The following is a 57,671-nucleotide window of genomic DNA, read 5'->3' on the forward strand; positions in this document are numbered from 1 at the left end:
CGGGCCGCCGAGGAGGCGTGACCCATGGGACTCGGAGGGTGCATCATCCTCATCGCCGTCGGAGCGGTACTCACCTTCGCCACCGACTGGAAGATGGACACCGTCAATGTCGACCTGGTCAGCTGGATCATGATGATCGTCGGCGTCTTCGTCCACGCGAGTATCGCGCGGCGCCGCCGGCTGGTCGTACCGCCCAGCACCACGGTCCTGTCCGACGACGAGCGCCGCGGCCTCTGAACCGACTCCGGCCTCTTTTCTGTTGCGGCGCCGCTCACAGCGGTTCCGCGTGGCCCCGGGCGGTAATCTGGGTTCTTTGCCCGCGGAGGAGTATCAGTGGAGTTCCGCCTGCTCGGCGCGGTGTCCGTAGCCACCGAAACCGGTGATCTGCCGCTCGGCCCCGCCAAGCGCCGCAGTCTGCTCGCCGCACTGCTCCTGCACCCCAACGCTCCCGTCCCCATGAGCCACTTGATGGACGCCCTGTGGGAGGACGAACCACCGGCACATGCCCGTACGGTCGTACAGGGGCACGTCTCACGGCTGCGCGCCCTGCTCACCGGCAACCGTGCGGACGAGTACGGGGTCGTCCTGGACACCCACGGATCCTCGTACGTTCTGCGGATGCCGGAAAGTCTGCTGGACGCCCACCGGTTCGAGGAACTGCTCATGCTGGCGCGGGAGCAGCGCAGCCCCGCCGATGCCATAGTGATGCTGAAGGAGGCCCTGTCGCTGTGGCAGGGTCCCGCGCTCACCGGCGCGTTCCCGAGTCCGCCGCTGCAGGCGGCCGCGCAGGCGATGGAGGAGTCGCGGCTGGCGGCGGTCGAACACATGGCGCGCGCGTACGCCACGCTGGGCGAACATCACCGGGCCGCCGCCGTGCTGAAGGCCCAGGCCGTCATGCATCCGATGCGGGAATCGCTGGCTGCGGCCCTGATGACGGCGCTGTACCGGGCGGGACGGCAGTCGGAGGCGCTGGACTGGTTCCACCGCACACGGCGGCTGCTCGCCGACGAGCTGGGGGTCGATCCGGGGCGCGAGCTGGCGGATGCGTACACGCTGATCCTGCAGGGCGAGATGCCTGCGGAGGATGCCGGGACGGGTCGGCCGGCCGGTCGTGGCAGGCCGCCGGCTGCCGGCACGGCCGGGCGGTCGGCCCGGAACGGTGATCAGGACCCCGCCCCGGCCCGGGACCTGGACCGTGCCGCCCCCACCGGCGGGTCCGGCCCCGTCCTTGCGGCGGCCGAGACCCTGCAGGGACCCGGCCGGACCGGCAGGCGCCCCCTCCCCATGACGCACCACGCGGACCTGCTGCCCCGTGCGCCACGCGGCTTCCACGGGCGCGTCGCCGAACTGGCCGCGCTCTCCCGAGCCACGGCGGGCGAGGCACCGGTCTGCCTGATCACCGGACCCGTCGGCGTGGGAAAGACCGCGCTGGCCCTGCAGTGGGCGCACCGCAACCCCGGGGCCTTCCCGGACGGACGGCTCTTCGCCGATCTGCGCGGGTTCAGCGACACCGGCGAGCCCGTCCCCCTCGACGTCCTCCGTGAGTTCCTGCTCGCGCTCGGCGTCGCACCGCGCCGCATCCCCGAGTCCGTTTCGGCCGCCGCCGCGCTCTTCCGTTCCCTGACCGACCGGCGCCGTCTGCTCGTCATCCTCGACAACGTCCGTGAATCCGCCCAGATCCGGCCGCTGCTGCCGGGTGGCACCGACTGCGTCACGGTCGTCACCAGCCGGAACCGACTGGAGGGCCTCATCGTCTCGGACGCGGCCCGTCCCGTCCCGCTGAACGTTCTCGGGCACCCGGACGGCACGGCCCTGCTGGCGGGTGTTCTCGGGGAGGAGCGGGTTCTCGCGGAACCCGTGGCGGCCAAGCGGCTCGCCGAACTCTGCGGCGGGCTGCCGCTCGCCCTGCGGGTCACGGCGGCCCGGCTGGCGGGGCGTCCGCAGTGGACGCTCGCCCGGATGGCCACCGAACTCGCCGACGAGCGCAGCAGGCTGAGCTACCTCGATGTGGAGGACACCGGGGTCTCGGCCGCGCTGCGGCTGACCGTGCAGCAACTGCCGCCCGACGCGGTCCACCAGTTCGCCCGGCTCGGCCACCATCCCGGCAGCCACTTCGACCGGTACTCCGCGGCCGCACTCGCCGGCACGGACCCGGTCACCGCCGCCGCCACGCTGGAACGGCTCGCCGCCGCCCATCTCGTCACCGAGACGGCGCCCGGGCGCTGGGTGCTGCACGACCTGGTACGTCTCTACGCCCACGGTCTCGATCCCGCCTCCGGGACCGAGGCCCTCGTCGGTGTTCTCGACCACTACATCGCCACCGCCCTCGCCGCCGCCGACACGGCCGAACCCGGTGGTGAGCCTTGCTTCGTCCTCCCGGACGACTACCACCGCCCAGCCGCCGTAAGGGATTTCACCGACCGGGCGGCGGCGATGCACTGGCTGGCCACCGAACGCGACGATCTGGCCCGGGCGGCCGTCGCGGCCCGGACCGCCGGGTTCGACGACCGGGCCTGGCGGATCATCCTGCTCCAGTGGCCCCAGGTGGTCTGGCGGGTACGGGACAGCTGGACGCCGCTCCTGGAACTCGCGCTGGAGGCGGCTCGTGCCCGCTGCGATCCGTACGCCGAGTCGCGGGTGATCAACCTGTTGGGCTGGGTGCTGACCGAGGAGGGCAGGACCGCCGAGGCCGTCGCCCTGCTGGAACGCTCTCCCGGCCTCGCCCGGCAGGCAGGTGACCGGCTCGGTGAGGCGACCGCGCTGATCAACCTGGCCGTCGTCCAGGCCGCACAAGGCGGACTCGAAGCGGCGTTGGAGGACTGCGAGCGGGCCGTCGGCCTGGCCCGCGAGGAGCGCGACGCGCACACCGAGATGCTCGCCCTGCAGCACCTCGCCCGGATACAGCTCGACGAGAACCGCCCGAAGGACGCCCTCGACTCCGCCCGGACTGCGCTCGACCTGGGGCCCGAGCACGAGGAGGCCGCTCGCCGGGTCCTGCTGCTGACCGTCAGCGGCCGGGCGCGCCTTGCCCTCGGCGAGGAGAGCGACGGCATCCGGCTGCTCGACCGGGCGGCCGGCGAGGCTGAACGCGCCGGTTACGACGAGGGCGCGGTACGGGCCCTCGAAGCGCTGCTGCGGGTGACGGCGGAGACGGGGTACCGCGAACGGTACGAGCGGGCGGTACGACGGCTCACGGACGACGGGTGAGCCGCGGGCCACAGGGGCGCGCGGCAGCGCGTTCCGGGGCGGGCCGCGCCCCTCCCTGCGCCGGGGGTTCCGCGCGGACGTCAGCGGGACGTTAGCGGCGCGGCAGCAGAACGTGAGCGCCAGCCGGAAGACTGAGGGATGTCAGCAGGTCAGGGGCGGTTCGCCGCAGGAACCCGGACCTTCGCATCACTGTCATATTCGGGGGAATCTCCATGCGTACGTTCCACAGCCGCACCACGGTCCTCAGCGCCGCCGCCACCGCTGTGCTCGCCCTGGCACTCACCGCCTGCGGCGGGGAGGACGCCGGCACGAAGTCCGCCGGACCGGCGAACGGCTCCGCACCGGCCGCGGAGTCGTCGAAGTCCGCGCAGACCGGCGACACCGCGCAGGCCGGCGGTGCCGTGACGGACACCGCCGCCGCGAAGGGAAGCGGCAGCGCCAAGGGAGCTGCTGCGAAGGGATCCACCGGAACGTCCTCCTCGTCCGCCGCCACCTGCACCACCAAGGACGTCACCATCAGCGCCGCCTACCAGGGCGGCCCGCCCTACACGCACATCGTCCTGACCGCGAAGAACACCTCGGGTCACAGCTGCCGGCTGAACGGCTTCCCGGAGATCCAGTTCCTGGAGAGCCACAAGGAGAACGTGCCGGCGGTCGCCAAGAGCAAGCCGCCCACGCCCATCGTGCTCACCGCGGGCGCCCCCGCCTACGCGCTGGTGAAGCTGTCGGACGGCGGGGTCGACGAGGACAACGAGCCTGTCACGGCGTTCTCCGTCACGCTCACGGGAGGCGGCGGCATGGCCACCGTGAAGGCGCCCGGCAGCGAGGGCATCGCCGTCGACCCGGCGAAGTGGGCGACCGGCTACTGGACGTACGAGCTGCGCAACGGCGCGGACGACTTCTGAGCCCGTCGGTCCGTCAGGCCTGCTCGTCCATTCCGGCGAGCACCAGCGGCAGCCGCGGCGTTCCCTGCGCACTCACGCGGACGGGGACGCCCCAGTCCTGCTGGTGGACGTGGCAGGCCGGGTACTCGTTCTCCGGGTCGTCGTCGCAGGACGCCGCCATCGCGGACACATGCAGGACTCCTTCGGTGACGCCGTCGGCCAGGACCAGGTCGCGGAAGAGATCGGTGCCGGGCCCCGCACCCTCCGCCAGCAGCTCGGACGGGGTCGACGAGACCAGCAGCCGGGTCGAGGGACCGTAGCGGGTGTCCAGCTTCTGCCCGGCGGGCGCCTGGAAGACCACGTCGAGCCGGAGCGTGCCGGGGGAGATCTCGGTGGCCGCGCGCTGGGTGCGGTGCGCCTGGTCGGCGACGCGTACGGCTTCCTCGGGCAACCGCAGCCGGGTCAGCCGGTGCCGGGCGGACTCGACGACGACGAGATCGCCGTCGACCAGCACCGCGTCGCTCGGCTCGCGCAGATCCGTGGCCAGCGTGGTGACCTCGCCACTGGCGGGGTCGTAACGGCGCAGGGCGTGGTTGTACGTGTCGCTGACGGCGACGGACCCGTCCGGCAGCGCGGTGACGCCCAGCGGGTGCTGGAAGAGCGCCTGGCCGGCGGCGCCGTCGCGGTGGCCGAAGTCGAAGAGGCCGGTGCCGACGACGGTGTGCACGGTCCCGTCCCGGTCCACGTACCGCAGCGCGGACGTCTCCGAGTCGGCGACCCAGAGCCGGTCGCCGTCGGCCGAGGCGGCAAGCCCGGACGGCTGGGCGAACCACGCCTCGTCGGCCGGACCGTCGACCAGTCCTTCGTTGGTCGTACCCGCGGCGACCTGCACGGTTCCGGAGTCGGGGTCGTACGACCACAGCTGGTGCACGCCCGCCATGGCGATCCACAGCCGGTCCGCGAACCAGGCGACGTCCCACGGGGAGGAGAGGTCGACCTCGCTCGCCGGGCCGGTCGTCGAAGAGCCCTGCCACCACTGGCGGCCGGTGCCGGCGAGGGTCGTCGTCACCCCGGTCGTGAGATCGAGGGCGCGGATGGCGTGGTTGACGGTGTCGGCGACGGCGATCCGGCCGTCGGGCAGCACGGCGAGCCCCTGCGGCTCGCTGAACCGCACCTCGTCGGGTCCTCCGTCCGCGAACCCGCGGTCCCCGGTGCCGAAGTGGCGGCGCACCGTTTCGCCGTCGGGGTCGAGCTCGACGAGGCGGTGCCGGGTGGTGTCGGAGACCAGGAAGCCGCCGTCGGCCAGCAGCAGGGCCTTGCCGGGGAAGCGCAGATGCGTGGCGACGGGCTCGGGCGCCACATACGGGCCGTCACCGCGGCGTAGCGTGCCCTTCTCGGCGTGCTCGGCCTCCAGCTCCTCGACGAGCCTCTCGATGGCGTGCGCATGGCCCTCGCCGGCGTGCTGGGCGACGACATAGCCCTCGGGGTCGATGACGACGAGCGTCGGCCAGGCCCGTACGGCGTACTGCTTCCAGGTGGCGAGCTCGGGGTCGTCGAGGACGGGGTGGTGGACCTCGTACCGCTCGACGGCATCGACGACGGCCTGGTGCTCGGCCTCGTGGACGAACTTCGGCGAGTGCACACCGATGATCACCACGGTGTCGCGGTGCTTCTCCTCCAGCTCGCGCAGCTCATCGAGGACATGCAGACAGTTCACACAGCAAAATGTCCAAAAATCCAGAATGACAACGCGCCCTCGCAGGTCAGCGAGGGTGTACTGGTGGTCACCGGTATTGAGCCAGCCGCCCTTGCCGACCAGCTCGGGGGCCCTGACGCGCGCACGTGTTGCCATGTGAAAAGTCAACATCACCGTGGTGCGTCCGCATTCCGGAGGGTCTCCGGCATTTTTGAGGTCCCACGCGTCCCGGGGAGTCTCACGCATCCCGGGGGGTCACCGGGGGAACCTGTCAGCCATGAGATTCCTGGTGCGTGAGCGACTGTTCGCTGTCGGCGACGACTACTGGATCGAGGACGCGGACGGGCGCAAGGTCTTCCTCGTCGACGGCAAGGCGATGCGGGTGCGCGACACCTTCGAGCTCAAGGACGCGCAGGGCCGGATCCTGGTCGAGATCCGGCAGAAGCTGCTCAGCCTGCGCGACACGATGCTCATCGAGCGCGACGGCGAGCAGCTCGCCAGGGTCAAGCGGAAGCGGCTCTCGCTGCTGCGCAACCATTACCGGGTGACGCTGGTCGACGGCACCGAGCTCGATGTCAGCGGCAAGATCCTGGACCGCGAGTTCGCCATCGACTACGACGGCGAACTCCTGGCCCAGATCTCACGCCGTTGGCTGACCGTACGGGACACGTACGGCATCGATGTCGTACGGGAGGACGCCGACGCGGCACTGCTCATCGCCGTGTCGGTGTGCGTCATCGTGCTCGCGGACAAGGAGCACGACGGCCGACCGGGACGTTTCACGTGAAACCGGGCCCCGCCCGACGGTGGGGCGAGGCCCGGTCCGACGGATACGCCGGCGGATGCCCGACGGTGATGCGAAGTCCGGTCCGACCGACGCGTCAGCAGCCGCTCGACGGCGGGGCGAGACCCAGCCGTCGGTCCTTGAGCGCCGGGAACTGCTCCCGCGTGGTGGCGACCTTCGCCGGGTCGAACTCCACGGTGAGCACCTCCTCGTCCGCGCCCGCCTCGGCGAGCACCTCGCCCCACGGGTCGACGGCGATGCTGTGCCCGGCCTGCTGGACCCCGGCGTGGGTGCCGGCGGTGCCGACGGCCAGGACATACGCCTGGTTCTCCACGGCACGCGCCTGGGCGAGCAGCGTCCAGTGGGCGCGGCGCCGCTCCGGCCAGCCCGCCGGGACGACGAGCGTCTGCGCACCGGCGTCGACAAGGCCGCGGAACAGTTCGGGGAAGCGCAGGTCGTAGCAGGTGGCGAGGCCGAGCGTGGTCTGCGGCAGGGCGACCGTGACCAGGTCCTCGCCGGCTCCCATCATCACCGCCTCGCCCTTGTCGAAGCCGAAGCGGTGGATCTTGCGGTACGCGGCGGCGCGCTCGCCCTCGGGCGTGAAGACCAGCGAGGTGTTGTAGAGCGTGCCGTCGTCGGCGCGCTCCACGAAGGAGCCCGCGTGCAGCCAGACCCCGGCGTCGGCCGCGGCCTTCGCCATCAGGTCGTGGGTGGGTCCCCGGAGCGGTTCCGCCTCGTCGGCGAAGGCGGTGTACGCGAACGCGCCGACCGGCCACAGCTCGGGAAGGACCACCAGATCGGCACCGCGCTGGCCCGCGACCAGGGAAGCGACTCGGTCCCTGCGGGAATTGACGGATTCGTCCGGGTCTACTGCGATCTGGATGAGGGAGGCGCGCACACTACCACCGTCCTGGCATTCGAGCCGTCAACACGGGCCTACGATCGTCACACGAAAGCACTGCCGGGGTGCCTGCTCGCAGCGTAACTTAGCGACCGAACCTCCCACGCAGCCCGCAGCCGCCGCCCGCCGACCGCGCCAGCAGTCCAGCCCATGCACCGCAGAACCGCACGAGGGGTCCCGTGACCGTCCATCCCAGCCTCCAGACCTACGCCGATGCCTGGACCCACTCCATCGAGTCGATAGCCGAGCTGGTGACGCCGCTCGCCGAGGGGGAGTGGAATCGCCGCACACCGTGCCCCGGTTGGTCGGTGCGCGACATCGTCTCGCACATCATCGGTATGGAGTGCGAGCAGCTCGGCGATCCACGGCCGATCCACACACTGCCGCGCGATCTCTACCACGTACAGAACGACTTCACCCGTTACATGGAGATGCAGGTCGATGTGCGGCGCCACCACACCGCACCCGAGATGACCTCCGAGCTGGAGTACACGATCATCCGCCGCTCGCGTCAGCTGCGGAACGAGTCGCGCGCCCCGGAGACCATGATCCGCGCGCCGCTCGGCGCCGAGCAGACCCTCGAACTGGCACTGCGGATGCGGGCCTTCGACGTCTGGGTGCACGAGCAGGATCTGCGTACGACGCTGGGCAGGCCCGGCAATCTCGACTCCCCCGGCGCCACCATCACCCGGGACACGCTCCTCGCCGCGCTGCCGAAGGTGGTCGCCAAGGATGCGGGCGCACCGCCGAATTCGGCGGTCGTGCTCGATGTGCACGGGCCGATGGAGTTCCTGCGCACGGTCAGGGTCGACGCGGACGGCCGTGGTTCGGTGGACGGTTCGCCGTCGCTGGGGCCGGCGGTGACGCTGGCGATGGACTGGGAGACGTACGTCCGGCTGGCCTGCGGGCGGGTGCGGGCGACGGCGGTCGCGGACCGGATCAAGGTCGAGGGCGACCAGGAGCTGGCGACGGCGATCCTGCAGAACTTCGCCGTGACACCGTAACGGCACGGTCGGCGGCGCCCGTCTTGAGGTGAAGAGACGGGCGCGCCGCCCGACCGGCCGCGGCAGGCGTCACGCGGGTACGTGCACGGCCTCCACGCGGCTGATCACATGGTGGTTCCGCTCGCGGAGCGTGGCGCGGGCGTGCAGCCGCAGGATCTGCACGACCCCGAGCGCCTCCAGGACGAAGACCGAAGAGAACGCGATGCGGTAGTTGTCCCCCGTCGCGTCGAGGAGCACACCGACGGCGAACAGTGTCGTCATCGAGGCAACGAAACCGCCCATGTTGACGATCCCCGATGCGGTGCCCTGGCGCTGCGGCGGGTTGGCCGGGCGTGCGAAGTCGAAGCCGATCATCGAGGCGGGTCCGCAGGCGCCGAGCACCGCGCAGAGCGTGATCAGCAGCCACATCGGCGCATGGTCGCCCGGGTACAGGATCGTCGACGCCCACACGACGGCCGTCACCGCGACCGTGCCGAGGGCGAGCGGGGCGCGCGCGGCGTGGTGGCGGGCGATGGCCTGTCCGTAGACGAGGCCGACGGCCATGTTGGAGAGCACCACCAGGGTGAGCAGCTCCCCGGCGGTGGACCGACTCAGCCCCTGTGCCTCCACCAGGAACGGCATCCCCCACAGCAGCAGGAACACCATCGCCGGGAACTGCGTGGTGAAGTGCACCCACATCCCGAGCCGGGTGCCGGGCTCCCGCCACGAGGCGGCGATCTGCTTGCGTACGTAGGCGGCGTCCGCGTGTTCGACGGGCGGCGGCTCGTGCCCCTCGGGGTGGTCCTTCAGGAAGAGGAGGAGCAGGACGAGGACGACGACTCCGGCGGCCGCGCTGCCCGCGAACGTGGCGGTCCAGCCGAAGCCGTGCAGGGCGCGGGCGATGAACAGCGTGGAGACGAGGTTGCCCGCCATGCCGAAGAGCGCGGCGATCTGGCCGATCAGGGGGCCGCGCCGGGCCGGGAACCAGCGGGCGCCGAGCCGCAGCACGCTGATGAACGTCATCGCGTCACCGCAGCCGAGCAGCGCCCGGGAGGCCAGCGCCATGCCGTACGACGGGGAGAGCGCGAAGCCGAGCTGCCCGACGGTGAACAGGACGGCCCCGAGGGTGAGGACCTTCTTGGTGCCGAGCCGGTCGACCATCAGGCCGACAGGTATCTGCATGCCCGCGTAGACGAGCAGCTGAAGGATGGAGAACGTCGACAGCGCGGAGGCGTTGACGTCGAACCGGTCGGCGGCGTCGAGACCGGCGACCCCGAGGCTCGTACGGAAGGTGATGGCGACGAAGTAGACGGCGACGCCGATGCCCCAGACCCCGGCGGCCCGCCGGCCGCCGGGCGGATCACCGGGCAGGGACAGGGTGGGAGCGGCAGCAGAACTCACCGGTCCTCACCCCGGACCAGCACCTTGACCCGGCCGACATGGCGTCGTACGACCTGCGCGGCACCGTCCGCGTCCCCGGCTCTGATGGCCTCCAGCAGCTCGGTGTGCTCGGTGATGTTGGCGGCGATCCTGCCGGGATGCGCCTCCATCACGGCGACGCCCATCCGCAACTGCCGGTCGCGCAGCTGGTCGTAGAGACGCGACAGGATCTCGTTGCCCGCGTTGCGCACGATCTCGGCGTGGAAGCAGCGGTCCGCGACCGACACGGCGGCCAGGTCCCCGGCCGCCACCTGCCGCCGCTGCTCGTCGAGCAGTTCCTCCAGGCGGGCGATCAGTTTCGCCGAGGCGGGCACGGCCTTGCGGGCGGCGAACTCCTCTACGAGCAGCCGGGTCTCCACCACGTCCGCGATCTCCTGCGCGGAGACGGCAAGCACCAGGGCCCCCTTCTTCGGATAGAGCTTGATCAGCCCTTCGACCTCCAGCCGCAGCAGGGCCTCGCGCACGGGTGTACGGGAGACGCCGACGGCCTCCGCGAGGTCGCCCTCGGTGAGGAGCGTGCCTCCCTCGTAACGGCGGTCGAGGACCGCCTGCTTGATGTGGGTGTAGACGCGTTCGGCGGCGGGCTGCTGCTTGGCGGGCGGGTGCGTCACGACAGAGGGTGCGGCAGGCATGCACACAGCATAGATACAACATGCACGCATGCGGCGGAGCCGTCCGGAATCTGGACGGTAAAACCCCGGAAATTACCTGGGGATTCGGCACATCCATTCGGGCACCTCGTGAGTCTCACCACCGAGCGGCACCGACATGCGGCCGCATTCCAGGGGCATTTGGAGCGTTCAAGTTGAAAATCGGTATTAAGGGCATAAACCGCGTTTCCGCCACTGCCACCGTGGCCCTTACCGCGGGTGCCGTCATCGCGGGCAGCGTCTTCGCCTCCGCGGCGCAGGCTGCCACGCTGCCCACCCCCACGATTGCCGCCCAGGGCGGCTACGTGATGAACAACGGAACCTCGTCGACCCTCTACTCGAAGGCCGCGGACACCCGTCGCTCCACCGGCTCGACCACCAAGATCATGACGGCCAAGGTGGTGCTGGCTCAGACGAACCTCAACCTGGATTCCAAGGTCACGATCCAGAAGGCGTACAGCGACTACATCGTCGCCAAGGGCGCCTCGTCGGCTCGCCTGATCGTCGGCGACAAGGTCACCGTCCGCCAGCTCCTCTACGGTCTGATGCTGCCGTCCGGCTGCGACGCCGCGTACGCGCTCGCCGACAAGTTCGGCACCGGCACCACCCGCGCGGCCCGCGTGACGTCGTTCATCGGCAAGATGAACGCCTCCGCCAAGTCCCTCGGTCTGAAGAACACCCACTTCGACTCGTTCGACGGCATAGGGAACGGCTCGAACTACTCGACGCCGCGCGACCTGACGAAGATCGCCAGCAGTGCGATGAAGAACTCCACCTTCCGCACGGTCGTGAAGACCACGTCGACCAAGCAGAAAGTCACCACGAAGAGCGGTGGCTACCGCTACATGTCGTGGTCCAACACCAACACGATGCTCAGCAGCTACAGCGGTGCGATCGGTGTGAAGACCGGCTCCGGCCCGACGGCCAAGTACTGCCTGGTCTTCGCCGCGACCCGGAACGGCAAGACGGTCATCGGCACCGTGCTCGCCTCCACGAGCGCGACCACCCGGACCGCGGACATGAAGAAGATCATGGACTACTCCTTCAAGAAGTAGTCCTCCACCCCCGCTCCCGGGGTCACGAGGAGGGGTCCGCCGTGCGGTACGGCGGGCCCTTCCTGCATCTGGCCGCGGGTTCCCCCGTCATTCGGCCTGAAAGGGCAATGCACACGTTGACCACCATTCCTCGTGGGCGGCTTCGCAGCGTCGCCGCGCTGTCGGTCGCCGCGACCTCCTGCAGTCTGATCACCGCCGTGAGTGCCACGCCCGCTGCTGCGGCGACCAGCTGCACCTCGCCGGTCTTCAAGCGGCAGTTCTTCGCGAACACGTCGTTCTCCGGTACGCCGAAGAAGACCGACTGCGACTCGGTCATCGACCAGAACTGGGGCACCGGCGCCCCCGCCTCCGGCCTGCCGAAGGACAACTTCGGCGTCCGCTGGTCCCTGACCCGGGACTTCGGCTCCGGCGGCCCTTTCGCCTTCACCGCGGCGACCCGTGACGGCATTCGCGTGTACGTCGACGGGGTGCGCAAGGTCGACATCTGGAAGAACGTCTCCACCACCCAGAAGAAGACGGTCAACGTCACCGTCCCCAAGGGCACGCACTCGCTGCGTATCGACTTCGTCAACTGGACGGGCTCCGCCGACGTCAAGTTCGCCTACACGCCGAGGACCACGGCCACCGTCGACAAGGTCAAGCCGCTCACCCCCACCGGTGTGAAGGCAGTCCTCGACAACGCCACGGCCAACGCCAAGGTGACCTGGTCCGCGAACAAGGAGATGGACCTCGCGGGCTACCGGGTCTACCGCCGGCTCAAGGACTCCAGCACCTTCACCCTCGTCAAGACGACCACCGCCACCTCGTACACGGGTCTCCCGCCCGAGGCCGGAAAGACGTACTACTACGAGGTCCGCGCCTACGACAAGGCCGGGAACGTCTCCACCGGCAGTACCGACCAGCCGGTGACCACCATCGCCGTCACCGCTCCGGCCGGCCTCACCGCGCAGGGCACGGACGCCGCAATCGTGCTGACCTGGAAGCCCGTCCCGGGCGCGGTCCGCTACAACCTGACCCGCGACGACCAGCACGGTCACGTATCGGTCCGCTCCGTCACCGCCACGGCCTTCACCGACACCACGGTGAAGCGCTCCGAGAAGTGGACCTACCAGGTGGCTGCCGTGGACGGCGCCGGGCGCGCCTCCGCGTACGGCCCCGCCGTCGCGGCCTACCGTCCGGTCGCGGCGCCGCGGGACATCGTCGCGACGCCGGGGATCAGCAGTGCGACCTTCACCTGGACGACCGATCACTCCGTCGACGGCGATGTGTACGACTTCCACGTCTACCGTTCCGAGACGCTCCCCGTGGACACCTCGGCCGCACCGATCCGCTGCAGCACCACCTGGAAGACGCTCGGCGACGGGCGGCTCCAGTACACCTGCACCGACACCTCCCCGGCCGACGGTCTCACCTACCACTACGTGATCAAGGCCTACGACAACTCGGGCAGGGAGTCGGTTCCTTCGGCCACGGTCGAGGTCACCACGCTCGCCTGGGACGTGACCCCGCCCGCGCCGGTCACCGGGCTCACCGCCAAAGCCACCGAGTACGGCATCGAGCTGCACTGGAACGCCAACACCGAGCCCGATCTCCAGCGGTACGTGGTGTACCGCGGGGAGCTGATCGACGGCGAGGACGAGCGGGTCTGCTACGGCACCTCGTCCCGGTACCTCGACGCGGCCACCACGTCCTACACCGACGAGCGGCTGCCCGACGGTGCGGAGCGGTGCTACTTCATCGACGTCGAGGACACCTCCGGCAACTCCAGCTTCCGGATGACGCACAGCGCCGAGGTCGCCGTCGTCACCGAGCTGGACCTGACGCCGTCCGTCGAGACCCCGGCGGGCTCCCCGCTCACGCTCACCGCGACCCGGGGCACCACCGGAACCTCGGTGGACCTGTCCTGGAACACGGTCGTCAATGCGACGGGCTACCTGGTCGAACGGTGGAACCCGACCGCGGGCGCGTACGAGAAGCTGACCGCCGACCCCGTCACGGACGTGTCGTACACGGACGCCACCGCCCCGACCGGCACCACCCACTTCTACCGGGTGACCGCCGTGTACGCCGACGACACCCGGTCGGCGCCCGCCGCGGACTGGGTGATCCTGGCCCCCGCCGAGTGACCTGACCCGACAGAAAAAAGCGGGCCTGCGCGGAGGGAATCCCCGCGCAGGCCCGCTTCTTCCGTCTCACACGGCCATCAGGCCCAGGTGATCAGTCTCTTGGGCTGTTCCAGGATCGCGGCGACATCCGCCAGGACCTTGGAACCGAGCTCGCCGTCGACCAGACGATGATCGAACGACAGCGCCAGCGTGGTGACCTGGCGTGGCTTCACCTTGCCCTTGTGGACCCACGGCTGCAGCTTGATCGCACCGACCGCGAGGATCGCGGACTCGCCCGGGTTCAGGATCGGCGTACCCGTGTCGACGCCGAAGACGCCGACGTTGGTGATCGTCACCGTGCCGCCCGCCATGGCGGCGGGAGACGTCCTGCCGTCCCGGGCCGTGGCGACCAGCTCGCCCAGTGCGGCGGCGAGCTGCGGCAGGGTCTTGTCCTGCGCGTCCTTGATGTTCGGCACGATCAGACCGCGCGGGGTTGCGGCCGCGATGCCCAGGTTCACATAGTGCTTCTGCACGATCTCCTGGTTGGCCTCGTCCCAGGCTGCGTTGATCTCCGGGTTCCGCTTGATCGCGACCAGGAGCGCCTTGGCAATGATCAGGAGCGGGTTGACCCGGACCCCCGCCATGTCCTTGTCGTCCTTGAGCTCCGCCACGAGCTTCATCGTGCGCGTGACGTCGACCGTCACGAACTCGGTGACATGCGGTGCGGTGAACGCACTGCCGACCATGGCCTGCGCGATGGCCTTCCGCACGCCCTTGACCGGGATACGGGTCTCCCGGGCACCCGGCACCGGGGCGGGAGCGGTGACCACCGGTTCCGGGACCGTGGCCGGAACCGGGGCGGGTGCGGTCGCCTGCGCCTGTACGGGCGTGGCCGCCGCGTGCACGTCCTCGCGCGTGATGATCCCGCCCTCGCCGGTCGGGACGACCGTGGCCAGGTCGATGCCCAGGTCCTTGGCCAGCTTGCGCACCGGCGGCTTGGCAAGCGGGTGGCTCTCCGGGACGGCCGGTCCGTGACCGTTCAGCTCGCCCTGGATCGCGGCAGCCGCGGCAGCCGGCTGCTCGGCGCCCTTGCGGGCGCGGCGCTTGGTGGAGGCCTCGGCCACGCCGTAGCCCACCAGCACCGGCTGGCGGCCCTTCGGTGCCTCCGGTTCCGCAGCCGGTTCCGGTTCGGCCGCGGCCGGGGCCGGAGCCGCCTCCGCAGCCGCGTCACCGCTGCCCGGCGCCACGTCCACCGCGATGATCACCTGGCCGACGTCGACGGTCGTGCCCTCGGCGAAGCGCAGCTCGTGCACCACGCCGTCGAACGGGATCGGCAGCTCCACGGCCGCCTTCGCGGTCTCGACCTCGCAGACGACCTGGCCGTCGGTGACGGTGTCGCCCGGCTGTACGTACCACTTGAGGATCTCGGCCTCGGTCAGTCCCTCGCCCACGTCGGGCATCTTGAACTCACGGAAGCGAGCAGACGTTTCGGTCATCGTCGTCACGACCCCTCTCCTCAGTACGCCAGCGAGCGGTCGACGGCGTCGAGCACCCGGTCCAGGCCCGGCAGATACTCGTCCTCGAGACGCGCCGGCGGATACGGGACGTGGTAGCCGCCGACCCTGAGCACCGGTGCCTCCAGATGGTAGAAGCAGCGCTCGGTGATGCGGGCGGCGATCTCGGCACCGGAGCCGTAGAACACCGGCGCCTCGTGGACGACGACCAGCCGACCGGTCTTCTCGACCGAGGCCTGGACGGCGTCGAAGTCGATCGGGGACATCGACCGCAGGTCCAGGACCTCGATCGACTTGCCCTCCTCCTGGGCGGCCGCGGCGGCCTCCAGGCAGACCTTCACCATCGGGCCGTACGCGGCGAGGGTGAGGTCCGAGCCCTCCCGTGCCGTCGCGGCCTTGTGCAGCGGACCGGGAATCAGGTCGGTCTCGACCTCACCCTTGTCCCAGTAACGCCGCTTCGGCTCGAAGAAGATGATCGGGTCGTCGCTCTGGACGGCCTGCTGCATCATCCAGTAGGCATCCGAGGCATTGGACGGCGAGACCACCTTCAACCCCGCGACGTGCGCGAACAGCGCCTCGGGCGACTCGCTGTGGTGCTCGACGGCGCCGATGCCACCGCCGTACGGGATCCGGACGACGACCGGCAGCTTGATCTTGCCGAGCGCGCGGGCGTGCATCTTCGCGAGCTGCGTGACGATCTGGTCGTACGCGGGGAAGACGAAGCCGTCGAACTGGATCTCCACGATCGGCCGGTAGCCGCGCAGGGCCAGACCGATCGCGGTGCCGACGATGCCGGACTCGGCGAGCGGCGTGTCGATGACCCGGTCCTCGCCGAAGTCCTTCTGGAGCCCGTCGGTGATCCGGAAGACCCCGCCCAGCTTGCCGACGTCCTCACCCATGATGAGGACCTTGGGGTCGGTGTCGAGGGCCTTGCGCAGCGACTCGTTGAGCGCCTTCGCGATGGACATCTTTTCCAGGGCCATGACTAGTTGCCCTCCTCGGCGAACGAAGCCTGGTAGGCGGCGAACTGGGCGCGCTCCTCGTCGACGAGGGGGCTGCCGTCGGCGTACGCGTGGTCGAAGATCGCCATCCGGTCCGGATCGGGCATGGCCCGTACCGCTTCACGGACCCGCTTGCCGAGAGCCTCGCTCTCCTCGTCGAGCGCGGAGAAGTACGCCTCGTCGGCGAGGTCCTGCTTCTCCAGGTACGTACGGAGCCGCAGGATCGGGTCCTTGGCCTCCCAGGAGGCGCGTTCCTCGTCCGCCCGGTACTTCGTCGGGTCGTCGGAGGTGGTGTGCGCGCCCATCCGGTAGGTGAACGCCTCGACGAGGGTGGGGCCCTCGCCCCGGCGGGCCCGCTCCAGCGCCGACTTGGTGACGGCGAGGCAGGCGAGTACGTCGTTGCCGTCGACCCGGACGCCGGGGAAGCCGAAGCCCTGCGCGCGCTGGTAGAGCGGGACGCGGGTCTGCCTCTCGGTGGGCTCGGAGATCGCCCACTGGTTGTTCTGGCAGAAGAAGACGACCGGGGCGTTGTAGACCGCGGAGAAGGTGAACGACTCGGCGACGTCGCCCTGGCTGGAGGCGCCGTCCCCAAAGTACGCGATCACGGCGGAGTCCGCGCCGTCCTTGGCGACGCCCATGGCGTAGCCGGTGGCGTGCAGGGTCTGCGAGCCGATGACGATCGTGTACAGGTGGAAGTTGTTGCTGTTCGGGTCCCAGCCGCCGTGATTCACACCGCGGAACATCCCCAGCAGATTGGTCGGGTCGACCCCGCGGCACCAGGCGACACCGTGCTCACGGTAGGTCGGGAAGACGTAGTCGTCGTCGCGCAGTGCTCGGCCGGAGCCGATCTGCGCGGCCTCCTGGCCGAGCAGCGAGGCCCACAGACCCAGTTCGCCCTGACGCTGCAGGGCGGTCGCCTCGGCGTCGAAGCGGCGGGTCAGGACCATGTCCCGGTACAGACCGCGCAGCTCGTCCGCGGTCAGGTCGATCGTGTAGTCCGGGTGCTCGACGCGCTCGCCCTCGGGCGTCAGCAGCTGTACAAGCTCGGGCTCGGAACTCTGTGGCGTCTTCGCGGCGCTGGTCCGCTTGCTGCTGCGTCGCGGTTTGCGCGCGGCAGTGCTCTCCACGGTCACGTGCGTGCTCCTCCGTCGGTCCGGCCCCCGGGGTCTGCCGGGAGACCAGTGCGGCTCGCCTGTGTCCGTACCCGTGCACGGGGTGGGTGCCGCTCGGCCGGGAACAGGCGTGACAGGTGCCCCGGCGAGCGTCCTGTCAAAGGCACGTTACCCAGTGCATCGCACAACTGCGAAACCCTATCTGACCTGCGATTTTGCTTGGATTTCCAAGTAAATCGAGAAATTCGGGAACTCTCGCTGGTCACAGCACTGGGAACAGCCTTGCAGGCTGCCGGAACAACGGCACGTTATCCCGCCGTTCAGCGGCAGGGAAGAGGGGAGTGTGTGAGACTGCGATTGTGGGCGAAGAAGGAAAAATCACCGTATTTCTGTTGGACGACCATGAGGTCGTGCGACGCGGAGTGCATGAACTGCTCTCGGTCGAGGACGACATCGAAGTCGTCGGCGAAGCCGGTACGGCGGCGGACGCTCTGGTGCGCATCCCCGCCACGCGGCCCAATGTGGCGGTGCTCGACGTACGGCTGCCGGACGGCAGCGGGGTGGAGGTCTGCCGGGAGATCCGTTCCCTGGATGACAGCATCCACTGCCTGATGCTGACCTCGTACGCCGATGACGAAGCTCTCTTCGACGCGATCATGGCGGGCGCGTCGGGATACGTGCTCAAGGCGATCCGCGGCAATGAGCTGCTGAATGCGGTACGGGATGTGGCGGCCGGAAAATCGCTGCTGGACCCGGTCGCGACCGCGCGTGTGCTGGAGCGGCTGCGCGAGGGAAAGAAGGGCCGGGGCGACGACAAGCTCGCGAGCCTCACCGACCAGGAGCGCAAGATCCTCGATCTGATCGGCGAGGGGCTGACGAACCGGGTGATCGGTGAGCGGCTCCATCTCGCCGAGAAGACGATCAAGAACTATGTCTCCAGCCTGCTCTCCAAGCTGGGCATGGAGCGCCGCTCGCAGGCCGCCGCCTATGTGGCGCGGCTCCAGGCCGAGCAGCGCTGAGCGGTACGGGACGGGGCCGCGGGCACCCTCCCTCCTCTCCGACGGCGTGGTCCCGGGTGGTCCTCGGGACTTTGGTCCCGGACCACCCGGGGCCGCGGCCTCTTTCTGTGCCCACCGCGGTATCGCAGAGTGGAGCGCATGTCCTCCGAGGAACTGCAAGCGATCGAGCTGCTCGCCCGGGTGCCGTACGGCCGGCTGGCGACGACCCGACGGGCGCTCCCGTATCTGGCGGTGGCCCGTCACATCGTGATCGACGGCCACGTCGTCCTGCGGATGCACAGCGGACTCGGGTACCACGCCTCGTGCGACGGCACCGTCGTCGCGTACGGGGCGGACAATTTCAACACGGCGGCCTCCGGCGACGGCGGCGACCTGTGGTCGGTCCAGTTCACCGGCCCTGCCGAGATCGTGCATCCGGCCGAGGAGCAGCGCGAGCGCTTCGGTGCGGCACCTCGGGAAGTCAGCGGCGAACCCTTCGAGCCGGTCTACCTCCGCCTCGCCCCGCATTTCGTCACGGTGCACACTCTGGGCTTCCACGCACGTCAGGCGAACCGACACGCAGCGTGATCTACCATTTGGTGAGTGCCGCGCTCATCTGTCACCCTCCCGCCTGTTCCTCCGGTCGGCGAGGTGCTGCGCCGCTACCCGGACACTGGTGAGCCCCTCAGCTGCAAGCCCCTCACCAAGGGCCTCCTCAACCACGGCTACCGCGTCTCCACCACCCGCGGCTCGTACTTCCTCAAACACCATCTCGACGACTCCACCGGCGACCGCGCGACGATCGTCCGCCAGCACCGCGCCACCCAGCGGCTGCAGTCGCTCGGGGTGCCGGTCGCCCCGCCCGTCGAGGACACGGAGGGCGACACGGTCACGGAGATCGACGGCCGGTGCTACGCGCTGCACCCCTGGGTGGACGGACTGCACCGGGTCGGCGCCCAGCTGACCCTCGCCCAGTCGGAACGGCTCGGGGCGCTCCTCGGGGCCGTACACACGGGGCTCGCGCAGGTGATGGAGACGGGGGCGACCGGGGGGCGCGGGCATGCCAGCCCGGACGCCGTCGACACGTTCGCGCTGATCGACGACCTGCTGGCCGCGGCGCGCGACCGCCGCCCCCGGGACTCCTTCGACGAGCTGGCCGAGCACCGCCTCGTCGAACGGCGTGCCCTGCTGGAGCGGCACGCCGACCGCCGGCCGCCCACCCCCGACATCCCGGCGACCGGCTGGGTGCACGGCGACTTCCACCCGCTGAACGTGCTGTACCGGGGCGCCGACCCGGTGGCGATCATCGACTGGGACCGGCTGGGGGTGCAGCCGCGCGCCGAGGAGGCGGTACGGGCCGCGGCCATCTTCTTCGTGGAGCCCGCCGGGAAGCTGGATCTGGAGAAGGTACGGGCCTACGCGCGGGCCTACCGGCGTGCGGTCGGGGCGGGCGCCTGCGAACTGGCCGCCGCGGTGCACCGGGTGTGGTGGGAGCGGCTCAACGACTTCTGGATACTGCGCTGGCGCTACCGCCTGGACGACCGAAGGGCCGACCCGCAGTTTCCTGCGGTGTCGGCCCTGGCGGTCTGGTGGACGCGGGAGTACGAGGCGGTGCGCGACGCCTTCACGGGGTGAGGGCGGGCAGGGCCACAGGGGCTCTACTGAGGCGTGCCGCCGACTGCGCTGTCACCGGGGCTGCCGCCGGCCGCACCGGCGGCGTCGCTGCCGCCCGGGGTGCCCGGAGCGGTGGCCGTGTCACTCGGCAGAGGGGTCTCGCCACCGGTCGTGCCGTTCGTCGTGCCGTCGGACGTGCCGGTGTCCGGCGGGGTGGCCGTCTCGGACGGGGTCTCGGACGGCGTGGTCGGCGAGGGGGACTTGGAGAAGGACGGCGGCTTGCTCGACTGCTGCTTGCCGCCGGTGGTGTCGGCCGGCGGCGGGACGATGTCCGTCTGCTCGTCGGTCGGCTCCGCCGAACTCTCCTTCGTGGTGGGGGAGCTGGAGGTCGTGATCGGCGTCTTCTTGTGGGTGTTGTCGGGGTTGTTCTCGGCGTTCACCGCGATGGCGACACCCGCGCCGATCGCGATCAGCGCGAGGACGACGAACAGCCAGAGCTTGCCGCGGCCGCCACCGCTCCCGCGTCCGCCGTCGTACCCGCCGTCGTCCGGATTCATCGGCGGCAGGATCGGGCTCTGCGAGGTGTCCCCGTGCTGCGGGTGCCCCATCGCCATCGTCCCGCCGGACATGCCCATGGCCGGGGTGTTGCCGCGCTCGTGCGCGGTGACCGGCCCGGTGTTCCACGTACCCGTGTGACCGCCCTGCACCTGAAGCATCTGCAGGCTGTACTGGACCAGCCCGCGCATCTCCTCGGCGCTCTGGAACCGGTCGTCCGGGTCCTTCGCGAGCGACCGCATGACGAGCCCGTCCAGCTCAGGCGGCACCGCGTCCATGATCTCGGACGGCGGGACCGGAATGTCCTGAACGTGCTGGTACACCACGGAGAGCGGTGTCTCGCCCGTGAACGGGGGCCGCAGCGCGAGGAGTTCGTAGAGCAGACAGCCGGTGGCGTACAGGTCGGAGCGGTGGTCGACGGCCTTGCCCAGCGCCTGCTCGGGCGAGAGGTACTGCGGCGTGCCCATGACCATGCCGGTCTGGGTCATCGTCGACTGCGCACCGTGCAGCGCACGGGCGATGCCGAAGTCCATCACCTTGACCGCGCCGGAGTCCGTGATGATCACGTTGGCCGGCTTGATGTCACGGTGCACGATGCCGTGCTGGTGCGAGTACGCGAGGGCCTCCAGCACCCCCGAGACGATGATCAACGCCTGCTCGGGCGGCGGCGCCTCGGCGTTGAGCAGCAGATCACGGATGGTGCGGCCCTCAACGAGCTCCATCACGATGTACGGGACGGTCCGGCCGCCCACGACGTCCTCACCGGAGTCGTACACGGCGACGATCGCATGGTGGTTGAGGCCCGCGACCGACTGTGCCTCACGCGTGAACCGGGCCTTGGAGACCGGGTCCTCGGCAAGATCGGAACGGAGCAGCTTCACCGCGACGGTACGTCCCAGCCGGACGTCCTCCGCGGCAAAGACCTCGGCCATGCCACCCCGGCCCAGCCGGTGTGTCATCCGGTAACGTCCGTCACCGACCACACCTCCGATGCCCCAGGAGTCGGCTGCATCCGAGACTCCGCCGCCGTTTGCTTCGGGTTCGGGTGCCATCAGTCCTCGCCGTCGTATCTGTCCGCGCGTCCGCGGGTTCTCACGGTGTCTTGCATGCCTTGCTGCATTGCCACGTCACGCTACAGGCTCTGCCGGACACCCGGTTCTCGAGAGGGACGGGCCATCAAACCGGCTGCCGCACCGCTCACGCAAATTCCATGCTTTTCCTGTAACGCTTCCGAGACGCTTCCTGTGCGTAGGGTCACGGAACGGGCACCTGGCTTGACGTGTCGTACCCCTCGGGCAGACTTGGCCCGTCATACGGATCTTCGCGCGAGACGCGCGCCGAGGGGGAAGCAAGTCATGAGCCAGGACGGCGCACACGGCGCCCAGGGCCGCTACGCGGGCGGTTCGGTCGCCGGCGGCCGCTACCAGCTTCGCGACCTGCTCGGCGAAGGCGGGATGGCGTCCGTATATCTGGCGTACGACTCCGCGCTCGACCGTCACGTGGCGATCAAGACCCTGCACACGGAGCTGGGGCGCGAGCAGTCCTTCCGTGAGCGGTTCCGTCGCGAGGCTCAGGCCGTGGCCAAGCTGCAGCACACCAACATCGTCTCGGTCTTCGACACCGGCGAGGACGAGCTCGGCGGCGCGCTGATGCCGTACATCGTCATGGAGTACGTCGAGGGGGAGCCGCTCGGCTCCGTACTCCAGGCGGACATCCGCAGTTACGGTGCGATGCCGGCCGACAAGGCACTCAAGGTCACCGGCGACGTGCTGGCCGCACTGGACACCAGCCACGAAATGGGCCTGGTCCACCGCGACATCAAGCCCGGCAACGTCATGGTGACCAAGCGCGGCGTCGTAAAGGTCATGGACTTCGGTATCGCCCGCGCCATGCAGTCGGGCGTCACGTCGATGACGCAGACCGGCATGGTCGTCGGCACCCCGCAGTACCTCTCCCCCGAACAGGCCCTGGGCCGTGGGGTGGACGCGCGCTCCGACCTGTACTCGGTCGGCATCATGCTGTTCCAGCTGCTGACCGGACGGATCCCGTTCGACGCGGACTCGCCGCTCGCCATCGCGTACGCGCACGTCCAGGAGGAGCCGGTCGCGCCGTCCTCCATCAACCGGTCGATCACCCCGGCGATGGACGCACTGGTCGCCCGGGCACTGAAGAAGAACCCGAACGAGCGCTTCCCCAGCGCGGCGGCGATGCAGGACGAGATCACGCGCGTGCTGAACGCGGGCGGCCAGACGGGCGCCCCGGTGATCATCGGCGGCGCGGCCGGGCCGCCGAACAGCGGGTCGGGCGTCGGCTCGGCGGTCTTCCCGCCGGTCGACCAGTCCATACAGACGCCGCAGGGCGTGCAGATGCCGTACCAGCCACAGCAGTACCAGCAGCAGCCCGGCCCGTACGGCCCGCCGACCCCGGCGCCCACGCCGTCGCCGTCGCCGAGCTACGGCTACCCGCAGTCGAGCCCGGCGTACCGGACCCCGGCCCCGGCGCCGTACACGATCTCGCCGCAGCCGGTGGGTGGCGGCGGTGGCACCGGCGGGGGCGGCAAGCGGAACATGCCGGTGATCGTCGGTTCGATCGTGGTCGCGCTGATCGCGATAGGCGGCCTGATCACGGTGCTGTCGCTGAAGGGCGACCCGGGTTCGGACACGGGCAAGGGCGGTGACCCGAGCAGCTCGCCGGTGGCGGGCGAGCACAAGGGTCCGGAGCGGAACCGGACGATGAAGACGGAAAGGTGCACCGACCCCTCCGAGGACATCGACGACCCGAGCAAGATCGAGGCGCCGGACTTCACGTACAAGGACTACCTCTCCGCCAAGGAATGTGCCACGACCGCGGGCTGGACGGTCAAGAGGATCAAGGTCCCGGGCAACACCTACGCCGAGGACCAGGTCCTGGAACAGTTCCCGTCCGCCGGTACCGCCATGGACGAGAAGGGCGCCCACTTCGAGCTGCGCGTCTCGACGGGCGACCCGGCCTGACACGCACGCACGCACAAGGAGAAGTGACGGTCCGGCACGCGTGAGGTGTGCCGGACCGTTTCGCCTTACGGGCGTCCGGGATGCCGGACAGCCACCTGAGATGCCGGATATATCGGCACATGTGACGCTGACCTCATGGCTTCAGCACTTCTCTCCATATGGTCGTCGAGGTGTGTGGCCTGTCTGGTGATAGCCACGGGGGCGGCCTTGGGGCCGGCACAGGGACAGGCACACTCCGACCAGCGCACTTCCGGTGGTACGCCGGGGCTGACCCGGGCTCGGCCCGGCGAATCGGTGGCCGCTCCGCCGCCCCCCGAGCGCTCCTCGCCCCCGAGCTCCGCCGCCCCGACCGTCACCCCCTCCTCCGACGCATCCGCCGGTCCTTCGGGCGAACCCTCGGTCACCCCTTCGGCCGATCACTCGACGATTCCGTCCTCGCCCTCCTCGCCCTCCCCGGCCGCTTCGGCCGGCAGGCCGGCCACCCCCTACGCCTCGGCCTCGGCCTCGGCTTCACGCTCCGCCTCGCCCTCGGCTTCACGCTCCGCCTCGCCCTCCGCCTCCGACTCCCCCTCGGCATCCGTGAGCCCGTCCGCCAGGCCGTCGGCCCGCCCCGAGGCGCAGCCACCGCTCGCCGGGCGGCAGGCCGGGGAAGGGCGCCTGCGGCCGGGCCGGCCGTTCTCTCCGGGGGAGCTCGCTCATCACGACACCCCCCACGGCCTGCCCGAGGTGCAGCCCGAGGTCCAGCCCGTCGTGACGACTCCCGTCGCGGTGCCCGCGGTCACGCCCGAGGTGAGCGGCTCCCCGCCGGAGGGCCGGCTCGCGCCGCAGGCCCTCGACACTCCCGCCGTGCGACGAGTGCAGAAGGTGTCGTTTGGCGCCGGAATCGCACTGATAGGGCTGGGGCTGGGCTTCCTGGCGTTCCGTCTGCGCCGGCCGAACTGAGACGGGGCCCACAAGCCCCCGCCGCGCCCGCGCGTTCCAGCAGGGGCTTGCATCGCGCAGCATACTCGGTATACATACTCAGTATGTCGATCCGTCACGGGCTGCTGGCCCTGGTGGAGCGGGGGCCCAGATACGGCTCCCAGCTCCGTACCGAATTCGAGTCACGCACCGGCTCCACCTGGCCGCTCAACGTCGGGCAGGTCTACACGACACTGAGCAGGCTGGAGCGCGACGGCCTGGTCGTCCAGGACGACGAGGACGACCAGGGACACGCCCTCTACGCGATCACCGACGACGGCCGCACCGAGCTGCGGAGCTGGTTCGAGACGCCCGTCGACCGCAGCAACCCACCCCGTGACGAGCTGGCCATCAAGCTCGCCATGGCAGTCGGCGCGCCCGGTGTCGACATCCGGGCCGTCATCCAGTCCCAGCGCCACCACACGGTGAAGGCGATGCAGGACTACACCCGTCTCAAGGCCCAGGCCCTCGCCGATGTCCCGGCCAACCGCGACGAGGTCGCCTGGCTGCTCGTACTGGAGCAGCTGATCTTCCAGGCGGAAGCCGAGGCCCGCTGGCTGGACCACTGCGAGTCCCGGCTGGTCCGCCTCGCCGAGGCCGCCGCCACGGAGCCGGAACCCGCGGTGCGTACGCCCGGCCGCGCCCCGGCCCGTACCACCCGCCCACGTATCCGGCGCTGACCACGGAACAACCCGGCACCGGCCTCGGCCTCGGACCGCCCGCGTACGCACGGGCGCCGACCACCGACCGTCACGTACGCACCCGGCACTCACCGCGGACCGCGACGTACACGCTCCGCGCCGGTCACCCGCTGCTTCGGTATCAGCGACCGCCTCGGTTTCACGACCGATCCGGTATCACCGACGGCCCCGCCATCACCGACCGCTTCGGTATCAGCGACGACCTCGCTATCAGTCGTCGGCCCCACAAGACCCGTTCCAAGGGGGAACCACCCACCATGTCCTCGCGCGCCCCGTCCCGCCCCGTGTCCTCATCCGGTTCGCCGCTGCCGGTCGAGGCACCGGTGCTCGAACTCCGAGCGCTCACCCGCACCCATGGCACCGGCGTCGCCGAGGTGCACGCCCTGCGCGGCATCGACCTCTCCGTGCACACCGGTGAACTCGTCGCCGTGATGGGCCCCTCCGGCTCCGGCAAGTCCACCCTGCTGACCATCGCGGGCGGTCTCGACACCGCGTCCAGCGGCCAGGTCATCATCGAGGGCCAGGACATCGCCGGCCTCGGCCGCAAGGGCGTCGCCGCCCTGCGCCGCCGCAGCGTCGGCTATGTCTTCCAGGACTACAACCTGATCCCCGCCCTCACCGCCGCCGAGAACATCGCCCTGCCCCGCGAGCTCGACGGGGTCTCCGTGCGCAAGGCCCGCAAGGAGGCGCGGGCGGCGCTGGAAGAGATGAAGCTCCTGGAGATCGCCGACCGGTTCCCGGACGAGATGTCCGGCGGCCAGCAGCAGCGCGTCGCGATCGCCCGTGCGCTGGTGGGGGACCGGCGCCTGGTGCTCGCCGACGAACCGACCGGGGCGCTCGACTCCGAGACCGGCGAGGCCGTGCTCGCGCTGCTGCGCAACCGCTGCGACCAGGGTGCGGCCGGCGTGATGGTGACGCACGAGCCGCGGTACGCCGCCTGGGCGGACCGGGTCGTGTTCCTCCGGGACGGTTCGATCGTCGACCAGACGCTCACCACCGGCGCCGACTCGCTGCTGGCCGCCGAGGGCGCCAAGTGAGCATCTTCACGGGTTGGCGCGCCGCCCTCCGGATGGCCCGGCGCGACGCGATGCGCGCCAAGGGCCGCAGCGCACTGGTCGTCGCGATGATCGCTGTCCCGGTGCTCGGCGTCACGGCACTCGATGTGACGTACCGCAGCGTCACTCCGACCGTCGCCAAACAGCTGACGGCCGACATGGGCTCCGCCGACGCACTCTTCAGCGACCAGCAGATGGGCCCCCTCGAGCAGACGCCCGACGCGGAGATGTACACCAGCGTCGACGGCAGCGGGCCAGGGAACGGCACGGGCCCCTCGGCCGACATCAGGACCACCTTTCCCAAGGGCTCACGGGCGATCAGCATCCAGTCCGTCCCGGCGAGCGTCACCACCGAGTACGGCATAGCCAACACCGACATCTACGAGTTCCGGACGTCGGACAAGCTGGCCCGCGGCAAGATCGACCTCGTGCGCGGTGCCTACCCGCACGGCAAGGGCGAGGTGGCCGCCACCGAGCCGTTCCTCAAGTCGACCGGGCTGCACGTCGGTTCGTCCACCACCCTGCGCAACTCCGGTGAGAAGTACACGATCACCGGTGTGGTCGAGCAGCCGGACGATCTGAGGGCCAAGACCCTGTACGCCGACCCCGGTACGGTCATCGCGCCGTGGAAGGCCAAGGCCGACCACGACAAGAAGGTGCTGCCGCCGAACACCGGCTCCAAGAACTGGCTGGTCAAGGGCCCGGAAGGGGTGGGGGTGACCTGGCCGCACGTCATGGAGGCCAATAAGTCGGGCGTCCTCGTCAAGTCCCGTCAGGTCGTCCTCGACCCGCCGCCGGACTCCGAGGTCCCGCTGGCCAAGAAGAACAACCACATGTCCATGGGCAGCTCCGGTGAGCTGAGCGCGGAGCTCGTCACCGTGATCGCCATGACGGTCCTGGAGATCGTGCTGCTCGCCGGACCGGCCTTCGCCGTCGGTGCGCGCCGCTCCCGCCGCCAGCTCGGCCTGCTCGGCACCTGCGGCGGGGACAGGCGCCATGTCCGGGCCGTGGTGCTCGGCGGCGGTCTCGTGCTCGGCGGCATAGGAGCCGTGGCCGGTGTGGTGGCCGGACTCGGGCTCACCGCAGCGCTCCGCCCCCTGATCGAGGAGTGGGCCGGGCACCGCTTCGGCTCCCTCTCCCTGAAGCCCACGGAGCTGCTGGTCATCGCCATGCTCGGCCTGGTCACCGGTCTCCTGGCGGCGTTCGCCCCGGCGATCGTGGCGAGCCGGCAGTCCGTACTGGAGTCGCTCACCGGCCGCCGCGGCGTCCGCCGCTCCTCACGGGTGCTGCCCGCCCTGGGCGCCTGTGTACTGGCCATCGGTTGTGCCGTCGCCGTCTACGGCGGCACCAGCGGGGACACGACGCTGGTCGCCGGCGGCTCGGTCGTCGCCGAGCTCGGACTGCTCGCCTGCATCCCGGTGATCGTCGGATTCCTCGGCCGGCTGGGCCGCAGGCTGCCGCTCTCGCCGCGGATGGCGCTGCGCGACGCGGCCCGTAACCGCGGGCGTACCGCACCCGCGGTCGCCGCGGTGATGGCGGCCGTCGCGGGTTCGGTGGCCATCGCCACGTACTTGTCCAGTATCTCGGCCGAGACCGAATTCAACTACTCCCCCACGCTCACGCGGGGAACCGCAAACGTCACGGCAGCCGACGCCAAGGCGGCCGAGCGGCTCCCGCTGGCACGGGCTGTCGTCGAGCGGAACATGGCCGTCACCGGCGGGCACGCCGACTACGGACGGGTCTGGGCGGGCAGCGACTGCTACACCTACAACGAAGAGGAGAACGGCTGCGGCACCCTGGAGATGGTCAAGCCCACCGGTAAGGGGCACAGCTGCCCGCTCAAGGGCAAGGGCGCCAAGGAACTCGCCGCGCGGCTCTCCGCCAACGAGCACAGGAAGCTGATGCGCTCCCCCGCCTGCCTGGACGAGTACATGAACTGGACCTCCTTCGGCACCGACTCGAACAAAATCGTGGTGGCGGATGCGGCCATGCTCACCACGTACGTGAAGCTCGACGACCCCGCAGCCGCCAAGGCACTGGCCGCGGGCACTCCGGTGCTGCTCAACCCGGCGTACGCGAAGAACGGCGAGGTCACCCTCAAGGCCGTCCACACGTACAACGACCGCGACAAGAAGAACCGGAAGCTGCACCCGGGCACGGCACGGACCACCACGGACCGGCTGAAGGTGTACGTGGCTCCCGAGAAGTACGCCGCCACCCCCGCAGTCCGCATGATCCTGCCCCGGAAGACCGCGGAGCGGCTCGGCCTGCACACCGAGCCGTCCGGCAGTGTGTACGCCGTCTCGCACGCCCCGACGGACGCGGAGGACCAGCGGGTCTCCGCCGCGATCCAGCAGGCGGGCGGCGGCATCTGGGTGCAGTCGGACTACGGCCCCAGCCGGCGGGAGGACATCATCCTGCTGATCCTGACCCTGTTCGCGGGAATGGTGACCCTGGGCGCGGCCGCGATCACGACCGGTCTCGCCAAGGCGGACGCGGAGGCCGACCTCAACACGCTCAGCGCGGTGGGCGCGCCCCCGCGGGTGCGGCGCTCGCTCTCCGGGTTCCAGTGTGTGGTGGTGGCACTCACGGGTGTGGTGCTCGGCACACTGGCAGGGCTGGTGCCCGCGGTGGCGCTGCGCCTCATCGACCTGCGCGACGCGTTGCAGCAGATGCGGGTCGAGCCCATGCGGTCGGCGTACACGCCGATCGTGCTGCCCTGGGGCACCCTCGCTCTGCTCGTCGTGGGCGTGCCGCTGGTCGCCGGGGTGCTCGCGGCGGCGTTCACCCGGTCGCGCCTGACGCTGGCACGACGGGCCGGATGACGTCGTGGGCGACGGGACGGGTCGGATGACGTCGTGGGCGACGGGACGGGCCGACCGATGACCTCGTACGGCGCGTGATCGGCGGCCCGATCGGCTGTTCTGGTGCCCTCGGAAACGGTGGATCAACCGTTTGCGGGGGCACCACCCTGTTGTACGGCAGGTGTGCGAGACAATGGCGCCATGGAGATGCCGAGGAATGAACGGTCGCAGGAGCACCCCCAAGTCCTCGTAGTGGGGCAGGACGGCATGGCGATCGGCGGCGGTGGCACTGACGACGAATCGCGTGAGGTCCCAGTGACAGAAATGGTCGAACAGCCCGCGAAGGTCATGCGCATCGGCAGCATGATCAAGCAGCTCCTGGAAGAGGTCAGGGCGGCTCCTCTCGACGAGGCGAGCCGGGTCCGGCTCAAGGAGATCCACGCAAGCTCCGTGAAGGAGCTGGAGGATGGCCTCGCCCCGGAGCTGGTGGAGGAACTTGAGCGGCTCTCCCTGCCGTTCAACGAGGAGTCGGTGCCCTCCGAGGCGGAACTCCGGATTGCGCAGGCTCAGTTGGTCGGCTGGCTGGAGGGCCTCTTCCACGGCATCCAGACGGCACTGTTCGCCCAGCAGATGGCGGCCCGGGCGCAACTGGAGCAGATGCGTCGCGCCCTCCCGCCGGGCAGCGGTCACGAGGACGATGACGGCGCGTCGGACGCGCACGGGGCGATCCGCTCGGGGCCGTACCTGTAGCCCGTACGCCTTCCCTCCACCTGTCTACGCACAGACGGACAGCGGGGCCCGGCACGCGAATCTGTGTGCCGGGCCCCGCTGTCCGTATGGCTCAGGCTGCCGGCGTCCGCAGAAGCACCTTGCCGATGTGCACGCTGGACTCCAGCACCCGGTGGGCCTCCGCCGCGTCGGACATCGGCAGGGTACGGTCCACGACCGGCCGGACCACGCCACTGCCGATCAGCGGCCACACGTGCTCGCGCACGGCGGCGACGATGGCGGCCTTCTCCGCAAGGGGGCGCCCGCGCAACGACGTGGCGGTGACGGCGGCCCGCTTGTTCAGCAGGACACCCAGATTGAGCTCGCCCTTGGCGCCGCCCTGAAGACCGATGATGGCGAGTCGGCCGCTGACGGCGAGCGCCTTCACATTCCGGTCCAGGTACTTCGCGCCGACGATGTCGAGGATGACGTCCGCGCCCGCCCCGTCCGTCGCCTTGAGCAACTCCTCGACGAAGTCCTGCTCCCGGTAGTCGATCAGGATGTCGGCCCCGAGCTCCGCGCAGCGCGCCAGCTTCTCGGGCCCGCCCGCCGTCACCGCGACCCGCGCGCCCACGGCCTTGGCGAGCTGGATCGCCATCGTGCCGATGCCACTGGACCCGCCGTGCACCAACAGCGTCTCACCGGGACGCAGATGGGCCACCATGAAAACGTTCGACCAGACGGTCGACGTCACCTCGGGCAGCGCCGCAGCCACCGTCAGGTCGATGCCGTCCGGTACGGGGAGCAGCTGTCCGGCGGGTACGGCGACCTTCTCCGCGTATCCGCCGCCCGCCAGCAGCGCACACACCTCGTCGCCGACGGTCCAGCCGGTGACACCGGGGCCGATCTCCGTGATCCGGCCGGAGCACTCCAGACCGGGGTAGGGGGACGCGCCGGGCGGCGGGTTGTAGAAGCCCTGCCGTTGGAGCACATCGGCGCGGTTGACCGCGCCGGCCACGACCTCGACGAGGACCTCGCCCTCGCCAGGTACGGGATCGGGGACCTCGGCCCATACGAGCGCGTCGGGGCCACCGGGTTCGGGGATCGTGATCGCATGCATGGCGGCGAGGCTACTCCGTGACGCCGTCGCGCCAGGCGAAGAGACACCCCGGACCGTCACGCCCCTTGCCGGCGCGGCGTGTTCAGCGGCGGGGTGCCCGAGACGCGCACGATGGTGATCAGCCGGTCCGTCAGCTGCAACGGGCTGGCCGCCGGATCGTCGTAACCGAGCAGCCGGTGGCCACGCAGCACGCTGACGACCAGGTCGTCGGTCTCCCGGACGCTCTTGCCGACCTCGGCCTTTATCACCGGCCGTTCGACGAGATCGAGGCCGCTGCCCTGCTGGATCAGGTCCTCCATCACCGTGCCCGCGCTCGGGCTGAGGACCGAGAGACCCAGCAGCCGGCCCGCGGCACTGGCGCTGGTGATCACGGCGTCGGCGCCGGACTGCCGCAGCAGAGGTGCGTTCTCCTCCTCGCGCACCGCCGCGACGATCTTCGCGCCACGGTTGAGCTGCCGCGCCGTCAGCGCGACCAGCACCGCCGTGTCGTCGCGCTGGGTGGCGATGATGATCTGACGCGCCTTCTGGAGTTCGGCCCGCAGCAGCACGTCGCTGCGCGTCGCATCCCCGACGACGCCCACGTAACCTTCGGCGTTCGCTGCCTCGATCACCTTGTTCGCCGGGTCGACGATCACGATCTGTTCCTTCTTCAGACCGGTGGCGCAGAGCGTCTGGATCGCCGAACGGCCCTTCGTGCCGAAGCCGACGACAACGGTGTGGTCACGCAAGTTGGTTCTCCAACGGTTCAGCCGGAAGTCCTCCCGGGTCCGCTCCGTCAGGACCTCCAGGGTGGTGCCGACCAGGATGATCAGGAAGAGCACGCGCAGCGGTGTCACGAGCACCACGTTGGTCAGCCGTGCAGTGTCGCTGTACGGAGTGATGTCGCCGTAGCCGGTGGTGGAGAGGGTGACCGTCGAGTAGTAGACGGCGTCGAGCAGGTCCACCGATTCATCTGCGTTGTCGTGATAGCCGGAACGGTCGGCCCAGACGATCAGCACCGTGGCGGCCAGGACTATCAGCGCCATCAACAGCCGTTTGGCGACCTGTCGGAGCGGCCTGTCGACGACACGGCGCGGAAGCATGATCCGGGTGGGGACGAGATGCTCGTCGACCCGCCTGGCCATCGCGTCGTGGCCGGGAAGTTTCACGTGAAACACCCTTCCGTCCATGGCGTCGCCGAGGCCCACGGTAGATCGAGGATCTCCACCTCGGTGCCGGACCGTACCCCGCCCGGCGGCACGACGGCCAGCCCGTCGGCGGCGGCGATCCCACGGAGCATGGCCGGACCGTTGTAGTGCAGCGGTACGACGTGTTCGGGGCCCGAGCCCGCACCGACCCGGTGCACGACGGGGACCAGGCGGGTGTCGTGCGGGTGCCCGTGCACCTCGTCGCGCACGACGACCCGGTACGAATCCTCCACCGTCTGGCCGGCCAGCCCGCGCAGCAAGGGCTCTGCGAGCGTGAGGAGACCGGAGACGGCGGCGAGGGGGTTGCCGGGCAGCCCGACGAGATACGGGCCCCCGGAGGGCAGCCGGGTCAGCAGCATCGGGTGACCGGGGCGCACGGCGACGCCGTCGACCAACAGCTCCGCGCCGATCTCGGTGAGGACGGGATGGACGTGGTCGACGGGGCCTGCCGCGGTACCGCCGGTGGTGATGACGAGATCGGCGTCGGAGGTGGTGAGGGCATGCCGGAGGGCCTCACGGTCGTCGCCGAGGCGTCGCGGAGCGGAGACCTCGATGCCCATCGCCCGGAGCCAGGGGCCGATCATGGGGCCCAGGGCGTCCCGGATCAGCCCGTCGTGCGGCAGACCGGTGGTGAGCAGTTCGTCCCCGAGGACGAGGACGTCGACGCGCGGGCGGGAGACCGTCAGCAGCGCGTCGAAACCGGCGGCGGCGGACAGCCCGAGGACGGCGGGCGTCACCACCGTTCCGGCGGGCAGGAGTTGATCGCCGGAACGGCACTCCTGGCCACGCGGCCGGATGTCCTGCCCGGGAACCACCCGGCGCTGCGCGTACAACAGCCCCTTGGCCTCGTCGGCGTGAGCGTGTTCGCTCCGGATCACAGCGGTGGCATTGGCCGGGATGCGGGCGCCGGTGGCAATCCGTACGGCATCACCGTCGGGAAGCGGGGCGGGCGCACTGTGCCCGGCCAGAATGCCCAGCCCTTGCCCTCCGCCCTCGCCTCTTCGGAGAGTCCAGGGCCCGGGTCCGGCAACGACCCAGCCGTCCATGGCGGACGTGTCGAAGGACGGCAGATCGGCGAGTGCGGCAAGCGGCTCCGCCAGTACGCGTCCGATGGCCCGGTCGAGGGTGAGCCGCAGAGTCCGGGGCGAGGCGGACCGCCCCGCCCGCGCGGCGAGAGCGCGGGCCTCGCCCCAGGCGGTGGCATGCCTGCGCTGAACGTCGGCGCGTCGGTCGCGGGCACGCGGGTCGCGGGCGGATTCGGGGGCAGGGTACTGGCCGGAGGAGTGGCCGGGGGGCTGCCTGCCAGGGGCGCGGCCGGGGCTGCGGCCGGCACCGTGGTCCGTGCCCTGGTGCACGCTCGGGCCAGGACCGGCACCAGGGCTCTGAACGGGGTCGGGGTCCGATCCCGGCGTGGGTCCTTGGCCAGGGACGTGGTCAGGGCTGTGGTCAGGACTCTGTCGCGGGCCCGAACCGGATCCCTGCCGGGGACTCTGTTCCGAGAACCCGGCCCGGGGCTGCGGCTGAGCCACTGATCGGGGCTCACGCGGGGAGCGGCGCCCGACCAGCGCGAGCGCCTGGTCGACGGCCCGGTCCTCCTCGACGGCGCGGGCCAGCTCAGCGGCACGGGCCTCCTCGGCGGCGCGAGCCTGCTCGGCGACGCGAGCCTCTGCGGCGGCACGGGCGCCCTCGGCGTTCGGGACCTCATCCTCCGCACGAGCCTGACCGGCCGCCGAGGCAACCCCTGCGACACCGGCACCCGAGACAGCCTGATCTTCTCCTGCGGCATCGGCCCGGCCGGCACCCTGAGCTTCTCCCGCGGCACCGGCACCCGCGGCAGCCCGGTCCTGATCCGCTGCGGTGGCCCGGCGTGCCGCCGGAGCCTCCGCGGCGGCACCGATCTCCCCCGCGGTCAGGACGGCGGCCGAGCCCGCCCCCGGACCTCTGCTCCCCGAATCCGGAGGGGGCCCGGGCGTCCAGTCGTCGGCCGCGCCCCCGTCGGCCTTGCGTTGGGGTGTCGTCATGGCGTCTCTGCCTCGTCCGCCCAGCGAAGGGCGAGCGCGGCCGCCTTCCGGGCGGCTTCGGCCACGGCCTCGGCTCCGCCGCCGTCGCCGCTCGCCTTCGCCGCCGCGTACCCGACCAGGAAAGTCGTCAGGGGCGCGGCGGGCCGGGCCACACCGTGGGCGGCATCACGGGCGAGGTCGAGCAGGACGTCGGTGTCGACGTCGAGTTCGATGCCCAGTTCGTTCTTGACTGCGGTGATCCATTCGTCCAGCACGGTCCCATGCTCTCCGATACGGGCCCGGGCTGCGGCAATGTCTTCCCAGGTGTCGCAGTCGAAGGAGGCGAGCGGATCGGCCTCGACGCGGGCGAGGTCCAGTTCGTGCGTCAGCAGACGCAGCGGGAGCCCGGCCAGGCTGCCGTGCTCGGCGGCCAGCAGGGCCAGCTCGCGACGGAGCGGCTCGGAACGGTAGACGGCGACCAGCGGCTGGTCCCGCCCGTCCTGATCCACGCACAGCGCCCCGTCACGCTCCCCGTGAGCAGCTGCGGCCAGCAGTTCCTTGACCGTGCTCTCCCCCAGGAACGGCAGATCGGCGGAGAGCACGAGCAGATACCCGGCCGTCGTGAGCCGCACCCCGGCGCCGAGCGCCGCCAACGGCCCGCCGCCCTGCGGCTCTTCGCGCGCCCAGGTCACTGGGCGTACGGTGGGCCGCCGGCCGCCCACCACGACGGTGGCTGCGGCGTCGGCGCAGGCGGCGAGCACCCGGTCGAGCAGCGCCCGGCCACCCACCCGCAGGGCCGGCTTGTCGGCACCCCCGAGGCGCTTGGCGGCCCCTCCGGCAAGGACGATGGCGTCATACACGGTCATGCCCCGAGTATGAGTGCCACACGCTCCCGTTGAACCTCCCCGTTCCCTTCCTCCTCGCCCTCCTCCGCTTCCCCTCTTCTTCTCCTACAACGTGCGCAACAGCAGCGCAGGCTGTTCCACGCAGTCGGCCACGTATCGCAGGAAGCCGCCTGCCGTGCCGCCGTCACAGACCCGGTGGTCGAAGGTCAGCGAGAGCTGAACGACCTGGCGCACAGCCAACTCACCCTGGTGCACCCACGGTTTGGCCACGATGCGACCGACACCCAGCATGGCCGCCTCCGGGTGGTTGATGATCGGCGTCGAACCGTCGACCCCGAACACCCCGTAGTTGTTCAGCGTGAACGTGCCGCCGCTCAGATCCGCCGGGGTCAGTTTCCCCGTCCGGGCAGCCTCGGTCAGCCGGCCGATCTCGGCACCGATCGACTCCGCGTTACGGTCCTGCGCATTCCGCACGACAGGGACGACCAGCCCCCGGTCGGTCTGAGCCGCGAACCCCAGATGGACGTCGGGCAGCCGCACGATCTCCCGCGCGTCCAGGTCCACCGTGGAGTTGAGCTCGGGGAACCGGGCCAGCGCCGCCGTGCAGATACGGGCCAGCAGGGCGAGCACCGACACCTTCGGCCCCGCAGCCGGACTGCCGGCGCCGTTCATCGCGGCTCTCGCGGCCATCATCTCGGTGGCGTCCGCGTCGACCCAGCACGTGGCGTCGGGTATCTCGCGCCGGCTGCGTGCCAACTTGTCGGCGACCGCGCCCCGTACACCGCGCAACGGAATCCGCTCCCCGGCGACCGCACGGGCAACCGAAGGGGCCACCGATGCCGGGGACGACGCCGAAGCCGACGCCGGGACTGCGGACACGGGAGCCGACTCCACTGTTCCGCTCGCCGCCGCCCTGATGGCGGATTCGACATCGGACCGGAGGATCAGACCGTCCCGCCCCGACCCCGTCAGCTGCCGCAGGTCGAGATCATGCTGCCGCGCCAGCTTCCGGACCAAAGGCGAGATGACCGCCACCGGCCCCGGTCCCTCACCGGGAACAGCCGCTGGGACCGTCCCTGCGACAGCCCCCGGGGCCGGCTTCCCCGCAGGCACCGTCACAGACCCCGCACCGGAGACCGCCTCGGGCCGAACCCGCCGACGACGCGCCGCCGGTGCCCCCGTCCCGTACCCCACCAGCACATTGCCGGACGACTCGGCCTCCGCAGCCCCATCAGCGGCGAGCTCTCCCGCAGTGGACCCGACCGCCACCGTCAACAACGGTGCCCCGACCGGAAGTTCCGCGCCCTCCTCGCCGAACCTGGCGGTCACCACACCTCCGTAGGGGCACGGCACCTCCACCATCGCCTTGGCCGTCTCGACCTCGACGACCGGCTGGTCGATGGCAACCACGTCGCCGACCTCCACCAGCCAGCGCACGATCTCCGCCTCGGTCAGTCCTTCGCCGAGGTCGGGCAGCTTGAATTCGAGCACCTGGGGCATCAGCTCTCCGCCTCCCACTGCAGCCGCGCGACCGCGTCGAGCACCCGGTCCACGCCCGGCAGATGGTGCCGCTCCAGCATCGGCGGCGGATAGGGGATGTCGAATCCGGCGACCCGCAGCACCGGCGCCTCCAGGTGGTGGAAGCAGCGCTCGGTGATCCGGGCGGCGATCTCCCCGCCGGGGCCGCCGAACCCGGACGACTCATGGACGACGACCGCGCGACCGGTGCGCCGCACCGAAGCGGCGACCGTCTCGTCGTCGAACGGGACCAGCGAGCGCAGATCGACCACTTCGAGGTCCCAGCCCTCCTCGACGGCCGCTTCCGCGGCCTCCAGGCAGACGGGCAGGGACGGCCCGTACGTGATCAGCGTCGCGCTGCGCCCAGGGCGGCGGACGACGGCCCGCCCGATCGGTTCGACGGCCACCGGCGCCTCCGGCGACCAGGCCGCCTTCGACCAGTACAGCCGCTTCGGCTCCAGGAAGACCACCGGGTCGTCGGAGGCGATCGAGGCCCGCAGCAGCCCGTACGCGTCGTCGACCGTGGCGGGCGTGACGACATGCAGGCCGGGCGTGGCCATGTAGTACGCCTCAGACGAGTCGCTGTGGTGCTCGACCCCGCCGATCCCGCCGCCGTACGGCACCCGCACCGTGATCGGCAGCGGCATGGCACCACGGGTCCGGTTCCGCATCTTGGCGACGTGGCTGATGAGTTGCTCGAACGCCGGGTAGGCGAACGCGTCGAACTGCATCTCCACCACGGGCCGCAGCCCGTACATCGCCATACCGACAGCCGTCCCGAGGATGCCCGCCTCGGCCAGCGGCGTGTCCGTACAGCGGTCCTCGCCGAACTCCTTCGCCAGCCCGTCGGTGATCCGGAAGACCCCGCCGAGCGTGCCGACATCCTCACCGAGGACATGCACCGTCGGGTCCTCGGCCATCGAGTCACGCAGCGCACGCCCCAGAGCCTGCGCCATGGTGGCCGGCTTGGCCCTCTCCGTCTGCTCGCCGGTCATAGCCGCCGCCGTCGTCATCGCCCTCCCTCCGCACCACGTGGGCCGCTCTGGCCGTGGTGGTCCTGCTCGGCGTCGAGCTCGACCCGCAACCGGGCCGCCTGCTCCCGCAGTTGCGTGGTCTGTTCCGCGTACACATGGGTGAAGAGGTCCATCGGGTCGAGCACCGGATCGGCGTTCATCCGCTCGCGGAGCCCGGCGGCCATCCGCTCCGCGGCCGCGCGCGCCTCCTCGATGCCGTCTTCAGCGAGCAGCCCGCGCCCGGTCAGCTCCCGCTCCAGAAGCTGAATCGGGTCGTGCGCCCGCCACGCCTCCACCTCGCTGTCGACGCGGTAGCGCGTGGCGTCGTCGGCGTTCGTATGGGCGTCCATCCGGTACGTCACAGCCTCGACGAGCGTCGGGCCCCCTCCGGCCCTGGCCCGCGCCACCGCCTCGCCGAGCACCTGGTGCACCGCGGCCGCGTCATTGCCGTCGACCAGCCGGCCCGGCATCCCGTACCCCACCGCCTTGTGCGCCAGCGACGGCGCCGCCGTCTGCTTGGCCAGGGGCACGGAGATGGCAAAGCCGTTGTTCTGGACCAGGAAGACCACGGGGGCCCGCCAGACGGCCGCGAAATTCAGCGCCTCGTGGAAGTCGCCCTCGCTGGTCCCGCCGTCGCCGACCATGGCGAGCGCGACCACGTCGTCGCCCGCCAGCCGCGCCGCGTGCGCCAGGCCCACGGCGTGCGGGAGCTGGGTGGCGAGCGGGGTGCAGAGCGGGGCGATGCGGTGCTCGCGCGGGTCGTAACCGGTGTGCTGGTCGCCGCGCAGCAGGGTCAGTGCCTCGACCGGATCGAGACCGCGCGCGACCGCCGCGAGGGTGTCGCGGTAGCTGGGAAAGAGCCAGTCGCGCTCTTCCAGCACCAGCGCCGCCGCTATCTCGCAGGCCTCCTGCCCGGTACTGGAGGGATAGACGGCAAGTCGGCCCTGCTTGGTGAGGGCAGTCGCCTGTGCGTTGTACCGCCGGCCGCGCACCAGCTCGGCGTAGAGCCGCAGGAGCAGCTCCGGGTCTGCGTCGGCCGCGGCGTCCGTACCGAGCACGCGGTACGGCTCGGGGTCCGGGAGCAGCGGCGCGGGGTCGGTGAGCGGCTTCCAGGCCGGGGGCGGCGTGGGCCGGTAAGCGGCCGCGCCGGGCAGCTCTTGGACCGTCATGACAAGCACCTCCTGGCATCGAGGGGTATCGAGGGGTATCGAGCGGCATCTGGCGATATCGAGGGATCACCCGATACCGAGGTGTGGCTGAATATGTCGAAATGTCGAGCACGTGCCGAGGCGCGGATGCGGTGTGCCTCACCTACCGATTGTTCGGTCGCGAACGCATTTTGGCTACAGGCGCCGTCAGCCTGTGGACAAACGGTTCTCCACAGCCTGGGATAGGGGCAGGTCGTCCAGGGCAGGGAGGCACGAGGACATGGCAGCTGAACAAATGGCCGACGGAGCCGAGGACCCCGGCCGGGTTGCGCCCGCGCGGCCCATCGACGCCATCGACCGCGACATCCTCCGACTGCTCCAGACGGACGGACGCGCCTCGATACGGTCGGTGGCCGACCGCGTCCATGTGTCGCGCGCCAATGCCTACGCCCGGATCAACCGGCTCATCGACGACGGGGTGATCCGCGGCTTCAGCGCGCGGGTGGACCATGAGCGGGCGGGGCAGGGCGCCTCCGCGTACATCACGCTCAAGATCGTCCAGAACACCTGGCGAACGGTGCGCGAGCAGCTCCAGGCACTGCCGGGGGCTACCCACATCGCACTGGTCAGCGGCGATTTCGACGTACTGCTGCTCGTGCACACACCGGACAACCGGTCGCTGCGCGAGCTCGTCCTGACCAGGATCCAGGCCATCCCCGAGGTGCTCTCCACCCGCACGCTGCTGGTGTTCGAGGAGACGGACCTGGCCCCGGGCCCCGAGCGCCCCACCGAGCTGGCCTAGGGCCTCTCACGAACCGTGCTTCTTGAGGAACGCCCGTACCGCGGCCCAGTTCTCCTGGCTGTCGAGCAACGCCACTCCGTGCTCACCGGCGCCCTTGACGTAGATCAGCTTGTGCTCCGCCGCCTTGGTGCTCGCCCGGTTCAGCGTCTTCGCGTCGTCCCCGAAGTACGCGTCGTACTCGGCGGCCATGTAGAGCACCGGCGCGGTCAGCTTGGGCACGGCGCCCAGCGCGTTCATTCCGGAGTACAGCGTCGGCGCGGAGAGCGAGACCACCGCGTCCGGCTGCGGCTGCAGCTCCGGCGCCGCGGTGAGCACGGCGGTACCCCCCTTGGACGCCCCCATCAGCAGCAGCTTCTTCGCGCCCTTGCCGCGCAGATACCCGGCCGCCCCGACGATCTCGGAGACCTCCTGGCCCGCCGAATTGACCGCGAGCACCCGATAGCCGGCCCGGTGCAGCTCGTCGGCCTTGTCCTTCCACTGGCAGGCGGTGCCGTCGGACTGGTGGGCCAGCACGATCCCCGCGCCTGTCCCGGCGCCGCTCGCACCGCCGGGCATATAGCCACCGGTCTCGGTGGAGTCGGCGGACCCGAAGGTGATGGACGCCGCCTCGGCCTCGGCCGATGTCAGACAGCCGAAGTCATCAGGCTGCCGGGCCGCCTCACTCGCGTCCGCCCCCTTCTCGGCACCGCTGCCACCGGTGCCGCCGCTGCCGCCCCCTCCGCAGCCGGTCAGCGACACGGCGGCAAGCAACGTGACAGCACACAGGAACCCAGGAACACGAAGGACGGCAGCCATGCCGAAGGATGGTGGTCCGGACCTGTCCTGCCGTCAACGGTTCAGCGGTCGGAACGCATCCCCTCGAAGGCCAGCTGGACGACCGTGTCCGCCAGCTGCTCCCCCTCTGCGTCGCCCCCCGGCTGCGGCCGGTACCACTCCACCAGGGAGTTGACCATTCCGAAGAGCAGCCTCGTCGCCAGCCGTATGTCCACGTCGGAGCGGAGATCGCCGTCCGCGACGGCCGCCTTCAGCAGTTCGGCCACCCGCTGGTCGAACTCACGCCGGCGCTCCATGGCCCAGCGCTCGGCCTTCGTATTGCCCCGCACGCGCAGCAGCAGCGTGACGTAGGGCAGTTCGGCTATCAGCACCTCGACGGTACGTCGCGTGACGTACTCGACCCGCACGATCGCGCGCCCGCGCGTCGCACCCGGCTCGTCGAGAATCCCGAAGAGCCCGTCCAGCGCCCGGCTGACCGCGCGCCGCAGCAGCTCTTCCTTGCCCGCGACGTGGTGATAGATGGACGATTTGGAGATGCCCGCCGCCTTGGACAGGTACTCCATGGACGTGCCGTCGTAACCGCGCTCGTTGAAGACACGGACGGCGACGGTGAGGAGCGTCTCCGGTGTGTACGTGTCCCGCTTGGCCGTGGTCATGTCCGCGATCCTCCCCTACGAGTTGTCCACCGGTTTCGTGGGGCCCCTTGTCCCGACCGATCGTTCGGTTACTCTAACTCTGTCCGCCCGTCCCTGCCCAGCTCGATGAGGAGTTGGTCCGCCATGGCCGCCGAGCTCTCCCCGCACCTGCTGTCCGAGAAGCACCGCCCCACGCTCGACCAGGCCCTCGACGCGATCCACACGCGCGCGTACTGGTCCCCGCACCCCGAGCACCCGAAGGCGTACGGCGAGGGCGGTGCACCGGGCAGCCTGAGCGCCGCCGAGGGCAAGGCCGCCTTCGACGCCGTACTGCACACCCGGATCGACCTCGGTCAGCCGGGCACCGACGGCTGGACGGGCGGCGAGATCTCTCCCTACGGACCGGAGCTCGACGTCGAGTATCCGCACGCCGACCTGGATGTGCTGCTTCCGGCGATGCGCGCCGGAATGGCAGCGTGGCGCGAGGCGGGGCCCGAGACCAGGGCGCTGGTCTGTCTGGAGATCCTGGCGCGGATCAGCGCCCGCACCCATGAGTTCGGCCACGCCGTGATGCACACCAGCGGTCAGGCGTTCATGATGGCGTTCCAGGCGGGCGGCCCGCATGCCCAGGACCGCGGCCTGGAGGCGGTGGCGTATGCGTACGAGGAGCAGATCCGCACCCCGCGGACGGCGGACTGGTCCAAGCCGCAGGGCAAGCGCGATCCGCTGCAGCTGCACAAGACGTACATCGCGGCGGGCCGCGGCATCGCGCTGCTGATCGGCTGCAACACCTTCCCCACGTGGAATGGCTATCCGGGACTCTTCGCCTCACTCGCCACCGGCAATCCCGTCCTGGTGAAGCCGCACCCGCGCGCCGTGCTCCCCCTGGCGCTCACGGTGCAGGTGGCCCGCGAGGTACTGAGCGAGGCCGGCTTCGACCCCAATCTCGTCTGTCTGGCCGCCGAGCGTCCGGGCGAGGGCATCGCGAAGTCCCTGGCGGTCCTCCCCGAGATCAAGATCATCGACTACACCGGGTCCACCGCCTTCGGCGACTGGCTGGAGACCAACGCCCGCCAGGCACAGGTCTACACGGAGAAGGCGGGGGTCAACACGATCGTCGTCGACTCCACCGACGACTACCGCGGCATGCTGTCCAACCTGGCGTTCTCCCTCTCCCTGTACAGCGGCCAGATGTGCACCACCCCGCAGAACCTGCTGATCCCCCGGGACGGCATCGCGACGGACACGGGCGACAAGACGTACGACGACGTGGTGGGCGACCTCGCCGCCGCGGTCACCGGTCTGCTCGGCGACGACGCCCGGGCGAACGCGCTGCTCGGCGCGCTGGTCAACCCGGACGTGAAGGCCCGCCTGGAGGCCGCGGCAGGGCTGGGCGAAGTCGCCTTGGCCTCAAGGGAGGTGGCCAACCCGGAGTTCCCCGACGCGGTGGTCCGTACCCCGGTCGTCGTGAAGCTCGACGGCACGAAGCCGGACGACGAAGCGGCGTATCTGTCGGAGTGCTTCGGACCGGTGGCGTTCGCGGTCGCGGTCGACTCGACGGCGGACGCGGTGGAGCTGCTCCGCCGCACGATCCGTGACAAGGGCGCGATGACGGTCGGTGCGTACACGACGTCACCGGAGGTGGAGCGCGCGGTGGAGGACGTCTGCCTGGACGAGTCGGCCCAGCTCTCGCTGAATCTGACGGGCGGGGTGTACGTCAACCAGACCGCGGCGTTCTCCGACTTCCACGGCTCGGGCGGCAACCCTGCGGCCAACGCGGCCCTGTGCGACGGAGCGTTCGTATCAAATCGCTTCCGCATGGTGGAAGTCCGCCGCCAGGCCTGACACAGCCCGCCCCGCCCCTCCCCGGCTCCAGCCCCTCGGCGTCTCTTCAGCTCCTCCGGCGTTTGAGGGGCGGGGTCCGGGGGGCGGAGCCCCCATTTCGGGAAGGGGCGCGCGAGACCCGCCGCAGGCGCCACTCCGCCGCCCCGCCCGCACAGTCGGGTACCCCCCGGCCTCAGCCCGCTCCCACGCCCCCCGAAATATCCGCATACCGCTGCACCCACGCATGCATGGCAATGGCCGCCGCAGCCCCCGCATTGATCGACCGCGTGGATCCGAACTGCGCAATCGAGCACACCATCGTCGCGTGCTTACGCGCCTCCTCGGTCAGCCCCGGCCCCTCCTGCCCGAAGAGCAGCACGCACCGCCGCGGCAGCTCGGTCCGCTCCAGCGGCACCGCCCCCGGCAGATTGTCGATCCCGATGATCGGCAGCCCCTCGGCCGCCGCCCAGGCGGTCAGATCCGCCGTGTCGGGGTGATGCCGCACATGCTGGTACCGGTCGGTCACCATCGCACCGCGCCTGTTCCACCGCCGCCGGCCCACGATGTGGATCTCCTTGGCGAGGAAGGCATTCGCAGTCCGCACCACCGACCCGATATTGAAGTCGTGGCCCCAGTTCTCCACCGCTACATGGAAGTCGTGCCGCCGAAGATCCAGATCGGCGACGATCGCCTCCCTCGTCCAGTAGCGGTACTCGTCACCGACATTGCGCCGGTCGCCCTGGGCGAGCAGCTCGGGGTCGTACCGCTCGCCCTCGGGCCAGGGCAGCGGATGCGGCCCGACGCCGATCTCCGCCCCGAATCCATCGTCGTACTGCAACGCCTCCGCGGACTGCTCACCGACCCCGAGGCCATCGGCCGACGGACTCTCACTGCTACTGCTCCTACTACTGCCGTTATCACTGCTCACCCGACGAGCGTATGGCCACCGCTTCCGCTGTGCTGCGGGACCTTCTCCTCGCCGCCCCGCTGCTGCTCGGGCACCCGGCCCGTGCGCGAGAACAGCAGCTGCCGCCCGAGCGTCACCCGGCCGCCCAGCCAGACCAGGAAGACCGTCGGCAGGAAGACGGAGTCGGCGGCGATCATCGCCATCGAGAAGAAGGGCAGCCCCAGCAGCAGAGCGATGCCCGCGTGCTCGCACATCATGGCGACGAGCAGGACGTTCTTGACGCGCCGGTTGAAGAGAGTGAAGGGGAAGGCGACCTGCACGATGACCGTGCCGTACGTCAGCACCATGACCATCACGCCATTGGACGCGAGGAGGTCCGACAGCGCGGGCCACGGGGTGAAGTAGTCGAGCTTGAGCGGGTAGTACAGCGCTGTGCCATCCTGCCAACGCGATCCCTGGACCTTGTACCAGCCCGCGGTCGCGTAGATCAGACAGACCTCGGCCATGATCACGACGAGAGTGGCGTTGTGCGCGAGGTTGGCGAGGACATCGAGCAGCGTGCGCGGTTCGCTCTGCGGCGCGTAACGGTTCACGGCCCACCACACACCGTGCCCGATCCACAGCACCCAGAAGAGAGTCGGCAGCCACCAGGTGCCACCGAGGCCGTCCGTCGCCGTAGCCACAACAAGGACCAGGCCGAGCACAAGCCACAGAATCGTCCCGGCGACATTCGAGGCCGGCCGGGCACCTCCCGCCCCCTGCAACCTCGTCCCCGGCTCCTGCTCCTGCTCCTGCCCCGACTTCGACTCGACCTCCGCCCCTGACTCCGTACGGCGTGCCCGCGCCGCACGTCGCGCATCCAGCGACCAGACCTGCCCGCAGCGCGTCAGCACGAGGTAGATCGCCATCAGATGGACGACGTTGTCCCCGCCGTCGCCCAGGAAAATGCTGCGGTTCTGCAGCGAGAGCACACCGACCATGAAAAGGACGGACATCGCGCGGGTGTGCCAGCCGACCATCAGCAGTGCGGCGGAAAGCAGGACGACCGCATAGACGATCTCGAACCAGGCCGTGCTGTCCGACCACATGAACACCGAGAGGGACTCATTGCCCGATATGAGCTGCTTCGCCATGCCCCAACGCCATGGGGCGTCGGGGCCGTACATCTCATGGCGGTGCGGCAGCTCGCGCAGCAGAAACAGCAGGTACGTGGCGGAGAAACCGATCCGGATGACGGCGCTCTGATACGGGCCGAGGGCCGAGGAGGTGATGCGCTGGACGCCGCTGGCGAACTTGCGGCCGGGGGAAGCCGTACTCACTTGACCGCCTCCTTGGCGTTCTCGGGGAGGTCGGCGGGGGTGACGGTCCACCACGGCAGCACCCGGTAGTTCGGCTTGGTGCTGATCTTCTCCGTGCTCCACGGCGGCGCGGAGACGGAACGCACCTCGGAGCGGACCTGGATGCGCTCGACGGTGCCGCCGTAGTCGTGCTCGCCGAGGCGCAGCATCACGATGCGGCGGATGTAGCGCTCGGAGAGATCGCCGCGCAGTCCGTTCGGGCGGTTCTGGATGTCGTGGGAGTTGAGATAGAAGTCCCAGGCGCGGCGGAGCTGGTTCTGGTTGATGTGACTGGGGAGGAGATTGCCTCGTATCCCTCTGCCGTCCTCGACCGAGAGACTCATCCACGGAGTGGTGCGACGACCGTCGGGACCGGCTATCTCGGCCCGTACGTGCACAGCGACGTTCTGCTGGAGCGGATTGGGAGCGAAGAGCTTCCAGTTCTGCTCGAACTCGGGATAGACCCAGTCGTCGACCGCTTTGCCGTGCTGCTTGGTCAGGGTGTTGGACGGGGCGACGTGCAGAAACACCATGGCCAGATGGGTGCAGGCAATCATCCCGATGACCGACAGCGCGATCGCGGCCACGATCTGATACGGAAGGGACAGTCCGGCGATACCGGAGCGCACCGGCGCGGGAGCTCCGGCGGATTCAGCGCGCGGTGTCGTACGGAGACGCTGGTCCGAACCCGGATCCACCCCCGGACCACCGCTCCCGTTCCCGTCTCCGACGCCCCTGTCGTCGTACGAATCCATCCCGCCCCGATCCCCGTCGAACCTCGGTCAGTTATCCACAGGGTTGACACCCTACGGGCCACCGACTCACCATTGAAGTCAATGAACCGAACGATCGGTCGGTAGGGAGTCCGGGATGGCGGCAGTGACTGCGGACCAGACAGCGCAGGGCCAGGCGCGACGGACCGCGCAGGCGACAGCAGGTGGGCCCGATGGGCCGGCAGGGGCGGACGCGGCTCAGCAGGCAGCCTTCGACGCCGCGGTGGTGGCCGACGAGCGCATCGAGCCGCGCGACTGGATGCCGGACGCGTACCGGGCCTCACTGGTCAGGCAAATGGCCCAGCACGCCCACTCCGAAATCATCGGCATGCAGCCCGAGGCCAACTGGATCAGCCGCGCACCCTCGCTGCGCCGCAAAGCAATCCTGATGGCCAAGGTGCAGGACGAGGCGGGACACGGGCTGTACCTCTACAGCGCGGCGGAAACGCTGGGGACGAGCCGCGAGGAAATGCTCGACAAGCTCCACGCGGGCCGCCAGAGGTATTCGTCAATCTTCAATTACCCCACGCTGACCTGGGCGGATGTCGGCGCGATCGGCTGGCTGGTGGACGGCGCCGCGATCACCAACCAGGTGCCGCTCTGCCGGTGCTCGTACGGTCCGTACGCACGGGCCATGGTCCGTATCTGCAAGGAGGAGTCCTTCCACCAGCGCCAGGGGTACGAACTGCTGCTCACCCTCGGTCGCGGGACCCCGGGGCAGCGCGAGATGGCACAGGATGCGGTGAACCGCTGGTGGTGGCCGTCCCTGATGATGTTCGGCCCGCCGGACGACGCATCGGCGCACTCGGCGCAGTCGATGACCTGGAAGATCAAGCGGCACTCCAACGACGAGCTGCGGCAGCGGTTCGTCGACATCTGTGTCCCGCAGGCCGAGGCGCTGGGGCTCACCCTCCCGGACCCGGACCTCCGGTGGAATGAGGAGCGCGGACACCACGACTTCGGGGCGATCGACTGGACGGAGTTCCAGGAGGTCCTGAAGGGCAACGGCCCGTGCAACGAACAGCGCCTCACGCAGCGGCGCCGGGCACACGAAGAGGGAGCCTGGGTCCGGGACGCGGCGGCTTCGTACGCGCTCAAGCACCCCGCACCGACGCGCCACGCCCACGCAGCGGCCCACATCACAGAAGCACCCCACGCGGAAATGCCCCAGACAGAAATGCACACCCCACCGAACGCGGAGGCGACGGCATGAGCAGCTCGACCGACTGGCCGCTCTGGGAGGTGTTCGTGCGCTCGCGGCGCGGCCTCTCCCACACCCACGCGGGCAGCCTGCACGCCCCGGACGCCGAGATGGCCCTACGCAACGCCCGTGACCTGTACACACGCCGTTCCGAGGGCGTCTCCATCTGGGTGGTGCCATCCACGGAGATCACGGCCTCCTCGCCGGACGAGAAGGACTCGTTCTTCGAGCCGGCGGGCGACAAGCCCTACCGGCACCCCACGTTCTACGAGATCCCGGAAGGGGTGAAGCACCTGTGACCGCGGCCCTCGCCCTCGGCGACGACGCGCTGGTGCTCTCGCACCGGCTGGGGGAGTGGGCGGGCCACGCGCCCGTGCTGGAGGAGGAGGTGGCCCTCGCCAACATCGCCCTGGACCTCCTGGGACAGGCCCGGGTGCTGCTCTCGCTCGCCGGGAACGAGGACGAGCTGGCGTTCCTGCGCGAGGAGCGCGCCTTCCGCAACGTCCAGCTGGTCGAACAGCCCAACGGCGACTTCGCCCACACCATCGCCCGCCAGCTGTACTTCTCCGTCTACCAGCGGGGGCTGTACGAGCAACTGGCGGCCGGTGGCGGAGAGTTCGCCGGGCTGGCCGCGAAGGCCGTCAAGGAGGTCGCGTACCACCAGGACCACGCCACGCACTGGACGCTGCGGTTGGGCGACGGCACGGAGAAGAGCCATCAGCGGATGCAGCGCGGGGTGGATGCGCTGTGGCGGTTCACCGGTGAACTGTTCCAGCCGGTCGAGGGAGTGGAGATCGACTGGCCGTCGCTGCACACCGACTGGCTGGCCACCGTCACCGGCGTCCTGCAGCAGGCGACGCTGACGGTGCCGACCGGCCCGGAGTCCGGGGCCTGGACGGCCGGGGCAGGACGGCAGGGCATCCACACGGAACCTTTCGGGCGGATGCTCGCCGAGATGCAGCATCTGCACCGCAGCCACCCGGGGGCGTCATGGTGACCGGCACGCTGCTGGAAGAGGAGGTGCGCAGGCTCGCCGGGTCCGTGCCCGACCCCGAGCTGCCTGTGCTCACCCTGGAGGAGCTGGGCGTGCTCCGCGGAGTGGAGGTGCTCGCCCCGGGCAAAGTCACCGTCCGCCTCACCCCGACGTACACCGGCTGCCCGGCGATCGAGGCCATGTCGGCAGATATCGAGCAGGTGCTGCACGACCACGGCATACCGGACGTCTCCGTGGTCACTGTGCTCGCACCGGCCTGGTCGACCGACGACATCAGCGCGGAGGGGCGGCGCAAGCTCGCCGAGTTCGGCATAGCACCCCCGCGCCCGCATGATGCCGCCACCGGGTCCGGCGGACCGGTGCCGCTCACCCTCTCGGTGCGCTGCCCGCACTGCGGCTCCACGGACACGGAGCTGCTGAGCCGGTTCTCCTCCACCGCCTGCAAGGCGCTGCGCCGCTGCGCGAGCTGCCGTGAACCGTTCGACCACTTCAAGGAGTTGTAGATGTTCCATCCGCTCCGGGTCCGCGCGATCGAGCGGCTGACCGACGACTCGGTGGCCGTGACCTTCGCGGTGCCCCCCGAGCTGCGCGAGACCTTCCGCCACAAGCCAGGGCAGCACCTCAATGTGCGCTACACGGTCCAGGGCGAAGAGATCCGGCGTTCGTACTCGATCTGCACCCCGGCCGCCGATGCCCCAGCCGATGCCGAGCTGCAGGTGGGCATCCGCCTGGTCGACGGCGGTGCGTTCTCCACGTACGCCCTCAAGGAACTCGCCGTCGGCGACCAGGTCGAAGCGATGCCCCCGATGGGACGCTTCGTGCTCACGCCCCGCGCCGGTCACTACGCGGCGATCGTCGGCGGCAGCGGCATCACCCCGGTGCTGTCGATCGCGTCGACTCTGCTGGCCCGTGAGCCCGAGGCCCGGTTCTGTCTGATCCGGAGCGACCGGACGGCTGCCTCGACGATGTTCCTGGACGAGGTCGCCGACCTCAAGGACCGCTACCCGGACCGCTTCCAGCTGGTGACAGTGCTCTCCCGCGAGGAGCAGCAGGCAGGTCTCCCGTCCGGCCGGCTCGACCGGGAGCGGCTGACCGGGCTGCTGCCCGCGCTCCTGTCGGTGGGAGAGGTGGACGGCTGGTATCTCTGCGGGCCGTTCGGCCTGGTCCGGGCGGGAGAGGGTGCGCTGCACGGCCTCGGCGTCGACCGGGCCCGTATCCACCAGGAGATCTTCCACGTCGACGACGGCCCAGCCGCTCCCGCCCGCACGCGGGTCGAGGCGCCCGCACACAGCACGCTCACCGCAACACTGGACGGACGCTCGGGCAACTGGCCGGTCCAGGACGGCGAATCGCTGCTGGAAACGGTCTTGCGCAGCCGCTCCGATGCTCCGTACGCCTGTAAGGGCGGGGTGTGCGGGACGTGCAGGGCGTTCCTGGTCTCGGGCGAGGTCCGGATGAACCGCAACTTCGCGCTGGAGCCGGAAGAGACAGGGGCGGGCTATGTGCTCGCCTGCCAGTCGCATCCGCTCACACCGGAGGTGGAACTCGACTTCGACCGCTGACCCCTCGGATCACTCGGATCCCACCGGATCCCACCGGGTTCGACTGGATCTCCTCGGATCTCCGGGCCCCCGGACGGCTGTGCCCCTTCCCTGTTCCCTTCTCATAGAACCTGTTCTATCTTGGCGACCCGTCAGGTCCGGGTACGGGCACAGCGGTTCGCGGGAGGTCAGTGCAGTGGACTTCACCTTCACCGAGGAACAGCAGGCAGCCGTCGAGGCGGCAAGGGCGGTCTTCTCGGGCGTCGAGCCCGACGGAGCGCCCAGCCCCGCGCTCACTCCGGGAGCGGTGGCCGAGGACATCGACCGGTCCGTGTGGGCGGGGCTGGCCGCAGGTGACCTGCTGAGCCTGACGCTGGCACCGGAACACGGCGGGGCCGGGCTCGACGCGGTCGCGCTCTGCCTGGTCCTGCGCGAATCGGCGAAGGTGCTCGCCCGGGTGCCGCTGCTGGAGACCTGCGCGGTCGCGATGACGATCCAGCAGCACGGTGACCCCGGCCTGGCAGCCGAGCTGCTGCCCCGCGTCGGCCGGGGCGAACTGGTCCTCACCATCGGGGCCAACGGCCGCACCGGCCACGATCCGGCCGAGCTCGCCGTCACAGCCCGCCGGGACCTTGCGGGAAAGGCCGGACAGGACCACGACCGGTCCAGCGACGACGGCGAAAGCGCGGGCTGGGTGCTCGACGGAGTGCAGTCGGGGGTGCCGTGGGCCCAGTCCGCGGACTGGATCGCGGTGCCCGCCCACACGGCCGAGGGCCTGGCCGTGCTGGCACTGGTCCGCCGCACGGCCGAGGGCGTCGCACTCGCCGAACAGGTCTCCACGAGCGGTGAGTTGTTCGCCGAGGTCCGGCTGGACACGGTACGGATCGAGGACAGCGCGCTGATCAGTACGCCGGGTGCCTGGGAGTGCCTGCGCACCCTGCTCACCACCGGAACCTGCGCGCTCGCGCTGGGTCTCGGCGAAGCCGTGCTCGCCATGACAAGTGAATACACCGGAAAGCGCGAGCAGTTCGGGTATCCCGTCGCGACGTTTCAGTCCGTCGCCGTCCAGGCCGCGGACCGGTACATCGATCTGCGGGCCATGGAAGTGACCCTCTGGCAGGCGGCCTGGCGGATCTCCACCGGTGCGCCCGGAACGCTGCCCGTCGCGGGCGATGTCGCGGTGGCGAAGATCTGGGCGTCGGACGGGGTCCGTCGGGTCGTGCAGACCGCCCAGCATCTGCACGGCGGCTTCGGCGCGGACACCGACTACCCGCTGCACCGCTTCCACGCCTGGGCGAAGCAGATCGAGCTGTCGCTCGGCCCCGCAGCGCTGCACGAGGAGGCACTGGGCGACCTGCTCGCCGCCCATCCCCTCGGCTGAGACCCCCGGCCCGCTCCGGCTCCCACCGGAGCGCGGGAGGATCCCGGCCGGATCAGAGAACGAAGGCCGGGTTGCCGTTGTCCGTGACCATCGGGCGCCCGGCGCCGTCCCAGGCGAGCATCCCGCCGTCGACGTTCACGGCGTCGATGCCCTGCTGCACCAGATACTGGGTGACCTGGGCGGACCGGCCACCGACCCGGCACATCACATGCACGCGCCGGCCGTCCTCCGCCGCCTCGGTCAATTCACCGAAGCGGCCGACAAAGTCACTCATCGGAATGTGCAGGGCACCATCGACGTGCCCTGCCGCCCATTCGTCGTTCTCCCGGACGTCCAGCACGAGGCCGTCCGACGGCACCGCCGCGACATCCACCGAGGGCAGCGGGGCGAAATTCATGGGTCATGCCTTCTCTCGTACGTACGCTCCGGACTTACCAGAAAAGCTACTGCACCAGACCTGCCAGCTCCGCCTCTCGCTGCGAGACCTCACCCAGCAGCTGTTCGGCGATCTCGTCGAGCAGCCGGTCCGGGTCGTCGGGCGCCATCCGCAGCATGGCCCCGATCGCGCCCTCCTCCAGCTCCTGGGCGAGCACCGTCAAAAGTTCCTTGCGCTGGGTCAGCCAGTTCAGCCGGGCGTAGAGCTCCTCGCTCTCGCTGAGCTCCGCCTGCGGTGGAACCGGGCCCGCCGCCCACTCCTCCGCCAGCTCCTTCAGCAGGGCCTCGTCCCCACGCCCGTAGGCGGCGTTGACGCGGGTGATGAACTCGTCCCGGCGCACCCGCTCCGTCTCGTCCTGGGCGAGATCCGGGTGGGCACTGCGTGCCAGCTCGCGGTAGAGCTTGCGCGCCTCCTCGGTCGGCCGGACCCGCTTGGGCGGCCGCACCGGCTGCTCGGTCAGCATCGCCGCCGCCTCGGGGGACAGCCCGTCGGAGTCGAGCCAGTCGTGGAAAAGCTCGTCGATGCCCGGCATCGGCATCACGAGCGCCCGAGCCTCCTGAGCCCTGCGCAGATCCTCGGGGTCACCGGTCCGAGCGGCCCGGGCCTCCGCGATCTGCGCGTCGAGTTCGTCGAGGCGGGCGTACATCGGGCCGAGCTTCTGGTGGTGCAGCCGGGAGAAGTTTTCCACCTCGACCCGGAAGGTCTCCACCGCGATCTCGAACTCGATCAGCGCCTGCTCCGCCGCCCGCACGGCCTTCGCCAGCCGCGCCTCGGGGCGCGCAACATCAGCGGCAGCGCCCGCGTCGCCCCGAGGGCCATGCTGCTCGTGCTGTTCCTGCTGCCGGTCGTTGTCCTGCCGGTCATCGTCGTTCCGGGTGGTCGGCACCCCGGCGGCTTCGTGGGTCACCCGTCCAGCGTATGGCCCCGGCCCGCGCCCCGAGGACGCACGGTCGGCGGAGCGCCCCTCACACCCCGAGCTCGGCCGCTATTCGCCCCGAACCGACGGCCCGCACCAGCTCCGCGTGATCCGCCTCCGTACGGTCCGCGTACGTCACGGCGAAGCTCGCCACCGCTTCGTCCAGCTCGTCGTTCTTGCCGCAGTAGCCCGCGATCAGCCGCGGGTCGGCGCTGTGGGCATGGGCCCTCGCCAGCAGTGCGCCCGTCATCCGCCCGTAGTCGTCGACCTGGTCGGCCGCCAGGGCCGCCGGGTCCACACTGCCCTTGCGGTTCCTGAATTGCCGCACCTGGAACGGCCGCCCCTGCACGGTCGCCCAGCCCAGCAGAATGTCGCTGACCACCTGCATCCGCTTCTGCCCGAGCACCACTCGGTGACCCTCGTGCGCCGCCTCGGGCACCTCGAAACCGACAGCGGGCAGATACGGCGCCAGCGCGGAGGGCCGCGCCTCCTTCACCTGCAGGACCAACGGCTCGCCGCGGTGATCGAGCAGCAGCACCACGTACGACCGGGTTCCGACGCTCCCCGTGCCGACCACCCGGAACGCCACATCATGGATCGCGTAACGGGCGAGCAGCGGCACCCGGTCCTCCGAGATCGTGCCCACATAGTCGCCGAGCGCCGCCGCGACTGCCGCGGCCTCCGCATCCGGCACCCGCCGCAGCACCGGCGGTGCGTCGACGAAGCGGCGTCCGCTGCCCTCGGCCTGCTCCGTGGACTTGGCGGCGAAGCGGGCGCTGGTGTTCTTACGGGCCTTCTGCGAGACCCGTTCCAGCATGCCGACCAGATCCCGCGCGTCCGTGTGCGAGACGAGTTCCTCGTCGGCGATGGCATTCCAGGCGTCGAGCGCGGGCAGTCTGGCCAGCAATTGCATCGTCCGCCGGTACGCACCCACCGTGTCGTACGCACCCCGCCGACAAGTGTCCTCGTCCGCCCCGGCCTCACGCCCCGCGAGTACCAGCGAGGTGGCGAGCCGCTTGAGGTCCCACTCCCACGGGCCGAACACGGTCTCGTCGAAGTCGTTCAGGTCGATGACCAGGCTGCCTCGCGCATCGCCGTACAGCCCGAAATTGGCCGCATGCGCATCGCCGCAGAGCTGGGCGCCCACCCCGGTCACCGGTGTGCCCATCAGGTCATGGGCCATCAGCCCGGCCGAACCGCGCAGAAACGCGAACGGTGTGGCAGCCATCCGCCCCACCCGGATGGGCGCGAGGCCGGGCACTCGGCCCCGGTTCGACTTCTCGACCGCCTGCACGGCGTCGGGCCGACCCGAGGGAAGGACCAGCGCATCGTGCGAGGTCCTGGGCACCCGGTCGCGCAGCGCCTTGCCCGTCCGCCTCGGCGACTGCGGCGCGCTGTCCGCCGCAACGGCCGCGCGCCGGGCGAACCCGGGCACGACCGGTATGCGCGGCTCATCCGTCACAACCCGCTGCCCCGGCACTGCCGCTTCGAACTCACCCATGGCGCGCAGCCTCCCCCGCCCTCGACCGACGTCCTGGCCAACATCAACTGCCGACGACGGTACCGCCGTCCGCCAACAGCCGTCTGCCCCTGTGGAAAACCTGACCGAACGCCTGTGGACAGCGCCTTGCCCTGGTCAGACGCCGACAGACTCCTCCAGCTCCTCCCTCGCCTCGACCTCGGCCCGATGCTCCGCCGTCACCCTGCTCTCCGCGCCTGTCCGGTTCTCCGACCCGTCCCGGTGCCGGGACGAACCCACATCCTGGGCCTGCGCAGCAACCTTCCGCCGCTTCCCCTCGGCAAACCCGGCCGCTCCCATCGCGGCCGGCCCCACCACGAACCAGAGCGCGAGCGCCTCGCCCCCTGAGCCGCGGCACGACGGAAAACCGGCCGGGGCTCGCGGGGATCGGACACTCCCGCGAGCCCCGGCTCGTCGTCACATTGGGACACACAAGCACCCCGCCGCGCAGAAAAGCCCCGCTATACCGAACACCCCGAATCGGACGTTTCACGTGAAACACATCCCGGCGTTCCAGAGCCTCCAGAACGCGCCCGCAGCACGCCTGCAGCCCCGCATCCCTCGCCAACAGCGCAGCCTGCACCCGGTTCTCGCACCCCAGTTTCGCCAGGATCCGGCTCACATGTGTCTTCACCGTTGCTTCGCTCATGTGCAGCCGCCTGCCCGCGTCGGCGTTGGACAGCCCCTCGCCGAGCAGAGCCAGTACCTCGCGCTCCCGCCCGCTGAGTTCCGCCACCCGCCGCCGCGCCCCTTCACCCCGCTTCGCCGCCCGTCCCATGGCCAGCTGATCGACCACATGACGAGTGGCACCGGGCGAGAGATAGGCATCATCGGCCGCTGCCGCCCGAACCGCCTGGATCAGCTCGGCCGGCGCGGTGTCCTTGAGCAGGAATCCGGCGCCCCCTTGCTCCAGCGCCCGCAGGACGTTCTCCCGCTCCCCGAACGTCGTGAGCGCAATCACCCGCGCCGCCGGTGCCGCCGTGCGCAGTTCCACCAGTGCTGTGAGCCCGTCCATCACCGGCATCTGGATGTCGAGCAGCACCACATCCGCCGCATGGGCACGGACCTGATCCACGGCCTCGCGCCCATTCGCCGCCTCGGCAACAACCTCGATGGAGCGGTCCGAGGTCAGGATCATCCGTATCCCTGCCCGGATGAGGGGCTCGTCGTCAGCAATGACGACTCTGATCGGCTGCCCCGTCACACGTACCCCCGTACTCGTCCTGTCCGTCTCATCTACTGGGGACCTCATAGGACTTCTTCTCGATCAGCCTGCCGTCCCGGAAGCAGAACCGGAACACCGGCTCGGTACTGAAGCTGTCGCCCACCTCTGAGGACATCAGGACCAGACACCGCGCCCCGGCCGGCTCCTCGGGCCCCGCGCCGTCCAGCCCGGCCGACATGAACGTATCCCCGGCGGGCAGCTGGTCCCGCACCTCGTCCTCCGCCGACCCGATCTTGATCGCCCGGTACTGGCTCGGATCGATCATCGCCTTGTCCGCCTCCCTCACCAAGAAATACAGGCCGAACCCACCGATCAGCATCAACAGCACCAGGGCGCCCGCCGCTACCCCGCAGCCCAGCGCGATGCCACTGCCCGTGCTCCTCGTCCTGCCGCTCATCGCCAACTCCCGCTCGGAAACCGTCCAGTCCATGACCGGACCACCGTTCCCCCGCGGCACCGTCTGTGACTGCTGCCGGAAGTCGTCCTCCGCATCGACCATCGGCTTGCCCACGAACCCCCCGGCCATGGACTCGGCGCCGTACGGCAGCACGCCGGCCACCCGGAAGCCGCCGCCCTCGGTCCGCCCGGTGTGCACCATGCCGCCGACCAGCCGGGCCCGCTCGTGCAGCCCGGGCAGCCCCTGCCCGCCGCTGACCACCCCGCCCACGACCTGTGCGTGCCGCTGCGGACCACTGACGATCTCGACGACGAAGGAATCCGGCTCATAACGCAGCTCGACCGTGATGGCCGCGCCCGGTGCGTGCTTGTACGCATTGGTCAGTGCCTCCTGGACGATGCGGTACGCCGCATAGTCCGAGGCAGCCGCGAGCGCCCGGCTCTCCCCCGTACGACGGAGCTCCACAGCGCTTCCGGCGGCCCGCGCCGCCTCCGCCAGTTCCGCGATGCCCGCGATCCCCCGCGCCACCCGCTGCCCGTCCTCGCCGCCGCGCCCGGGTCCCGCCGCAGGCGAATCGTCTCCGCAATCGATGTCAGAAAAACTCGACGTCCCCTCGGGTGCCCAGACCTTCGCGCTCGACCGCGTACACAGGTGCACACCGCCTTCGTCCCAAACCCGAGGACACCTCGCCACGTGCACCGCGCCGACCGGTAACTTCCTATGCCACGAGGCCCCGGCCCTCCCGTTCCCGCTCCGAGCCGCAACCCTGGGCCGGGGAGGCCCCGTGAAGGCATGGTTACGGGAGGGTGGCCACCAGACCCGCATAGGACAGGCCCGCGCCGTAACCGAGGAGGAGAGCAGTGTCGCCGCTTCGGACCTGGCCCGAGGCGAGGACCGCATCCATGGCCAGCGCGATCGAGGCGCCCGAGGTGTTACCCGCGGCAACAATGTCCTTAGCTACCACCACGGACTCGGGCAGGGCAATCTTCTTGGCAAGGGCGTCGATGATCCGCACGTTGGCCCGATTCGGTATGAACACGTCGATCTCCCCCGGGGTCAGACCCGCTGCCGCCACCGCCGGAGCTCCCGCCTGGGCCATCTCGTACACCGCCCAGCGGAACACCCGCTGGCCATCCTGGCGCAGCAACGGGAACTCCTGTCCGGGATTGTCACGCAGTGTGTCCCACCCGGCACTCTGCTCGACGGCGTCCGCCTGAGAGCCGTCCGCTCCCCATACGGCGGGGCCGATCGCGGGGACGTCGGACGGTCCGACCACCACAGCCCCCGCGCCGTCACCGAAGATGAACGCAGTCGACCGGTCGCGCAAGTTGAGCAGATCGGTCATCCGCTCGACGCCAACAACCAGCACATGACCGCCGCGGGCACGCACGGCGTCAGAGGCGGGCACCACTCCGTGCGCGAAGCCGGCACAGCCCGCAGAGATATCGAAGGCCACCGCGCCCGTGGCGCCGATCCGGTGCGCGATCTCGGTAGCCAGCGCCGGAGTCTGCTTGAGATGGGTGAAGGTGGCGGCGATGACCCCGGTGATCTCAGCGGGGCTCAAACCTGCGGCGGCGACCGCCTTGGCACCAGCCGCCTCCCATCAGCCCCAGCGTCTCGTCCGGTCCGGCCCAGCACCGGGTGCCGATCCCCGTCCGCGTGCGGATCCACTCGTCTGAGGAGTCGATCTGCGCGCTAGGGCCTGTTCCGGGTTGAGATCTAGATTTTCGGCTTTCTGCCCCGTGTCACCTTCCGTGCTGGTAGAAGGCTGGTGTGACGCGGTCTGAAGTGACGGATGACGAGTGGGCGTTGATCGAGCCGTTCCTGCCGATAGGTGAGTTCGGCCCGTACCCGAAGCGGCTGCGGGAGCAGTTCGAGGGGGTGGTGTGGCGGTTCCGCACCGGCAGCCCGTGGCGGGACGTGCCCGACGACTACGGCGCCTGGACGACGGTCTACCACCGGTTCTTGCAGTGGCGTGACCTGGGTGTCTTCGAAGCCCTGATGGACGGTGTGATCGCTGAGGCCGCCGCGCGCGGACAGGTCGACCTCAGCCTGGTCAGCGTGGGCTCCACCGTGGCCCGGGCCCACCACGACGCCGCCGGCATGGTCGTGGACGCCGAGGTCCTCACCGCGCTGGAGAAGGCGGCCGAGGAGGAAAAGGGTGCACACGCAAGGGAGGAAAAGGGCAGACGGGGGCAGGCGTCGAACCCGTCAGCCCGGAACGTGAAGAGCGTCGGCGAGTGCGCCGACGGCGACGGGCCCGGCTGAAAGGGGCCCTGCTGGGACGCTCGCGCGGCGGCCTGACCGGAAAGGTTCACCTCTCCGCCGACCGGCGCTGCCGCCCGCTGTCCTTCGTCCTCACCCCGGGGCAGTGCGCAGACAGCCCCCAGTTCACCGCCGTCCTGGCCGGCATCAAGGTCCGCGGCCCGGTCGGCCGCCCCCGCACCCGCCCGGACGC

49 protein-coding genes and 2 pseudogenes (1 of these 51 cut by a window edge) are annotated in these 57,671 nt (G+C 70.4%); 25 read left to right on the forward strand and 26 right to left on the reverse strand.

Translation table 11 applies throughout. The annotated features are described in order from the left end of the window. The first annotated feature begins 24 nt into the window (after positions 1–24). From ACWD6R_RS08475 to ACWD6R_RS08485, 3 genes are all read left to right on the forward strand, one after another. A complete protein-coding gene (locus tag ACWD6R_RS08475) occupies positions 25–237 on the forward strand; it encodes a DUF6458 family protein (protein WP_451817995.1) in 213 nt (70 codons plus the stop codon). 96 nt (positions 238–333) lie between these two features. Beyond that, positions 334–3,207 carry an AfsR/SARP family transcriptional regulator gene (locus ACWD6R_RS08480; RefSeq protein ID WP_451817996.1) on the forward strand — a complete coding sequence of 958 codons (2,874 nt, stop codon included), beginning with the start codon at positions 334–336 and terminating at the stop codon, positions 3,205–3,207. A gap of 212 nt (positions 3,208–3,419) precedes the next feature. Then, positions 3,420–4,112 carry a DUF4232 domain-containing protein gene (locus ACWD6R_RS08485; protein WP_451817997.1) on the forward strand — a complete coding sequence of 231 codons (693 nt, stop codon included), beginning with the start codon at positions 3,420–3,422 and terminating at the stop codon, positions 4,110–4,112. A 13-nt stretch (positions 4,113–4,125) separates the two neighbouring features. Here ACWD6R_RS08485 and ACWD6R_RS08490 read toward each other — a convergent pair whose 3' ends face one another. Further along, positions 4,126–5,943, reverse strand: coding sequence for an NHL domain-containing thioredoxin family protein (locus ACWD6R_RS08490; RefSeq protein WP_451817998.1), 1,818 nt, complete (start codon positions 5,941–5,943; stop codon positions 4,126–4,128). A 121-nt stretch (positions 5,944–6,064) separates the two neighbouring features. On the opposite strand from ACWD6R_RS08490, the gene ACWD6R_RS08495 reads away from it, so the two are divergent. Continuing rightward, positions 6,065–6,574 carry an LURP-one-related/scramblase family protein gene (locus tag ACWD6R_RS08495; RefSeq protein WP_451817999.1) on the forward strand — a complete coding sequence of 170 codons (510 nt, stop codon included), beginning with the start codon at positions 6,065–6,067 and terminating at the stop codon, positions 6,572–6,574. Between the two features lie 94 nt (positions 6,575–6,668). Here ACWD6R_RS08495 and ACWD6R_RS08500 read toward each other — a convergent pair whose 3' ends face one another. Beyond that, positions 6,669–7,469, reverse strand: coding sequence for a carbon-nitrogen family hydrolase (locus ACWD6R_RS08500; protein ID WP_451818000.1), 801 nt, complete (start codon positions 7,467–7,469; stop codon positions 6,669–6,671). 182 nt (positions 7,470–7,651) lie between these two features. On the opposite strand from ACWD6R_RS08500, the gene ACWD6R_RS08505 reads away from it, so the two are divergent. Further along, positions 7,652–8,476: a maleylpyruvate isomerase family mycothiol-dependent enzyme gene (locus tag ACWD6R_RS08505; protein ID WP_451818001.1), complete on the forward strand. Its 825-nt coding sequence runs from the start codon at positions 7,652–7,654 to the stop codon at positions 8,474–8,476. A gap of 69 nt (positions 8,477–8,545) precedes the next feature. Here ACWD6R_RS08505 and ACWD6R_RS08510 read toward each other — a convergent pair whose 3' ends face one another. After that, complete coding sequence (locus ACWD6R_RS08510; RefSeq protein ID WP_451818002.1) at positions 8,546–9,856, reverse strand: MFS transporter; 1,311 nt, start codon at positions 9,854–9,856, stop codon at positions 8,546–8,548. Then, entirely contained in the window at positions 9,853–10,527 is a 675-nt protein-coding gene (locus ACWD6R_RS08515; RefSeq protein ID WP_451818003.1) for a GntR family transcriptional regulator, read from the reverse strand. The genes ACWD6R_RS08510 and ACWD6R_RS08515 overlap by 4 nt, the downstream gene beginning before the upstream one ends. Before the next feature lie 173 nt (positions 10,528–10,700). On the opposite strand from ACWD6R_RS08515, the gene ACWD6R_RS08520 reads away from it, so the two are divergent. Together ACWD6R_RS08520 and ACWD6R_RS08525 are read left to right on the forward strand one after the other, a co-directional pair. Next, positions 10,701–11,600 (forward strand): D-alanyl-D-alanine carboxypeptidase family protein, encoded by a 900-nt coding sequence (locus tag ACWD6R_RS08520; protein ID WP_451818004.1) that lies wholly within the window; start codon positions 10,701–10,703, stop codon positions 11,598–11,600. A gap of 116 nt (positions 11,601–11,716) precedes the next feature. Beyond that, positions 11,717–13,726 (forward strand): PA14 domain-containing protein, encoded by a 2,010-nt coding sequence (locus ACWD6R_RS08525; RefSeq protein ID WP_451818005.1) that lies wholly within the window; start codon positions 11,717–11,719, stop codon positions 13,724–13,726. 77 nt (positions 13,727–13,803) lie between these two features. On the opposite strand, the gene ACWD6R_RS08530 is transcribed toward ACWD6R_RS08525, so the two are convergent. From ACWD6R_RS08530 to pdhA (ACWD6R_RS08540), 3 genes are read right to left on the reverse strand one after another with little or no spacing between them, the layout of a single operon-like run. Further along, complete coding sequence (locus ACWD6R_RS08530; RefSeq protein ID WP_451818006.1) at positions 13,804–15,210, reverse strand: dihydrolipoamide acetyltransferase family protein; 1,407 nt, start codon at positions 15,208–15,210, stop codon at positions 13,804–13,806. Between the two features lie 11 nt (positions 15,211–15,221). After that, positions 15,222–16,202, reverse strand: a complete 981-nt coding sequence (locus ACWD6R_RS08535) for an alpha-ketoacid dehydrogenase subunit beta (RefSeq protein ID WP_451818007.1) — start codon at positions 16,200–16,202, stop codon at positions 15,222–15,224. 2 nt (positions 16,203–16,204) lie between these two features. Continuing rightward, positions 16,205–17,353 carry a pyruvate dehydrogenase (acetyl-transferring) E1 component subunit alpha gene (pdhA, locus tag ACWD6R_RS08540; RefSeq protein WP_037701946.1) on the reverse strand — a complete coding sequence of 383 codons (1,149 nt, stop codon included), beginning with the start codon at positions 17,351–17,353 and terminating at the stop codon, positions 16,205–16,207. A gap of 338 nt (positions 17,354–17,691) precedes the next feature. On the opposite strand from pdhA (ACWD6R_RS08540), the gene ACWD6R_RS08545 reads away from it, so the two are divergent. From ACWD6R_RS08545 to ACWD6R_RS08555, 3 genes are all read left to right on the forward strand, one after another. After that, on the forward strand, positions 17,692–18,351 hold the full coding sequence (locus tag ACWD6R_RS08545; protein WP_451818008.1) for a response regulator: 660 nt from the start codon (positions 17,692–17,694) through the stop codon (positions 18,349–18,351). Positions 18,352–18,489: 138 nt separating this feature from the next. Beyond that, a complete protein-coding gene (locus ACWD6R_RS08550; protein WP_451818009.1) occupies positions 18,490–18,918 on the forward strand; it encodes a pyridoxamine 5'-phosphate oxidase family protein in 429 nt (142 codons plus the stop codon). A gap of 63 nt (positions 18,919–18,981) precedes the next feature. Next, a complete protein-coding gene (locus ACWD6R_RS08555) occupies positions 18,982–19,965 on the forward strand; it encodes a phosphotransferase (protein WP_451818055.1) in 984 nt (327 codons plus the stop codon). Between the two features lie 23 nt (positions 19,966–19,988). Here ACWD6R_RS08555 and ACWD6R_RS08560 read toward each other — a convergent pair whose 3' ends face one another. Then, positions 19,989–21,551: a protein kinase domain-containing protein gene (locus tag ACWD6R_RS08560; protein WP_451818010.1), complete on the reverse strand. Its 1,563-nt coding sequence runs from the start codon at positions 21,549–21,551 to the stop codon at positions 19,989–19,991. A gap of 303 nt (positions 21,552–21,854) precedes the next feature. On the opposite strand from ACWD6R_RS08560, the gene ACWD6R_RS08565 reads away from it, so the two are divergent. The 6 genes from ACWD6R_RS08565 (at position 21,855) to ACWD6R_RS08590 (ending at position 29,762) form a co-directional block, all read left to right on the forward strand. Continuing rightward, positions 21,855–23,492, forward strand: coding sequence for a protein kinase domain-containing protein (locus ACWD6R_RS08565; protein WP_451818011.1), 1,638 nt, complete (start codon positions 21,855–21,857; stop codon positions 23,490–23,492). Between the two features lie 579 nt (positions 23,493–24,071). Next, complete coding sequence (locus ACWD6R_RS08570; protein ID WP_451818012.1) at positions 24,072–24,434, forward strand: hypothetical protein; 363 nt, start codon at positions 24,072–24,074, stop codon at positions 24,432–24,434. An 83-nt stretch (positions 24,435–24,517) separates the two neighbouring features. Next, positions 24,518–25,132: a PadR family transcriptional regulator gene (locus tag ACWD6R_RS08575; protein ID WP_451818013.1), complete on the forward strand. Its 615-nt coding sequence runs from the start codon at positions 24,518–24,520 to the stop codon at positions 25,130–25,132. A gap of 278 nt (positions 25,133–25,410) precedes the next feature. Next, positions 25,411–26,190, forward strand: a complete 780-nt coding sequence (locus ACWD6R_RS08580) for an ABC transporter ATP-binding protein (protein WP_451818014.1) — start codon at positions 25,411–25,413, stop codon at positions 26,188–26,190. Continuing rightward, positions 26,187–29,033, forward strand: a complete 2,847-nt coding sequence (locus tag ACWD6R_RS08585) for an FtsX-like permease family protein (RefSeq protein ID WP_451818015.1) — start codon at positions 26,187–26,189, stop codon at positions 29,031–29,033. The genes ACWD6R_RS08580 and ACWD6R_RS08585 overlap by 4 nt, the downstream gene beginning before the upstream one ends. A 180-nt stretch (positions 29,034–29,213) precedes the next feature. After that, on the forward strand, positions 29,214–29,762 hold the full coding sequence (locus ACWD6R_RS08590; RefSeq protein WP_323135886.1) for a bacterial proteasome activator family protein: 549 nt from the start codon (positions 29,214–29,216) through the stop codon (positions 29,760–29,762). Between the two features lie 91 nt (positions 29,763–29,853). Here the strand turns inward: ACWD6R_RS08590 and ACWD6R_RS08595 are convergent, their stop codons facing one another. The 7 genes from ACWD6R_RS08595 to pdhA (ACWD6R_RS08625) form a co-directional block, all read right to left on the reverse strand. Further along, on the reverse strand, positions 29,854–30,840 hold the full coding sequence (locus ACWD6R_RS08595; RefSeq protein ID WP_451818016.1) for an NAD(P)H-quinone oxidoreductase: 987 nt from the start codon (positions 30,838–30,840) through the stop codon (positions 29,854–29,856). Between the two features lie 56 nt (positions 30,841–30,896). Then, on the reverse strand, positions 30,897–32,027 hold the full coding sequence (locus ACWD6R_RS08600) for a potassium channel family protein (protein WP_451818017.1): 1,131 nt from the start codon (positions 32,025–32,027) through the stop codon (positions 30,897–30,899). After that, complete coding sequence (locus ACWD6R_RS08605) at positions 31,985–33,640, reverse strand: molybdopterin-binding protein (RefSeq protein ID WP_451818056.1); 1,656 nt, start codon at positions 33,638–33,640, stop codon at positions 31,985–31,987. The genes ACWD6R_RS08600 and ACWD6R_RS08605 overlap by 43 nt, the downstream gene beginning before the upstream one ends. Positions 33,641–34,044: 404 nt before the next feature. Further along, positions 34,045–34,893, reverse strand: coding sequence for an NTP transferase domain-containing protein (locus tag ACWD6R_RS08610; protein WP_451818018.1), 849 nt, complete (start codon positions 34,891–34,893; stop codon positions 34,045–34,047). A gap of 84 nt (positions 34,894–34,977) precedes the next feature. Beyond that, positions 34,978–36,372 carry a dihydrolipoamide acetyltransferase family protein gene (locus ACWD6R_RS08615; protein WP_451818019.1) on the reverse strand — a complete coding sequence of 465 codons (1,395 nt, stop codon included), beginning with the start codon at positions 36,370–36,372 and terminating at the stop codon, positions 34,978–34,980. After that, the gene (locus ACWD6R_RS08620; protein WP_451818020.1) at positions 36,372–37,403 is read right to left on the reverse strand and encodes an alpha-ketoacid dehydrogenase subunit beta; all 1,032 of its coding nucleotides are present in this window, start codon (positions 37,401–37,403) and stop codon (positions 36,372–36,374) included. Before ACWD6R_RS08620 ends, ACWD6R_RS08615 begins: the two co-directional genes overlap by 1 nt. Next, on the reverse strand, positions 37,400–38,572 hold the full coding sequence (gene pdhA / locus ACWD6R_RS08625) for a pyruvate dehydrogenase (acetyl-transferring) E1 component subunit alpha (protein WP_451818021.1): 1,173 nt from the start codon (positions 38,570–38,572) through the stop codon (positions 37,400–37,402). The genes ACWD6R_RS08620 and pdhA (ACWD6R_RS08625) overlap by 4 nt, the downstream gene beginning before the upstream one ends. A 274-nt stretch (positions 38,573–38,846) precedes the next feature. On the opposite strand from pdhA (ACWD6R_RS08625), the gene ACWD6R_RS08630 reads away from it, so the two are divergent. After that, complete coding sequence (locus ACWD6R_RS08630) at positions 38,847–39,353, forward strand: Lrp/AsnC family transcriptional regulator (RefSeq protein ID WP_451818057.1); 507 nt, start codon at positions 38,847–38,849, stop codon at positions 39,351–39,353. Positions 39,354–39,359: 6 nt separating this feature from the next. On the opposite strand, the gene ACWD6R_RS08635 is transcribed toward ACWD6R_RS08630, so the two are convergent. Beyond that, entirely contained in the window at positions 39,360–40,148 is a 789-nt protein-coding gene (locus ACWD6R_RS08635; RefSeq protein ID WP_451818022.1) for an alpha/beta hydrolase family protein, read from the reverse strand. Positions 40,149–40,189: 41 nt separating this feature from the next. Next, on the reverse strand, positions 40,190–40,783 hold the full coding sequence (locus tag ACWD6R_RS08640; protein WP_451818023.1) for a TetR/AcrR family transcriptional regulator: 594 nt from the start codon (positions 40,781–40,783) through the stop codon (positions 40,190–40,192). Between the two features lie 123 nt (positions 40,784–40,906). Between ACWD6R_RS08640 and paaN the strand changes: the two genes are divergently transcribed. Then, on the forward strand, positions 40,907–42,607 hold the full coding sequence (paaN, locus tag ACWD6R_RS08645; protein WP_451818024.1) for a phenylacetic acid degradation protein PaaN: 1,701 nt from the start codon (positions 40,907–40,909) through the stop codon (positions 42,605–42,607). A gap of 172 nt (positions 42,608–42,779) precedes the next feature. Here the strand turns inward: paaN and ACWD6R_RS08650 are convergent, their stop codons facing one another. From ACWD6R_RS08650 to ACWD6R_RS08660, 3 genes are all read right to left on the reverse strand, one after another. Continuing rightward, positions 42,780–43,424, reverse strand: coding sequence for a TrmH family RNA methyltransferase (locus tag ACWD6R_RS08650; protein ID WP_451818058.1), 645 nt, complete (start codon positions 43,422–43,424; stop codon positions 42,780–42,782). A gap of 86 nt (positions 43,425–43,510) precedes the next feature. Next, a complete protein-coding gene (locus ACWD6R_RS08655) occupies positions 43,511–44,812 on the reverse strand; it encodes an HTTM domain-containing protein (RefSeq protein ID WP_451818025.1) in 1,302 nt (433 codons plus the stop codon). Further along, a complete protein-coding gene (locus ACWD6R_RS08660) occupies positions 44,809–45,585 on the reverse strand; it encodes a DUF5819 family protein (RefSeq protein WP_451818026.1) in 777 nt (258 codons plus the stop codon). Before ACWD6R_RS08660 ends, ACWD6R_RS08655 begins: the two co-directional genes overlap by 4 nt. A gap of 115 nt (positions 45,586–45,700) precedes the next feature. Here ACWD6R_RS08660 and paaA point away from each other — a divergent pair, with 115 nt between their 5' ends. From paaA to ACWD6R_RS08690, 6 genes are all read left to right on the forward strand, one after another. Then, positions 45,701–46,816 (forward strand): 1,2-phenylacetyl-CoA epoxidase subunit PaaA, encoded by a 1,116-nt coding sequence (gene paaA, locus ACWD6R_RS08665; protein WP_451818027.1) that lies wholly within the window; start codon positions 45,701–45,703, stop codon positions 46,814–46,816. Beyond that, on the forward strand, positions 46,813–47,103 hold the full coding sequence (gene paaB, locus ACWD6R_RS08670) for a 1,2-phenylacetyl-CoA epoxidase subunit PaaB (protein WP_030972485.1): 291 nt from the start codon (positions 46,813–46,815) through the stop codon (positions 47,101–47,103). The genes paaA and paaB overlap by 4 nt, the downstream gene beginning before the upstream one ends. Next, a complete protein-coding gene (gene paaC / locus ACWD6R_RS08675; protein ID WP_451818028.1) occupies positions 47,100–47,801 on the forward strand; it encodes a 1,2-phenylacetyl-CoA epoxidase subunit PaaC in 702 nt (233 codons plus the stop codon). The genes paaB and paaC overlap by 4 nt, the downstream gene beginning before the upstream one ends. Then, positions 47,795–48,301, forward strand: coding sequence for a 1,2-phenylacetyl-CoA epoxidase subunit PaaD (paaD, locus tag ACWD6R_RS08680; protein ID WP_451818029.1), 507 nt, complete (start codon positions 47,795–47,797; stop codon positions 48,299–48,301). The genes paaC and paaD overlap by 7 nt, the downstream gene beginning before the upstream one ends. Beyond that, positions 48,302–49,360, forward strand: a complete 1,059-nt coding sequence (locus ACWD6R_RS08685; protein WP_451818030.1) for a 2Fe-2S iron-sulfur cluster-binding protein — start codon at positions 48,302–48,304, stop codon at positions 49,358–49,360. A 175-nt stretch (positions 49,361–49,535) separates the two neighbouring features. Next, the gene (locus ACWD6R_RS08690; RefSeq protein WP_451818031.1) at positions 49,536–50,720 is read left to right on the forward strand and encodes an acyl-CoA dehydrogenase family protein; all 1,185 of its coding nucleotides are present in this window, start codon (positions 49,536–49,538) and stop codon (positions 50,718–50,720) included. Positions 50,721–50,772: 52 nt separating this feature from the next. Here the strand turns inward: ACWD6R_RS08690 and ACWD6R_RS08695 are convergent, their stop codons facing one another. The 6 genes and pseudogenes from ACWD6R_RS08695 to ACWD6R_RS08720 all read right to left on the reverse strand — a co-directional run bounded on the left by ACWD6R_RS08695 (position 50,773) and on the right by ACWD6R_RS08720 (position 56,777). Next, positions 50,773–51,117, reverse strand: a complete 345-nt coding sequence (locus ACWD6R_RS08695; protein WP_266983804.1) for a rhodanese-like domain-containing protein — start codon at positions 51,115–51,117, stop codon at positions 50,773–50,775. 46 nt (positions 51,118–51,163) lie between these two features. After that, complete coding sequence (locus ACWD6R_RS08700) at positions 51,164–52,063, reverse strand: hypothetical protein (RefSeq protein ID WP_451818032.1); 900 nt, start codon at positions 52,061–52,063, stop codon at positions 51,164–51,166. A 58-nt stretch (positions 52,064–52,121) separates the two neighbouring features. Then, positions 52,122–53,573: a DUF2252 domain-containing protein gene (locus ACWD6R_RS08705; RefSeq protein WP_451818033.1), complete on the reverse strand. Its 1,452-nt coding sequence runs from the start codon at positions 53,571–53,573 to the stop codon at positions 52,122–52,124. Positions 53,574–54,138: 565 nt separating this feature from the next. After that, positions 54,139–54,795, reverse strand: a pseudogene (locus ACWD6R_RS08710) (response regulator); the annotation flags it as partial. Positions 54,796–54,823: 28 nt separating this feature from the next. Continuing rightward, a complete protein-coding gene (locus ACWD6R_RS08715) occupies positions 54,824–55,741 on the reverse strand; it encodes an ATP-binding protein (RefSeq protein ID WP_451818034.1) in 918 nt (305 codons plus the stop codon). 268 nt (positions 55,742–56,009) lie between these two features. Continuing rightward, a complete protein-coding gene (locus ACWD6R_RS08720; RefSeq protein WP_451818035.1) occupies positions 56,010–56,777 on the reverse strand; it encodes a 3-oxoacyl-[acyl-carrier-protein] synthase III C-terminal domain-containing protein in 768 nt (255 codons plus the stop codon). 209 nt (positions 56,778–56,986) lie between these two features. On the opposite strand from ACWD6R_RS08720, the pseudogene ACWD6R_RS08725 reads away from it, so the two are divergent. Continuing rightward, positions 56,987–57,671, forward strand: a pseudogene (locus ACWD6R_RS08725) (IS5 family transposase) (it continues 313 nt past the right edge of the window).

It is taken from the genome of Streptomyces sp. NPDC005151 (assembly GCF_053599875.1).

Excerpts from the sequence above, each read along its gene's own strand:
- ACWD6R_RS08475 (WP_451817995.1), top strand. The coding sequence starts at position 25 with ATGGGACTCGGAGGGTGCATCATCCTCATCGCCGTCGGAGCGGTACTC.
- ACWD6R_RS08485 (WP_451817997.1), top strand. The coding sequence starts at position 3,420 with ATGCGTACGTTCCACAGCCGCACCACGGTCCTCAGCGCCGCCGCCACC.
- ACWD6R_RS08490 (WP_451817998.1), bottom strand. The coding sequence starts at position 5,943 with ATGGCAACACGTGCGCGCGTCAGGGCCCCCGAGCTGGTCGGCAAGGGC.
- ACWD6R_RS08495 (WP_451817999.1), top strand. The coding sequence starts at position 6,065 with ATGAGATTCCTGGTGCGTGAGCGACTGTTCGCTGTCGGCGACGACTAC.
- ACWD6R_RS08515 (WP_451818003.1), bottom strand. The coding sequence starts at position 10,527 with ATGCCTGCCGCACCCTCTGTCGTGACGCACCCGCCCGCCAAGCAGCAG.
- ACWD6R_RS08535 (WP_451818007.1), bottom strand. The coding sequence starts at position 16,202 with ATGGCCCTGGAAAAGATGTCCATCGCGAAGGCGCTCAACGAGTCGCTG.
- ACWD6R_RS08550 (WP_451818009.1), top strand. The coding sequence starts at position 18,490 with ATGTCCTCCGAGGAACTGCAAGCGATCGAGCTGCTCGCCCGGGTGCCG.
- ACWD6R_RS08560 (WP_451818010.1), bottom strand. The coding sequence starts at position 21,551 with ATGGCACCCGAACCCGAAGCAAACGGCGGCGGAGTCTCGGATGCAGCC.
- ACWD6R_RS08565 (WP_451818011.1), top strand. The coding sequence starts at position 21,855 with ATGAGCCAGGACGGCGCACACGGCGCCCAGGGCCGCTACGCGGGCGGT.
- ACWD6R_RS08575 (WP_451818013.1), top strand. The coding sequence starts at position 24,518 with ATGTCGATCCGTCACGGGCTGCTGGCCCTGGTGGAGCGGGGGCCCAGA.
- ACWD6R_RS08580 (WP_451818014.1), top strand. The coding sequence starts at position 25,411 with ATGTCCTCGCGCGCCCCGTCCCGCCCCGTGTCCTCATCCGGTTCGCCG.
- ACWD6R_RS08590 (WP_323135886.1), top strand. The coding sequence starts at position 29,214 with ATGGAGATGCCGAGGAATGAACGGTCGCAGGAGCACCCCCAAGTCCTC.
- ACWD6R_RS08595 (WP_451818016.1), bottom strand. The coding sequence starts at position 30,840 with ATGCATGCGATCACGATCCCCGAACCCGGTGGCCCCGACGCGCTCGTA.
- ACWD6R_RS08610 (WP_451818018.1), bottom strand. The coding sequence starts at position 34,893 with ATGACCGTGTATGACGCCATCGTCCTTGCCGGAGGGGCCGCCAAGCGC.
- ACWD6R_RS08615 (WP_451818019.1), bottom strand. The coding sequence starts at position 36,372 with ATGCCCCAGGTGCTCGAATTCAAGCTGCCCGACCTCGGCGAAGGACTG.
- ACWD6R_RS08620 (WP_451818020.1), bottom strand. The coding sequence starts at position 37,403 with ATGACGACGGCGGCGGCTATGACCGGCGAGCAGACGGAGAGGGCCAAG.
- pdhA (WP_451818021.1), bottom strand. The coding sequence starts at position 38,572 with ATGACGGTCCAAGAGCTGCCCGGCGCGGCCGCTTACCGGCCCACGCCG.
- ACWD6R_RS08630 (WP_451818057.1), top strand. The coding sequence starts at position 38,847 with ATGGCCGACGGAGCCGAGGACCCCGGCCGGGTTGCGCCCGCGCGGCCC.
- ACWD6R_RS08635 (WP_451818022.1), bottom strand. The coding sequence starts at position 40,148 with ATGGCTGCCGTCCTTCGTGTTCCTGGGTTCCTGTGTGCTGTCACGTTG.
- ACWD6R_RS08640 (WP_451818023.1), bottom strand. The coding sequence starts at position 40,783 with ATGACCACGGCCAAGCGGGACACGTACACACCGGAGACGCTCCTCACC.
- paaN (WP_451818024.1), top strand. The coding sequence starts at position 40,907 with ATGGCCGCCGAGCTCTCCCCGCACCTGCTGTCCGAGAAGCACCGCCCC.
- ACWD6R_RS08660 (WP_451818026.1), bottom strand. The coding sequence starts at position 45,585 with ATGGATTCGTACGACGACAGGGGCGTCGGAGACGGGAACGGGAGCGGT.
- paaA (WP_451818027.1), top strand. The coding sequence starts at position 45,701 with ATGGCGGCAGTGACTGCGGACCAGACAGCGCAGGGCCAGGCGCGACGG.
- paaB (WP_030972485.1), top strand. The coding sequence starts at position 46,813 with ATGAGCAGCTCGACCGACTGGCCGCTCTGGGAGGTGTTCGTGCGCTCG.
- paaD (WP_451818029.1), top strand. The coding sequence starts at position 47,795 with ATGGTGACCGGCACGCTGCTGGAAGAGGAGGTGCGCAGGCTCGCCGGG.
- ACWD6R_RS08685 (WP_451818030.1), top strand. The coding sequence starts at position 48,302 with ATGTTCCATCCGCTCCGGGTCCGCGCGATCGAGCGGCTGACCGACGAC.
- ACWD6R_RS08695 (WP_266983804.1), bottom strand. The coding sequence starts at position 51,117 with ATGAATTTCGCCCCGCTGCCCTCGGTGGATGTCGCGGCGGTGCCGTCG.
- ACWD6R_RS08705 (WP_451818033.1), bottom strand. The coding sequence starts at position 53,573 with ATGGGTGAGTTCGAAGCGGCAGTGCCGGGGCAGCGGGTTGTGACGGAT.